The organism is Peribacillus aracenensis (genome assembly GCF_025175645.1).
GTDB lineage: Bacteria > Bacillota > Bacilli > Bacillales > DSM-1321 > Peribacillus > Peribacillus aracenensis.
On the sequence record NZ_JANZMJ010000042.1, the window covers coordinates 1 to 44,450 of the forward strand.

General features: G+C 37.9%; 41 protein-coding genes and 3 pseudogenes. 32 read left to right on the forward strand and 12 right to left on the reverse strand.

Translation table 11 applies throughout. The features are described 5' to 3' along the window. Window positions 1–328 precede the first annotated feature (328 nt). The 4 genes from N0M92_RS26230 to N0M92_RS26245 all read left to right on the forward strand — a co-directional run bounded on the left by N0M92_RS26230 (window position 329) and on the right by N0M92_RS26245 (window position 3,692). Window positions 329–547, forward strand: coding sequence for an HAD family hydrolase (locus N0M92_RS26230; RefSeq protein ID WP_260288568.1), 219 nt, complete (start codon window positions 329–331; stop codon window positions 545–547). Then, complete coding sequence (locus N0M92_RS29550) at window positions 547–942, forward strand: HAD hydrolase family protein (protein ID WP_260288606.1); 396 nt, start codon at window positions 547–549, stop codon at window positions 940–942. The genes N0M92_RS26230 and N0M92_RS29550 overlap by 1 nt, the downstream gene beginning before the upstream one ends. Window positions 943–1,491: 549 nt before the next feature. Further along, entirely contained in the window at window positions 1,492–3,180 is a 1,689-nt protein-coding gene (locus N0M92_RS26240; protein ID WP_260288569.1) for a hypothetical protein, read from the forward strand. Window positions 3,181–3,479: 299 nt separating this feature from the next. After that, window positions 3,480–3,692 carry a hypothetical protein gene (locus N0M92_RS26245; protein WP_260288570.1) on the forward strand — a complete coding sequence of 71 codons (213 nt, stop codon included), beginning with the start codon at window positions 3,480–3,482 and terminating at the stop codon, window positions 3,690–3,692. Window positions 3,693–4,196: 504 nt separating this feature from the next. On the opposite strand, the gene N0M92_RS26250 is transcribed toward N0M92_RS26245, so the two are convergent. Then, window positions 4,197–5,414: a cytochrome P450 gene (locus N0M92_RS26250; protein WP_260288571.1), complete on the reverse strand. Its 1,218-nt coding sequence runs from the start codon at window positions 5,412–5,414 to the stop codon at window positions 4,197–4,199. A gap of 1,156 nt (window positions 5,415–6,570) precedes the next feature. Between N0M92_RS26250 and N0M92_RS26260 the strand changes: the two genes are divergently transcribed. The 4 genes from N0M92_RS26260 to N0M92_RS26275 all read left to right on the forward strand — a co-directional run bounded on the left by N0M92_RS26260 (window position 6,571) and on the right by N0M92_RS26275 (window position 10,377). Further along, window positions 6,571–7,263, forward strand: a complete 693-nt coding sequence (locus tag N0M92_RS26260; protein WP_311202605.1) for a DUF1796 family putative cysteine peptidase — start codon at window positions 6,571–6,573, stop codon at window positions 7,261–7,263. 364 nt (window positions 7,264–7,627) lie between these two features. After that, entirely contained in the window at window positions 7,628–8,689 is a 1,062-nt protein-coding gene (locus tag N0M92_RS26265) for an ABC transporter substrate-binding protein (protein ID WP_260288573.1), read from the forward strand. 27 nt (window positions 8,690–8,716) lie between these two features. Next, window positions 8,717–9,532 carry an ABC transporter ATP-binding protein gene (locus N0M92_RS26270; RefSeq protein ID WP_260288574.1) on the forward strand — a complete coding sequence of 272 codons (816 nt, stop codon included), beginning with the start codon at window positions 8,717–8,719 and terminating at the stop codon, window positions 9,530–9,532. A gap of 20 nt (window positions 9,533–9,552) precedes the next feature. Next, window positions 9,553–10,377, forward strand: coding sequence for an ABC transporter permease (locus tag N0M92_RS26275; protein WP_260288575.1), 825 nt, complete (start codon window positions 9,553–9,555; stop codon window positions 10,375–10,377). Window positions 10,378–10,440: 63 nt separating this feature from the next. Here N0M92_RS26275 and N0M92_RS26280 read toward each other — a convergent pair whose 3' ends face one another. Next, entirely contained in the window at window positions 10,441–10,632 is a 192-nt protein-coding gene (locus N0M92_RS26280; RefSeq protein WP_260288576.1) for a hypothetical protein, read from the reverse strand. Between the two features lie 76 nt (window positions 10,633–10,708). Between N0M92_RS26280 and N0M92_RS26285 the strand changes: the two genes are divergently transcribed. Beyond that, window positions 10,709–11,647, forward strand: coding sequence for a tyrosine-type recombinase/integrase (locus tag N0M92_RS26285; RefSeq protein ID WP_260288577.1), 939 nt, complete (start codon window positions 10,709–10,711; stop codon window positions 11,645–11,647). A gap of 489 nt (window positions 11,648–12,136) precedes the next feature. Here the strand turns inward: N0M92_RS26285 and N0M92_RS26290 are convergent, their stop codons facing one another. Then, a complete protein-coding gene (locus N0M92_RS26290; protein WP_260288578.1) occupies window positions 12,137–12,763 on the reverse strand; it encodes a cupin domain-containing protein in 627 nt (208 codons plus the stop codon). A 1,144-nt stretch (window positions 12,764–13,907) separates the two neighbouring features. Between N0M92_RS26290 and N0M92_RS26295 the strand changes: the two genes are divergently transcribed. Next, window positions 13,908–14,804 (forward strand): DMT family transporter, encoded by an 897-nt coding sequence (locus N0M92_RS26295; protein WP_260288579.1) that lies wholly within the window; start codon window positions 13,908–13,910, stop codon window positions 14,802–14,804. Between the two features lie 182 nt (window positions 14,805–14,986). On the opposite strand, the gene N0M92_RS26300 is transcribed toward N0M92_RS26295, so the two are convergent. After that, window positions 14,987–16,765, reverse strand: coding sequence for a LamG-like jellyroll fold domain-containing protein (locus N0M92_RS26300; RefSeq protein WP_260288607.1), 1,779 nt, complete (start codon window positions 16,763–16,765; stop codon window positions 14,987–14,989). 442 nt (window positions 16,766–17,207) lie between these two features. Here N0M92_RS26300 and N0M92_RS26305 point away from each other — a divergent pair, with 442 nt between their 5' ends. Beyond that, window positions 17,208–17,969, forward strand: a complete 762-nt coding sequence (locus tag N0M92_RS26305; RefSeq protein WP_260288580.1) for a class I SAM-dependent methyltransferase — start codon at window positions 17,208–17,210, stop codon at window positions 17,967–17,969. A 149-nt stretch (window positions 17,970–18,118) separates the two neighbouring features. Next, entirely contained in the window at window positions 18,119–18,688 is a 570-nt protein-coding gene (locus N0M92_RS26310) for a GNAT family N-acetyltransferase (protein ID WP_260288581.1), read from the forward strand. Window positions 18,689–19,112: 424 nt separating this feature from the next. Here the strand turns inward: N0M92_RS26310 and N0M92_RS26315 are convergent, their stop codons facing one another. Next, complete coding sequence (locus N0M92_RS26315; RefSeq protein ID WP_260288582.1) at window positions 19,113–19,436, reverse strand: antibiotic biosynthesis monooxygenase family protein; 324 nt, start codon at window positions 19,434–19,436, stop codon at window positions 19,113–19,115. 455 nt (window positions 19,437–19,891) lie between these two features. Between N0M92_RS26315 and N0M92_RS26320 the strand changes: the two genes are divergently transcribed. The 6 genes from N0M92_RS26320 (at window position 19,892) to abc-f (ending at window position 26,426) form a co-directional block, all read left to right on the forward strand. Beyond that, window positions 19,892–20,443, forward strand: coding sequence for a dihydrofolate reductase family protein (locus N0M92_RS26320; protein ID WP_260288583.1), 552 nt, complete (start codon window positions 19,892–19,894; stop codon window positions 20,441–20,443). A gap of 184 nt (window positions 20,444–20,627) precedes the next feature. After that, window positions 20,628–21,593: an alpha/beta hydrolase family protein gene (locus N0M92_RS26325; protein ID WP_260288584.1), complete on the forward strand. Its 966-nt coding sequence runs from the start codon at window positions 20,628–20,630 to the stop codon at window positions 21,591–21,593. A gap of 18 nt (window positions 21,594–21,611) precedes the next feature. Next, window positions 21,612–22,283 carry a response regulator transcription factor gene (locus N0M92_RS26330; protein WP_260288585.1) on the forward strand — a complete coding sequence of 224 codons (672 nt, stop codon included), beginning with the start codon at window positions 21,612–21,614 and terminating at the stop codon, window positions 22,281–22,283. Next, the gene (locus N0M92_RS26335; RefSeq protein WP_260288586.1) at window positions 22,280–23,278 is read left to right on the forward strand and encodes a sensor histidine kinase; all 999 of its coding nucleotides are present in this window, start codon (window positions 22,280–22,282) and stop codon (window positions 23,276–23,278) included. The genes N0M92_RS26330 and N0M92_RS26335 overlap by 4 nt, the downstream gene beginning before the upstream one ends. A 206-nt stretch (window positions 23,279–23,484) precedes the next feature. Then, window positions 23,485–24,354: a cation diffusion facilitator family transporter gene (locus N0M92_RS26340; protein ID WP_260288587.1), complete on the forward strand. Its 870-nt coding sequence runs from the start codon at window positions 23,485–23,487 to the stop codon at window positions 24,352–24,354. A gap of 443 nt (window positions 24,355–24,797) precedes the next feature. Further along, window positions 24,798–26,426, forward strand: a complete 1,629-nt coding sequence (gene abc-f, locus N0M92_RS26345; RefSeq protein WP_260288588.1) for a ribosomal protection-like ABC-F family protein — start codon at window positions 24,798–24,800, stop codon at window positions 26,424–26,426. Window positions 26,427–26,829: 403 nt separating this feature from the next. Here the strand turns inward: abc-f and N0M92_RS26350 are convergent, their stop codons facing one another. Then, the gene (locus tag N0M92_RS26350; RefSeq protein ID WP_260288589.1) at window positions 26,830–27,177 is read right to left on the reverse strand and encodes a potassium channel family protein; all 348 of its coding nucleotides are present in this window, start codon (window positions 27,175–27,177) and stop codon (window positions 26,830–26,832) included. Between the two features lie 203 nt (window positions 27,178–27,380). On the opposite strand from N0M92_RS26350, the gene N0M92_RS26355 reads away from it, so the two are divergent. Further along, a complete protein-coding gene (locus tag N0M92_RS26355; protein ID WP_260288590.1) occupies window positions 27,381–27,806 on the forward strand; it encodes a VOC family protein in 426 nt (141 codons plus the stop codon). Between the two features lie 326 nt (window positions 27,807–28,132). On the opposite strand, the gene N0M92_RS26360 is transcribed toward N0M92_RS26355, so the two are convergent. Beyond that, on the reverse strand, window positions 28,133–28,399 hold the full coding sequence (locus N0M92_RS26360) for a ribbon-helix-helix domain-containing protein (RefSeq protein WP_260288591.1): 267 nt from the start codon (window positions 28,397–28,399) through the stop codon (window positions 28,133–28,135). A 272-nt stretch (window positions 28,400–28,671) separates the two neighbouring features. Here N0M92_RS26360 and N0M92_RS26365 point away from each other — a divergent pair, with 272 nt between their 5' ends. From N0M92_RS26365 to N0M92_RS26390, 6 genes are all read left to right on the forward strand, one after another. Beyond that, on the forward strand, window positions 28,672–30,000 hold the full coding sequence (locus N0M92_RS26365; protein ID WP_260288592.1) for a PTS sugar transporter subunit IIC: 1,329 nt from the start codon (window positions 28,672–28,674) through the stop codon (window positions 29,998–30,000). Continuing rightward, the gene (locus N0M92_RS26370; RefSeq protein ID WP_260288593.1) at window positions 29,993–30,268 is read left to right on the forward strand and encodes a hypothetical protein; all 276 of its coding nucleotides are present in this window, start codon (window positions 29,993–29,995) and stop codon (window positions 30,266–30,268) included. The genes N0M92_RS26365 and N0M92_RS26370 overlap by 8 nt, the downstream gene beginning before the upstream one ends. A gap of 20 nt (window positions 30,269–30,288) precedes the next feature. Then, entirely contained in the window at window positions 30,289–31,371 is a 1,083-nt protein-coding gene (locus tag N0M92_RS26375) for a DUF871 domain-containing protein (RefSeq protein ID WP_260288594.1), read from the forward strand. 30 nt (window positions 31,372–31,401) lie between these two features. Then, entirely contained in the window at window positions 31,402–31,707 is a 306-nt protein-coding gene (locus tag N0M92_RS26380; RefSeq protein WP_260288595.1) for a PTS sugar transporter subunit IIB, read from the forward strand. A 24-nt stretch (window positions 31,708–31,731) separates the two neighbouring features. Continuing rightward, window positions 31,732–32,058, forward strand: coding sequence for a PTS lactose/cellobiose transporter subunit IIA (locus N0M92_RS26385; protein WP_260288596.1), 327 nt, complete (start codon window positions 31,732–31,734; stop codon window positions 32,056–32,058). A gap of 303 nt (window positions 32,059–32,361) precedes the next feature. After that, the gene (locus N0M92_RS26390; protein ID WP_260288597.1) at window positions 32,362–33,264 is read left to right on the forward strand and encodes an aldo/keto reductase; all 903 of its coding nucleotides are present in this window, start codon (window positions 32,362–32,364) and stop codon (window positions 33,262–33,264) included. 246 nt (window positions 33,265–33,510) lie between these two features. Here the strand turns inward: N0M92_RS26390 and ftsZ are convergent, their stop codons facing one another. Beyond that, the gene (gene ftsZ, locus N0M92_RS26395) at window positions 33,511–34,524 is read right to left on the reverse strand and encodes a cell division protein FtsZ (protein WP_260288598.1); all 1,014 of its coding nucleotides are present in this window, start codon (window positions 34,522–34,524) and stop codon (window positions 33,511–33,513) included. A gap of 450 nt (window positions 34,525–34,974) precedes the next feature. Further along, window positions 34,975–35,073, reverse strand: a pseudogene (locus tag N0M92_RS26400) (IS6 family transposase); the annotation flags it as partial. A gap of 229 nt (window positions 35,074–35,302) precedes the next feature. Here N0M92_RS26400 and N0M92_RS26405 point away from each other — a divergent pair. Next, window positions 35,303–36,589, forward strand: a complete 1,287-nt coding sequence (locus N0M92_RS26405; protein WP_260288599.1) for a M14 family zinc carboxypeptidase — start codon at window positions 35,303–35,305, stop codon at window positions 36,587–36,589. 206 nt (window positions 36,590–36,795) lie between these two features. Further along, window positions 36,796–36,861: pseudogene (locus N0M92_RS29615) on the forward strand (YpjP family protein); the annotation flags it as partial. Between the two features lie 225 nt (window positions 36,862–37,086). Here the strand turns inward: N0M92_RS29615 and N0M92_RS26415 are convergent. Next, window positions 37,087–37,246: pseudogene (locus tag N0M92_RS26415) on the reverse strand (CoA-transferase); the annotation flags it as partial. Window positions 37,247–37,585: 339 nt separating this feature from the next. Here N0M92_RS26415 and N0M92_RS26420 point away from each other — a divergent pair. From N0M92_RS26420 to N0M92_RS26440, 5 genes are all read left to right on the forward strand, one after another. Further along, entirely contained in the window at window positions 37,586–38,191 is a 606-nt protein-coding gene (locus N0M92_RS26420; RefSeq protein WP_260288600.1) for a nucleotidyltransferase family protein, read from the forward strand. A 116-nt stretch (window positions 38,192–38,307) separates the two neighbouring features. Next, on the forward strand, window positions 38,308–40,467 hold the full coding sequence (locus N0M92_RS26425; protein ID WP_260288601.1) for a xanthine dehydrogenase family protein molybdopterin-binding subunit: 2,160 nt from the start codon (window positions 38,308–38,310) through the stop codon (window positions 40,465–40,467). Continuing rightward, window positions 40,464–40,931, forward strand: a complete 468-nt coding sequence (locus N0M92_RS26430) for a (2Fe-2S)-binding protein (protein ID WP_260288602.1) — start codon at window positions 40,464–40,466, stop codon at window positions 40,929–40,931. The genes N0M92_RS26425 and N0M92_RS26430 overlap by 4 nt, the downstream gene beginning before the upstream one ends. Next, entirely contained in the window at window positions 40,925–41,791 is an 867-nt protein-coding gene (locus N0M92_RS26435) for an FAD binding domain-containing protein (protein ID WP_260288603.1), read from the forward strand. The genes N0M92_RS26430 and N0M92_RS26435 overlap by 7 nt, the downstream gene beginning before the upstream one ends. Before the next feature lie 25 nt (window positions 41,792–41,816). Further along, window positions 41,817–42,611 (forward strand): XdhC family protein, encoded by a 795-nt coding sequence (locus N0M92_RS26440; protein ID WP_260288604.1) that lies wholly within the window; start codon window positions 41,817–41,819, stop codon window positions 42,609–42,611. A 779-nt stretch (window positions 42,612–43,390) separates the two neighbouring features. On the opposite strand, the gene N0M92_RS26445 is transcribed toward N0M92_RS26440, so the two are convergent. Both N0M92_RS26445 and N0M92_RS26450 read right to left on the reverse strand, forming a co-directional pair. Then, window positions 43,391–43,678, reverse strand: a complete 288-nt coding sequence (locus N0M92_RS26445; RefSeq protein ID WP_237752102.1) for a hypothetical protein — start codon at window positions 43,676–43,678, stop codon at window positions 43,391–43,393. Beyond that, window positions 43,675–44,450 (reverse strand): IS110 family RNA-guided transposase (locus tag N0M92_RS26450; protein ID WP_260288605.1); only part of this gene is annotated, 776 nt, incomplete at its 5' end. The genes N0M92_RS26445 and N0M92_RS26450, both read right to left, overlap by 4 nt.

A 44,450-nucleotide genomic window follows, 5' to 3' on the forward strand; every position in this document is an offset into this window, starting at 1 on the left:
ATTGAATGATACCTGTTACTTGAGATCGAATCGAAACAGGTACACAAATAATTGTTTTTACATGATGACTCTTTTCAAACAATGAGTTGAATTCTCTATCATTTTGATTGGCATAATAGATGTCATTTAAAAGCTGTTGAAAATGCAGTCATCATGGAGGAAATCGCGAAATTAGCTTATTATACCCAAAGTTTGTCGCCTCAAATTAATTCAATTGATAATCATCTACTAGATAAACACTTTTTAAGAAAACATGGGAAAAATGCGTATTATGGTCAAATTCAAAATGTGAAGAACTAAAAATAGGGAAACTAGAGTACGGGTTGATATGATGCAGTATAAATTGGTAGTACTTGATATGGATGGGACCTTACTGAACAATGAGCACCATGTGTCGAATGCTAATAAAAAAGTCATTCATAGGCTGAAAATAGAGGGGACCAGCGTTGTATTGGCAAGTGGAAGGCCTTATGAATCAATCTATCCTTATGTGAAAGATTTAGATATTGATTTGATTTACCCATCATTGCAGCAAATGGTGCCTTAATTAAAAGTCCTTTAACAAGCGAGGTATATTACTCTTCAGGTTTACCTATCAATTTAGAAGAAATAATAGAATACGGACAAGAAAATCAATTTCCTATAAGTCTATATCTTGACGGCCAAGTGCATACCTTTAACGAAAGCATGGTAAAGATACATTGGGAACTTGAAAAAATAAATGCAAGACTCATAGACAAATTTGTGGGTAATAGAGAATTATTTAAAATCATTTATGCAAATACTCCACAAAAAATCATGTTTGAAGTTGCTGGTCTAGCAATAGCCATGGACAATTCCCCTCAAGAAGTAAAGGATGCAGCGAATTTTGTTACTAAGTCAAATAACGACGATGGCGTTGCCTATGTGTTAGATCGATATATAAACAATGTGAAGGTATAAGACCATGAGAGACCATGGGGACGGTTCTTATAGGGGGCAATCAGAAGTTTTGCGCGCAAAAAGGCACAACTAGTGGATTTCAGCTAGTTGTGCCTTTATTCTATCTTAGCCCTGACACGATCTAAAAAAGAAAATTGTACATTAAGGAAATATTTTACATAAAAATCCGATTCTCGTGTATTTAAAGAATCGGATTTTTATTACTTTCTTTTTATTTTAGTTTCTCGTAATGGACGCCAAATTTTCAAATTAATCTTTTGATTTAAATTCCAAACATAATCGCCTGTAAGTGCGATATGCACCCATCCTAGCAGAGTTCGCTTAGTTACTTACCACCGCGACTTACCCCTATTTTAATAGCACCAGCTTTTGCGGCATTTTATCGCCTGTATCAATTTGTCTCAACTGTTCTTTACGTTGAGGAATTAACAGCTTAAGCAGGACTGACATCTATATAAGAAATTCCAATTGATAAAAAAAATGGGAAGATTATTTATGAAACATGGTAGAATAATATTCTAGTAAAAATGTCATAGGAGGAATTTATTAATGAAAAAATACTTAATGGCTGCAAGTGCTTTTTTGGGGGTACTATGTCTCATCTTGGTTACCGGAGTCTTGAAGGTTTCAGCAAACGTTGGACTGGATTCCATGCAAACAGCAAAGCCCATTAATGTAAATGCTGTTAATTATGCAATTCTTAATGGAAATGGAGATTACGAAGATTATTGGAAATTTACGCTGACAAAACCGGGGCAAGTCACCTTTAACATGAATAACTATCCGGGATATGCATGGGATTTTGAAATCCTGGATGGTAGTGGAAATGAGTTTACAGGTGGAACTACCGATTACAGCAATAAAGCCATGGGTGTAACGGCAAGGAAAGTAGGATTGCCAGCTGGTACATATTACATACATATTGAAGATTATACTAATTCTATTAACAAAACCTATTATTTTGCTGTTAATTTTGCAGAAAATGCAAATGTGGAATACGAATTCAACAATAGTTCAAGTGCAGCAAATAAAATTAAATTAAATACACCTTACGTGGGTGAGATACAAAATTATAGTGATGAGGATTATTATAGATTCACCCTTCCTGAAAGTGGAGCTGTCACTCTCAATATGAGTCAAAAAGCTGGCATCGGATGGAATGCGAGTATTTTAAATTTAGAGGGTGAAGTGCTTAGTGAGTTGACGACAGAATATTCTTCGAACGTTACAAAACCGACGGAACGGACGGTCGGGCTACCTAAAGGAGAGTACTTAATCCATATCGAAGACTATTCCAGTTCAACTCACCAGCCCTATGCCTTTACCGTAAAGTTTGCAAAGTCAACCGCCTATGAAAAGGAATTCAATGACAACGCCCAGCAGGCAAACAGTATTGGATTGGGCAAAAACTATTATGGGCATCTCCAAAGTTACAATGACGCTGATTATTTTACGTTTTTCCTATCAAAACCATCAAGTGTATCTCTAGAGATGGGAAGGAAGCCATCTGTTAGTTGGTATATGAGCCTCTATAATTCAAACGGTGATGAAATGGGATCCTTTAATACGAAGTATGACCAGTTTGCAAATGGAATAGAATTGAAGAGGTATTCCCTTCCTGCAGGGCGGTACTATATATCGGTGAATGATTATACAAATACCCGTAATCATAAATACCAACTGGCTGTAAAAGTTCCAACGCCGTCTTTTAGCAGTAAGTCGGTACAAATAACAAATTATGTAGGCAAATCGGATAGCGTGAAAGTGAGTGCCCTGGCTAAAGGTGATGTAGTGAAGTTGTTCGATTCGAAAGGAAAGCTATTTGCTACATCTAAACCAGTATCAGGTACCTCTACAACTTTTAGCATCAAACAATTAGGAAAGAATGCCGGTTTTATCTATGTGTCGAACACCCGAAGTGGAATGCTTGAGAGTTCTAGAGTAAAGGTATCGTTTAAAGCAGAACCGAAGACACCTAAGCCAAGCGCTTCCAACATTACGATTAAGAATAATAAGGGGAAGTCAGATACAGTAATAGTCAAAGGATTGAAAAAAAGCGATGTTGTAAAACTCTATTCATCCTCCGGGAAGTATCTATCTAGTAAAACATCCACATCTTCCTCTACAACCATAACGGTTAAGCAGTTAGGTAAGGGTTCAGGTTCTGTTTATGTAACAGTGACACGCCCTGGAATGAATGAAAGCGACAAAGTGAAGAAAACATTCAAAGCAGAATAATGCATATTAGAGTTGGGACAGTATAATTAAAGAAAAGGGGGCGGCACTCAAATTGAGAGCCGTCTTTTTAGTAAAAAGAAGAGAATTAGTCATTCTTAAATAGGATGGAAAATTTGCATTGGAATTTTGAATAATCTCATCTTTTTCGTCTCATAAGTTAAGATTACTCTTAATATATAGGCAAGGCTATTTATTTTGGGGTTTTATTACATGTAAGATTTTTTAATGGCCGTTAATATGGATTATTTCCAGAAATAATGCTGTTATTTGTAAAATACATACTTTAAGACGGGACGCATATGAAAAAAACGCAACTAGCTTTAATGTTTCTCTTAATACCTCTGGCAATATTAATTTCTTTTTGGTTTTCGGAAGCCTTATTACGAGGGGAAGATGATTTAGCTATAGATGGTTTTGTTGTAGCCAGAGCCTTAATAATTATTAACACATTACATTTATTAGGGGAATTAGGAGAATTTATTATTAAAAACAAAAAAGATCACCGTACTTAACTTTTTTGACTTTATAATTCTTCTTTGTAATGGTATCCCCATTGTAGATATTAATGGTGTGGTTTTCTCCTGTTTCAACAGCATATTTCACTCTATATCCCATATAGACTCGTCTATTAGGACCAACATCTAATGAATAGTCATTAGCACTTGATTTAGAAAATCCTAGACTGATGCTCAATTCTTTTATACTGCCAGATACAGTCGGACTAAACAAAACAAAAATGGAAATCATTTTGTGATTTCCATTTTTGTTTCTGTATTTTTTAGGTCATAAAATTCGTAGATTAAGTTTTGATCAACCTATTGCAGTTGAATTTCTAATAACTGGAATAAATATAAGGTTTAACATCTTCTCCAACAAATGCTTGCCAAATAATCAATTTTAAAAGGTCGTAATTTAATATACTCCCTTTTTCATTGAGATATATTAAAAAATTCATTTTTTGTTATTGATGGGTTTTTGTATTACCTAATCTATATATTCTTAGGCAGCAAGGCTCATTATCTTGTGAGTTTTAAAGGAAGCCTTTTCACTCCAAAAACGAACGGACTTGGAATTGCCTCCAGCTCAGCCCCTTTTACCCCCTCCAATTTTGCAAAAGTACTTAAAAGTGTCACGAGAGCTACTTCTGCCTCTAGACGTGCAAGCGGGGCACCTAAACAAAAATGAATACCAAACCCGAAACTCAAATGAGGATTTAATTTCCTTTCTAACGTAAACCGATTAGGTTCTGCAAACTTTTGTTCATCCCGGTTTGCCGAACCGACCCAGCAAATTACTTGTTCCCCCTTTTGGATTGTATTGCCCCCAACTTTGACATGTTCCTTTGTAACACGGCCAATTGCCTGTATTGGAGGATAAAAGCGTAGTGTTTCTTCTACCAATTTTGGTATTAAAGGCAGATTTGTCCTAGCTTGTTCTTGAATGTCTTTATCTTCTGTCATGTAGCGTACGGCATTTGTAATCAAATTAGTTGTAGTTTCATTGCCCGCAACTAATAATAAAACACAGAAAGATAGTACCTCTTCTTCTGTTAATTTTTCCCCATCAATTTTTGCTGCTAATAATAGCGAAATTAAATCTTCTTCAGGCTTATTTTTTCTCTCCAAAATTATTTTTTTGAAATATTCTTTAAGAAACTCGTTTCCTTCCTTGCGTTTTTGTGTCATTACTTGGAAGGCTTCACTTGAATTGTCTTTGGCCCCTTCCACGAGAACATCGGAATAGGTTTTAAAAAGATCGCGATCCTTAGTAGGGACCCCCAATAATTCGGCAATTATAATGACAGGCAACGGACCAGCAAGATCATGAACGAGATCCATGGTTTCCTTCTCATTAACTTGATCGAGAAGATAAAGTGTCACTTCTTCTATTTTATTTTTTAAATCCTTCACTGCTTTAGGAGTGAATGCCTTGTTCACTAAGTTTCTCATTTTCGTGTGTCTAGGGGGGTCCATTGTCAAAATGCTTCCTTGAAGAGTTTCAGACCCTCGTTCCGATGAAAATAGTTTTGGATTTTTTAGAATATAATGAACGTCTTCATATCGGAACACATCCCAGCAGCTTCGATCCTCGTCGTACCTTACAGGAGTATTTTGTCGTAAACTATTAAAGATTGGAAAAGGAAATAATTGATCTGCGTTCGAAGCAATTTCGCTCATGGGGATGAGATTAGCATACTGCTCCACTGCGCTTGTTGAGTTACGTTCTTGTGTCATGGTTTCATCTCTCCTTTTATTGTGACTAATATTCAAACAGAAAATAGTCATGAACCGGTTCATTAACTAAGATAACAAACTCGTAATTTGGTTTCAATTGACATAAATTGAGATATTTTTCAATAAGAAGAAAGTAATAACTCGGGAATCCTGATGTTTGATCCAAACCTCTTTTGAATTGCTTAGCTTCTCGTTTAAGGTCATGCCGGTACCCCAAGTCATGCCAGTACACTATATTTACTGCACCCCTATCCACTATTATTTTAAGTCTGCCGCTGAAGTTTTTACCTGAAGCAATAGGTGGGTTTCTGAAAAGGGTGTGTCAATCTAGGGATGCTGGCTGCAGATAAGGGAAATTTCATAATTATCGTCAGAAAAGAAGTCGTATAAATGGATCTAATAGTTGGAGGGGTATGTCAGCTGGAATCGTTCTCTTTTCCTGATAGCCCCCATCATCCACTTCAAGATTCAGAAAAAGAAAACATTCATTCGAACCTATCCGTGTTGAGGAGTTAACAGGAAAGAGGTTTACTTCTTTTTGTGATCCGGATGATCTGCCTCTTGAAATATATGAAAAGTAGCAATTACAAGCTTAGTTAGGAAAATGCTTGAAACTTTAAGACAAGAAGCTTTTTTGGCGAGGTAAAACTTGGTTGAATTCAATAGCTGAAAAGCGGTTGAAAAGCAATATCGCTACATTAGTGTTATTCGGGTGATTCACGATTTCAGAACTATTTGACCCTACAATAAAAGGTAAAAAGGGTGACAGTATTTAGATTAGGCGTTCACTTCCTTATTTCCCATATTTCCTTCAGCTCCCAACAAGCTCACTTTATCCAAGTAGGGCTTAATTTATTTTTCAGAAACATAAAAGGGGCTGTTAGTAATCTATTAAGTACTATACAGATTTCCAGGAAGCTTCATAAGATATTAAAGGAGGTACAGGCAATGAAAGAAATTAATTAAAGCGGGAAATAACCGTTTTCGCCTAGTAACAGGTACATTTCCGGATAAAGAAACCTCCGAAATAATAGCTGAAGAACTGAAATAAGTTATGGCTGGATTGGCTATATAATCCTGGAAAAAGTGAAAAATACTGAAAAGAAATAGTTAACTACCAAAAGGATTTGTTGAAATAGGGAAATTAGTAGAGAGGATGACTGAATTGAAATTACAAGAAATAAAAGGATCTTATGATGTAATCATTAGCCTAGGCAGTTGGTGTGGACCTTCCCTTAATTTAAGGCGGCATAATTTGAGGCGGTTTTCATTTCCCCTTGATTGGGTTGTATCTAATTCACTCCCGGATGTAAGCAGATTATTGAAGGACAGATTTGTCGGATTTATGGACTTAAACAATCTGAAGCAGGTAGATGGCATCGCCTCTTATCTCGATGATGGAGATGCGGTTTTTTCTGATGAAGGCGGTAAGCAGCAAAACGCGCATTTTATCCAAGATACCTATTATAATATTATTTCAGTACATGATTTCCCAATAATACCTAACCAAGATTGGGTTCATCTTTACCCTGCTTACAAAGAAAAACTTAATTACCGAATAAATAAGTTTATTGAAATAATTTCAAATAGCAAATCCGTCTTATTTGTTAGATGGGGAGCCGTTTCCGTTCGCGAAGCAGTGGAATTGCAATCCGTCTTGTCTGAATTGATACCGGGGAAATTCAATATTCTCTTCCTTGATCCAATAGTTGGGTTAAAAGGTGTTAATGAAGTCGACTGGGGGATCAAAGGCATTTGTACAGTGCAAGTACCAAGCGATGGTCCTAATGATGATTCTATGTGGGATTATGTTTATTATGGACTAACCTTAACGAAAACCTATTCTTAGTATTGATTTTGCTTCTTTTATTCAAACTTTTAAGTTGGAGAAGCATTAATGCACTGACAACTTAGTCTTTTTCGTTATTTGAAGGATGAAACAGAAGAGTTATTTTTATTGAAGCAGAAAATTATTTCTTTAGGGATAAAGAACACTCATGATTTTAAAAGAGTGTTTTTTTGTGCAGAAGTCCGCTGAATTATCTAAATTTTCCGAAATTACAATTGACCATAACGGGACAGCTGATTTAGAATTGATATGTATATGAAATTATGTTTTGTATATAAAACCAAAATAAGGAGGAATAGTAATATCTTTTATGGACAATTTTCAATTGAACTAAAATTATATTTGATTTGGGGAGGTAAGTAATATGTTTAAGAATAAATTGGCGTTCGTTCTGCTTTGTTTAGTGTTTATAGTATCTGGATGCAGTTCAAGTGACGAAACTACTACAGAAAATAAGGGGAGTTCAGGAGGAAAAGCGATTAAGCTTACTTTTACGGAACCTGCACGGTTGTTGTCAGTTGCCCCTTTATATGTAGCCATCGAGCAAGGATTTTTTGAAAAAGAAGGAATTGAAGCTGAGATTGTATCTGGTGGTGGAGGAGCACAAGTCATTGCTTCTGTATTATCGGGAGAAGCTCAATTTGCCGTCTCAGGTCCTCGAAGTATGTTCACTCCTCTTGACAAAGGTGAAGATTTAATGGCGATTCAATCTTTAAATTCAGCGCTAACCTATCAAATTACACTCTCTAATCAATATCTAAAGAAAAAGAAAGTTTCTAAAGACTCATCACTTGAAGATAGAGTTGCTTCTTTGAACGGCGCAACTATCGGTACAAATCTTGTTGGCGATTCTGGAGACGTATACACCCGATATTTAATGCAAATGCATGGTGTTGATCCCAATACTCTTAAAGCAGTCAAATTAGCAGGAGATGGATCGAAGATTGGAGGTATGCAGGAGGGAGTTGTTGACGGGGGGATAGCATCACCTCCAATGGGTTTACAAGCGGAAAGTAAAGAGGTTGGTGAGATTGTAATCAATACAAGTGAAGAGCCAATGTATGGGAATATGGTCTGGGAAGCTGTTTTTGCTAAAAAAGAATATTTAGAAGAAAATCACGAAACATCCTTGAAAGTAGTTCGGGCAATAGGGAAAGGTATGGAATTCACACGTAATCATCCAAGAGAGGCAGCCGAATCAATCATATCTTATTTTGATGGAATTGATGTCGATATTCTAGAGGAATCAATTATCGGATTGAAAAACACTTTTAAAGGCTATGGAGAAATGAATCAAGAAGCTTGGGATAATGCCCAGGATCCATTAGTTGAATTTGGCAAGTTGTCAGGCGTTTCTACTAAACAGGATACTACTGAAGATGTTATTTGGACAAATGGTTATATAGAAGAAGCTTTTAAAAAATAATTAGCTAGAAGGGAGATGATAGTCAAGATGGAAAATGCACAACTTGAAAAGTTCAAATTGTCCACTCGTTTTTTGGATGTTACTTACGTAAACAATAAAACTGGTACAGAAGTGATTGCCCTGCAGAATATAAACTTACAAATCAAAGATGGTGAATTTATATGTATTGTAGGGCCGAGCGGCTGTGGGAAAACCACTTTTTTAAATACTGTAGTTGGATTACTGAAGCCAAGTAAGGGAGAAATTCTATTAGATCAGCAAAAAATTGATGGTCCCGGCAAGGACAGGGCAATGGTCTTTCAAAACCCTAGTCTATTACCTTGGAGAACAGTTTTGGAAAATGTTCTCTATGGAGTTGAACTGCAAAAGCAAGTAACCGCATTGAAAAAGAAAGAGGCCAAAGAATTTATTGAAATGGTCGGTTTAAAAGGTTATGAAAATCATTATCCCCACGAATTGTCAGGAGGGATGCAGCAAAGGGTAAACTTGGCTCGAGCATTAACGGTAAACCCGTCATTAATATTGCTGGATGAACCTTTTTCGGCATTAGACGCACAAACCAGGGAATTTATGCAAGGTGAGTTACTTAGAATATGGGATGAGACAAAAAAGACAAGTCTTTTTATTACACACCAAATTGATGAAGCGGTATTTTTAGCTGATCGAGTTTTTGTTTTTGGGGCAAGACCAGGCCGTGTAGTGGAGGTTGTGGATGTTGATATACCTAGACCGAGAGATCTCCGGGTGAAGCGCAGCCCGGAATTTTTAGAGTTTGTAGATCATATATGGTCCATTATTGAACAGGAGTCTTCAAAACAAGGTTTCGATAATAAAGAAAAATAATAAAGGGAAAGGAGAATAATATGACGAAGGGTACGATCCAACTTACACAATCAAAGCACAAGATAAAAAAGGCGAAGAAAATAAAAAAAGAAAAGAAGTCATTTTTTATCAGTGTTGCTTCTGTTGTAATATTCCTGTTGCTTTGGGAAGTTGCTTCTCAAAATGAATGGATAAATCCATTGTTCATTAGCTCACCAATTGAAATTGCACAAGCGGCAGTCTTAATGGTCCAAGAAATTTCTTTTTGGGAAAATATGAAGGTAAGTGGTTACGAATTTATTGCAGGCTTTGTTTTAGCCATACTTATTGGTATTCCAATTGGTGTGTTATCGGGCTGGAATTCCAACTTTAATGCTGTAGTTAATCCTTTCATTTCAGGATTATATGTAACTCCTAAAGTCGCCCTTTTACCAGTGATCATAATTGCGTTCGGAATAGGCCCAGCATCAAAAATTGTTATAGTATTTTTGATGGCCTTCTTTCCAATAGTGATGAGCGCTCAAAAAGCAATGTTAACATTAGATCAAAACTTAATAAAAGCAGCAAGAACATTTAGTGCAAGTGAATTTCAAATTTTTAAAACGATTGCTTTGCCTTCGACGGTACCATTCCTTTTAAACGGTATTCGCTTAGGTATTGGTCAAGGATTAATTGCTGTAGTTGTAGGTGAATTATTCGCTTCGACAGCTGGTATCGGATATCAATTGACAAGCAATGGTCAAAATCTACAAACAGATCGTATGTTTGTTGGAGTGTTGGTCATTACGATTACGGGAATCATTCTTACTTCATTATTAGGCATTATTGAAAGACGCTATTCATCTTGGAAACCAGAAAATAGTTAATTAAATTAATTATGCAGACTGTAGCCAGACTCAAGAAAATCGAGTTTGGCTACAGTTTTTTTATTAAAAATCGTTCCAGTTGATTTCAGAAATCCGCTCCCTTTCCGCCGACTGTCTGCCAAGCCTCCTGGCCGCAAGCGGCTGCGGTGTCTCGGCTAGCCAGTAATTCGGCAGGAGTGTCGCAAATTTCTTCAATCCGCAAAGGATTAACCCTTCACTTCGTTCAGTTTCAGCCTTACAGCCCCAAGGATTCAAGCCTATTTCCACTAAGTTTAAATTATGAGTTTGCCATAATCTTCGCTAATACTAAAAAAGCGAGGGATTATCGTAAATGAACCTTTCATTAAAAGACTACATTACAGAAAATGAAATCCAAAATTATAGCAAGACAACCGTCAAGAATAAGAAGGCTATTCTTCAACAGTTTGAAAGATGGTTATGGGAAACATTCCAGATTGAATTAGATGATGCCACCACTAGACATGTTAAACGGTGGATTAAATATCTTCTCGATAAGGAAATCAAAGCAAATACCATTAACACCAAACTAAAGACCTTAACCAACTTCTATAAGTTCTGTATTAAAGAAAAGATACTGAAGGATAACCAGTTGGAAGACATAGAACTACTGAAGGAAGAGAAAGTCATGATTAAACCGTTCAGCCTTCAGGATATTGAAAAGATGATTGGGTTTTATTGTGGCAGTAACTTTATGGATGTTAGGAACAAAACTATTTTGACCTGCCTATTTGAGACTGGAATACGGTCAGCAGAGTTATCAGGGCCTAAATTAGAGGATGTATTTGATGATGCCCTTTTGATAAGGGGTAAAGGTAACAAGCAAAGATTAGTACCTGTAAGCTTAGAATTAAAGCGTCAGTTGAATAAATATAGAAGGGCAAGGGAGAAGTACCTAAAAGGTGAGGAATGCCCGTTTCTATTCGTCTGCACCCGTACTAAAGGGGGAGGTTTACGGAAAGATGATAAGCCTATTGGAAGAATGGGGCATGATGCAGTATTAAACGTTGTTAAACGGTCAGGAAAAGCCTGTGGGGTAGATGTGAAGCTTTTAGTACACTCATGTAGGAGAGAAAGCTACGCACAAATCTCTCTAGGGCATACAGACCTTTATACGGTGTCTAGGCTACTAGGACATAACCAGTTAGCTACAACAGAGAAGTATATTCAATCAATGGAAGATAAGACCGTACTGGAAAGAGGAAGGAACGCTTCACCGTTAACACTCTTAGAAAGAGATATTCATAATTAAAAAAAGTTAAAAGCCTACCTATTAACGGTAGGTTCTTTTTTACCCAACAATGACCCTGATAAGCCCCGAAATGCCTCATATTAGCTTTATCAAAGCATCAGGTTTCTTTTATATAGGCTCTTTTCGTTAAGATTGTTGTTTTTAAAACGAGACTATTTAAGGTTGATTGGGGTGGAAGTGCGAGACTCCTGCGGGAGCAGCGGGACAGGGGAGACCCCACAGGCGTTTACGCCGAGGAGGCTCACCGCCCGCCCCGCGGAAAGCGAGCATCTGAAGGGGAAATCAACCACACCGGATTACGGTATGCGGAAACAGCCTTTATATAAAAACTAAAGATTGTGAGGATTTGTACTTAAATTAACGGGGCAGTTTAGTGGAAGAAGGAATCTATAAAAAAGTATTTGCTTATGTAAACTAAAAATGGCATGGTTTTTCCATACCGTATTGAAATAATTTATACTTTGAAAGTCTTACCATTAATATTAATTTCTATTTCCTCTTTTTCCCTTTTTGCTTGGGAACTTTATCTCGTTTTATACGGCTTGTATTCGGTGTGAAAGGATGGCGAGGTTCAGGAGGACCAATTTCGACTGATTCTTTAATCGGACTTAAGACATCTGCTATTTTGTTTTCATCAATACCATATGAAAGTTGATAAACCTCTGGCGGTGTTAATCGTAGCATATTAGAACCTAATGCAGTTTCAAATTGGTCATTGTTAAAAAAGAGGTGCATATGCAATTTTTCTGACTTAGGTGTAATCCAATGAAACCAACCCATTGGAATAAAAACAACTTGACCAGGTTTCGCAATATAGTTATGCAATTTATTGGTATCAGGGTCAATAATGGAAATTTGGGCTTCACCAGAAATTACAACGTCTAACTCCCATGAGTTAGGATGCCAATGAGGTTCCCGAATATGTCCCTTTGTAAGATAAACATCAGCAAAAGCACCTCCAACTATTGCGGGGAGTTGAGTGGAAGTAACTTTATATATGACATTTTCGGCGTCTTTTTCGAACTCAATATTATCCTTAGAATCAAAAAAGAGATTAGGTGTTCCACTTGTTTTTTTTATGTTTGTATTATCAGGGACAAACCCGGACTTTCCCATGAATTTTCCTCCCATTATCCTTAAATTTTTTAAAAAATCGGGATAAAAACGTGTCACTTGTAATGTTATATGTGGGAGTAAAATGTAATGTGAATCCAAATAAGCCTTATCCATAAAGTAAGATTGTGAAGAGTTTCACTTAACAAACGAGGGCGTTTCTACAACAAGGTGGAGACGCTTTTTCTTTATATAGGATTCCAGCCAAAACGGTTAATCTTTTTTGTTTCGCCAATTTATCCTGAGAAAAAATAAAAATAGATGCCCCGATTTATTTTTGAAAAATGTATTAGATATTAATATCCACCTGCTAATTGTTGGTAAAATTAAACATCCCCATCCAACCTCCCATTTTTAACCGACCCCTCTTGTTTATTCCATACTGTTAATGAAATGAAATCATGTTAATTAATGTTAATAAATTCGGATGGATGTATATGGTAATAGTGTTATTATATTGCACTATGTAATTAAATGGGTTTATTGGTAATAGCTGTAGATAAGAAATATAAGGTAATGTATTGGTGATATATGGATATAGATGCATGATATACCGTTACATCCTACGGTTATAAATATCCAGTTATATAAGGAAAATAATAACTATATTGGTAAGGAACGGGGGTATAGGGTCTACTGAATAAGTTATTATATTTATACCTGTTATTGTATGTGATATTCACTACTACCAAACATTCCCCTAGTATATTAAAAATAATCTTCTATGGATTACAGGAAAAAAACATGAAGGATAATGCAGGTATAACCCAGTTTTTAGGGTTTACAATTGAGTATTGCCTCCAGGCACTCACTTTCCACATGAGGTTCGCCCTCGGCACGTTTGGCCTGTGCAGTCTCCCCTGGACACGTTTTTCCCGCTGGAGTCTCGCACACCCTCTCCAATCAACTTTGTATTACTTTTTTCTAGAACTTTGTGAGTAAACATTTTTCTACCCTGATCCATCTATAAAGAGTTCCAATCCAATCTCATATTTAATAAAATTTCGTCAGCGATGATTACATCCCAGAATGTACTCTGATTCGTTATTTTTACTGTTCCACTTCACAGCGAGATAGAAATTTTATTGAAGTTCTCACGAATCCATGATACCTTCAGTTTATAGTGAATGGTTGGGAGGAATAGGTTTTGAACACTAAGGCGTTTTTATTGGCATCAATTACAGTTATTATTTGGGGATCTACTTTCGCTGCTATTCGTGCAAGCTTGCATGGCGGATATTCAGCCGGCCATTTGGTACTTGTGCGTTATCTTATAGCTTCAGGGATTTTTGTCCTTTATGCTCTATGGCCTGGGGTGAAATTTCGACTCCCGAAAAAAGAGGATTTGCTTAGGATATCGATCCTTGCATTTATTGGTATTAGTATTTATCATATCGGGGTGACATTCGGGGAACAAACCGTTTCGGCGGGAACGGCTGGAATGCTGATTGGCTCAGCACCTGTTTTCATCGCGATCATTGCTTCGTTCGTATTAAAAGAACGCCTCGGCCTATTCGGATGGATTGGTTTAGGTATAGGATTCACAGGGATCACTCTAATAACATTAGGTACTGCAGGCCCTTCCCTGAACATTTCAGAAGGTGCCTTTTTAGTGCTGATGTCTGCTATTGCTTCTGCAGTGTTTTTTGTTTTCCAAAAGCCGCTGTTTAGCCGCTATAATCCGATTGAATTGACAGCCTATTTCACATGGATCGGTACAATACCCTTTTTCATATTTTTTCCTGGGCTATTTCAAGAAATTCAACATGCTACAATGGAAGGTCATTTATCAGCGGTTTTTGTTGGTATTTTTCCTGCGGCCATTGGTTATGTAACTTGGGCAGTCGCACTTTCATTAGGAAAAGCCAGTTCCGTTTCCAGCTTGTTATACCTTGAACCTGTGATTGCCATTTTCGTCGCTTGGGTTTGGCTGCGGGAGGTGCCTAGTACTCTTTCAGTCATTGGCGGCGGAATTGCGATATTAGGGGTTCTCGTCGTTAATGGGTTCGGAAAGTATAAATCGGTAATGAAAAAAGCAGTATGATAGTTGTTTAAACCAACTGGAAAAATCGCATCATTTTAAATCCATCATGAAGAATGAACGTATATCCTTCTTGAAAAACTCAACACATAGGAGGGCACCAAATAAAGGAATTCACCCAGGTTGCTGAGATCGATCAGTTACACCTTACACCTGGGGAATTGGATTTTTTCCTCCTCTTTTCATTACTTAAAATTAAATCTATTCTTAAAGTCCCAATCCAATTTAAATGAATTATATTCACCTGTTAAAAATTTATAATCGATATAGGACTTTTCTTTTTTAGACATTTCGTCGACAAATGGCGAATAGGTCCGGAATACCAATACATCTTTCTTTTCATCAAACTCAACAAGTCTTAGCCAGCCATTACCCCCTCGATAATTCGTTTGGTAATTGACCAGCATTTGAATGACATCATTTCCTGCTGCATTATGTTTTACCCGATGTGTTATCCCAAAATAATGCCCATTAACCGTCATGAACACTTGATTATGGTCCTTTACAAGTTCATTCCAAATCAGCCGGCCATTAGACGACTCGACGGCGAGAGTTTTATCATCCTTAAGCTTCGGAAAGATAATATCATGTGAGACGAGGATTGTCGGTTTATCTTTATGTAGATCTAGAACCTTTTTTGACCATTCCAGGTCCTTATGCAGATTTTTCATATCGACTATCAAGACTAAGTATTCATAACTCCCTGCCTTGGCGATTGCATATGAGCTATACCCAGAGGGAGACGACCCCTTATAGTATTTTTTATTCAAAAAACGCTGCGGCCCATAATGTGTTAAGAAAGGGTCTCCGTCCGCATAGTCATGATTCCCGGCCGCCATCATATATGGAACATCCTTTTTATCCAAAAGGGAAATGGCACCGAGGGAATTCTGCCATTGTTTTTCTAAATCACTATCGATTATGTCCCCAACAAATGTATTCATGATAATATTATTCTTCTTAGTGTTATTGGAAATCCAGTTCATTTGGCTATTGAATATCTCTGGATTTTGACTTGAATATTTCTGGGTATCTGGAACAAAAAGAAAATTATAATTCTTCTTATTCGTTAGAAAGGGTAAAGCTTTGTTTGATCCTTCGAATGGTTCATCGTCACGGGCATCTTGCACAAGCCATTCTTTTTCGGTTAAAGCCTTTCTAGCAACTCGGATTTCCTGGATATTCCCTTTGAATAGTGCATTAAACTTATTTCCCCACTCAGATGCCCCGATGTTCCAGCCTTTACCTTTAACTGCTGCAATACCTATTACTTTTTCTGATTTTCCGTAATCACTTATGCCGTTCAATGTTAAAGTCGTCGTGTCACCATCATTAACAACTGCCAAATGGTACCATTCATCAGCATTTAATGATCGAGACCAATTGCTTACACTATAATTTAAATTAGATGGATGACTTATCCAATGGATTTTTTGATCACTGGATACAGTTAAAGAAGAAAGGATTTTCTTTTCGCCTTCCATTTTATTAAGATCTGCGGCCTGTCCTTGTCTAGAGAAAAGCCCCATGAGACTCTTGGAATCACTTGGCAACTTAAAAATCGCTTCAATGGTAAAGCCCTTATCGAATTTCTCCGAATTGATAGGTGCATCCTTTTGGGTTTTGAAATACCTACCTGTAGGGGCATTTTCGTAATTAGCGAACTCCAAGCTATTCACTTTTTCTTCATCATGATAATCTTCTTCAGACCATTGAATCATTTTATTTAATTCAGGCGAGGCAGGATCACCAATCGTCACCAGCTCTAAATCATTTCCATGCTTGCTTGAATCTTCTATAATTAAATTACCTTTATCGATTGAACCGCTTTTAACATGTTGTTTTGTGAATTTCCAATTTGCTACGATATTGCTTCGATTATTTTCAGCAACGGAATCAGCCGATTTGGCAATGCCAGGAACAATCATACATAAGAGTGAGAGACCTATTAATGCTTTTTTCATTCTCACAAAACATTCACCCCAATACATTTTGATTAAGCGATATACATTTACCCTTTTAGACTACCTGGATTAATTTGTAGCGAACTAAGCCTAGGTAGAATTCCGTATAGCTGCAATATGGTATAGTTTGCTTATCTTCTCGATAACTTATTAAGGTTGAGTAAAAAAGACTTATTCTTTTAAAGGGAATTAGGAGATAAGTCCTGATATGTACAAATTATCTTGTTGAAATCAAGGATTACAACTAATTGTCAAAAGAGATTTGCAGTAATTTGGATTTCAGATGGCGAGGTAGGAAATAAGCAACGTGTTAGTATAAAGACAGGAATTTTTATCAAGAAAATGAGGTGAATATAATGGTGGGAAGGAGATAGGTAGCCTCCTGTAATAGAAGTGGTATTAATCTTAGGAGGCAATCTTGAATTATAGGAGATGTATGACTGTGAAACAAAACAAATATGATGATGCAAATTTCTTTTCTGCGTATGAGCAAATGCCACGATCGGTCAAAGGACTTGAAGCTGCTGGAGAATGGCATGTACTAAAAGAGCTAATGCCAAATCTGCATAATAAGAGTGTACTTGATTTGGGATGCGGTTTCGGCTGGCATTGCCGATTTGCCCGAGAGCAACAGGCCAGTTCCGTCGTTGGTGTGGATATTTCCGGCAACATGCTACAAAGAGCACGTGAAAAAACGGATGATCCTTCCATTTTATATATGAAAATGCCCATTGAAGACATCGATTTTTCCGGTTTTGAATTTGATGTGGTTATCAGTTCGTTGGCTTTTCATTACATTGAGTCCTATGAGTCAATCTGTAAAAAGGTCCATGATTGTTTAAAGCCTGGAGGCGCTTTTGTATTCTCGGTTGAACATCCAATCTTTACTTCCCGCAAAGAACAAGCTTGGTATGTAGATGATAACGGAAATCATCTGCATTGGCCAGTTGACAATTATCAATTCGAAGGTGTGAGAGAAACAACCTTCTTAGCCGAAAACGTAGTCAAGTATCATCGTACGATTTCAACATATATAAATGACTTGATTGGTGCTGGATTCAGCATAAGAGCCGTAAAGGAACCGATGCCATCTGATGAATTGTTAAAAAGTGTTCCTGAAATGAAAGATGAAAATCGAAGGCCCATGTTTTTAATGATTTCAGCAGTAAAGGAACCGAATTCTATGAATGAAGGAATCAAGTAAACGGCAAAAAGGCGTCTCTACGAAAGTAGGGACGCCTTTTTGCTATTATCATTATTTCTTTATACATTTAAAGCGTTGATTATCGGCTTTAATTAGGTAATGATTAAATCAGTAACGTATGAAAAAGGGATTTTGGGGAGGGATATTGGTTGGAGAAGGTATTTCCGCTTATTGAAACACGACGATTGATCTTAAGGGTAGTAACAATAGAAGACGCGGGTGATATGTTTAAATATTTATCTGATATAGATGTAGTGAAGCCAATGGGGTTAGATCCGTGCCAAACAGTAAATGACGTATGGGATGAAATTAAATGGTACGAATCTATATTCCAGGAAGGTACGGGAATCAGATGGGGAATTACATTGAAAGAATCCGGTAAGGTTTTAGGAAGTTGCGGTTTTCTGAATATGGTCACCAAGCATCATCGAGCTGAAATTGGATATGAGTTAAGTAAGGATCATTGGGGGAAAGGCATTGCTAGTGAAGCATTGGAAGCCGTTGTTAAGTATGGTTATCGCCACTTTCACCTGGAAAGGATTGAAGCGTTAATTGAACCTGATAATCTCCCATCCCAAAAACTTGTGGAAAAACAAGGATTTAGAAGAGAAGGATTGCTAAGGCATTATGAATATACTTGTGGTAAATTCGATGATTTATATATGTACTCACTCATAAAAGAAGATTTTAATGATATTTCCTTTAATTCTTTATCATGATTTTAAAAGAAAATTTGGTCATGTTTTTTACTTTTGTTTATAAAATTTGTACGTAGGGAACTCGCTTTCCGTGGGCGATCGGGGAACCTCCTCGGCGGTCTTTGCGCCTGTGGGGTCTCCCCTAGACACGCTCCACGCAGGAGTCTCGAACACTCGATCCAATCAACTTTGATTTAAAATCAACTGGAACTTGGAGATTCTAAATGGTCTCACTCCTAACCGTGATTTAAAAACAAACGTGGTGTACTTTTTTATGGATGAAACCCTCATTGGATTTCTGAAATCAACTGAATATTTTTAAAACTGAAGGCAAATCTGCTTTTAATCGAGTTTGTCTACATCTGAGACCGCTAAAAAAGCGGTCTTTTTCTATAGTTGGAAAATTTCATGAAAAACCATTTATGTACATGAAATCTTAGTTTCCTCACTTGCTTGTATAATCTCTTTCAACCTTGCAAATTCGTGTTGAGTATGACGAGTACCAATCTTTCATCCCTTTTTCTTGTGCTTTTTTGTGAGCGGCATTTTCTTTCCAAAGCTTTATGGCATCCAGGGACTTCCAATAGGATACGGTAATTCCTAACCCGTTTTGATCTCTTACGCTTTCGACTCCTAAATAGCCATCTTGTTGAGCAGCAAGTTCATTCATGAATTCCGCGGTTGAATGGTAGCTTGCGGCATCCTTATCGCTTCTTTGTGAAGTGAAAATACAAGCGTAATAGGGTGGTTCGGGAGTATTAGCAAACATGAAAAGATGCCTCCTTTTAACTTAATATTCAAAATAATACCACATGGGCGAGGACATGGATAGATGCCAGGTAAAGGGATTCCCTGATATCCGCCAAGAAAACAAGGAGGACACGGCAATTCTTCGGAAGGGATTTTATTCTTGATGCACGAATATATATTACTTTGGGGCCCTATGGAGTATGGACAAAAATCGAAGGCAATAGAAGTATATTAGCTAAAAGGCAATTATCCCTGTTGGAAAGTTGGGATTGTGGCCGCGATTCAAATGAAATGATAAAAACGTTGAGACGTATGATCCCAGAATTCCTTAGACTAAATAAATGCCTATGTACGCAAGTGGGTGCCGAAATAAATGAAGACCATATCAAAAGAATAATGGATATGGTTATCTGAAGGTTATAGGACACTCGTTGTTCGTGTGAAATGTGTAATCACTTTTGGAGGGATGACTAAGTGTCAGAATTGGTATATCATGTAGCGGTCTCACTGGACAATTTCATTGCCGATCAAGCAATGTTGAATGGGAATATCAATCAATCCTTTTTCTTATTTGAAGGAGATCATGTCCCAGACTTTTTATCCGATATCCAGCAATATGAAGCGGTGTTGAGGGGAAGGAAAACATATGAATTTGGATTTCAATTCGGAGCTAAACCGGGTGAACCAGGTTATAAGGGATTGAAACATTATATATTCTCGAGCTCCCTTCAGTTTGAATCGAATGAGGAGGTAGAACTTATCGAAGGAAATGCCGTAGCGTTTATCGAAAACCTCAAGCAGCAAGGTGACGGAAAGCTATGGCTTTGCGGGGGCGGAGAATTGGCTGGAATGTTATTAAAACATAAACTCATTGATCAATTGGTGCTGAAAGTGAATCCAGTCATAATCGGTGAAGGCACTCCTCTTTTCGGCAGCGTTAAGCCAAGTCTAAAATTGGATTTAGTTGACATGAAACAATATCCAAACGGAGTGATTAAACCTACATATAATATTATTTATACTTAGGGATATGGTGGAGGGCGGCCTATACTTCATTCGTAAACACTTTCCTTCAATAGCTAGGGCTGCTTTGGCGCAGCTTTTTTTTGATGAAATTCACTGGTCATTAAAAGTTAAAATATTCAAAGAAAATTAATTAGAAATTTATTTTTAACATATATCCTTTCAGTATCATGAAAGGAGTTTTTCTATGAGGAAAATGTTGAAAGTATCAAAGAATATATTTTTCACCTTCATTGCTATTATCATATTTGTAGCAATAGCTGTTTTTATTTACCATAATTATCAAAAGGGAAAGGAATCATCATTAATTAGAGAAGGAACATCGGTTGATTTTAATAACAAAGGAATTCATGTATATACGGAAGGCAGCGGTGAGGATACATACGTTTTTATGTCCGGTTCCGGGATTGCGGCTCCAGTTTATGAATTGAAAGGATTATATAGTAAGTTTGCAATAGAAAATAAAATTGCAGTCATTGAAAGAGCTGGATATGGATACAGTGATGTTTTTCACGATGATAGGGATATTGATACAATATTGGAACAAAGCAGGAAATCATTGATGGAAAGTGGAAATAAACCTCCTTATTTTTTGGTCCCACACTCAATATCAGGTATCGAAGCTATTTACTGGGCACAAAAATACCCAAGTGAAATAAAGGGAATCATTGCTTTGGATATTGGTTTACCGCACCAATATGTAACTCATAAAATGGGCATGGTAGATTCATTGACTGTAAGAGGAGTGAATATTTTAACGAAAATGGGTTTGCACCGTCTTTTTCCTTCTGCTGTTTATAATCCCGAAGTGATTCGGCAATCATTCTTAAGTGACCATGAAAAGGAAATGTATAAAGCACTATCATATAAACAGTTTTTTAATGATGATATGGAGCAAGAGCTTTTACAAAGTTACAGTAATGGGAAAAAATCAGTGAACTTGCCGATTCCAAAAGGTACACCCATTTTATTTTTAGATGCGATTGCCGATGAAAATAAGGATTCTAAATATACAAAACAAAAAAATGAAGATTATGAGAAGTTTGCAGAGAAACTATTAAAGGCCGATGTAATAAAACTGAAAGGGACACACAGCATATATTTATATGCGCCAGATGAGATCTATGATCTTGCCATGGAATTTATCAAATGAATAAAGAAAGGTTTTGTGATGAAAAGATATAATATTTTAATTGTTGAAGATGACTTGATGATTGGTGATTTATTGAAAAAAATTTTGCAACGCGAAGAATACAATGTACGTTGGATGAAAGAAGGAAAAGATATTATAGATATAATCCATGAGATGGATTTAGTCATTATGGATGTTATGCTGCCAGGAGATGATGGCTATCAAATTACAAAGAAAGTAAAAAGTCTAGGATTAAATATTCCAGTTATTTTTCTATCTGCCCGAAATGATATCGAAAGCAAACTCCAAGGTTTGACAATGGGTGAGGATTATATGACTAAGCCTTTTGATCCCAGGGAGCTATTACTAAGAATGCAGAAATTGCTGGATAATCAATATGGTACTTTCACGCAAATTAAGCATATATATATAGATGCCGAACATAAGAAGGTATTCAATAATGACTTGCATAATGAAGTGGTTTTTACTGCGATAGAGCGTAAAATATTTTTCTATTTATATGAAAATAGGGATCGGATCTTAACGAAAGAACATTTCTTTGAATATTTATGGCAGCTCGAAGATAGGAATCAAAATATCATTAATGTACATATAAAAAAAGTTAGAACCAAAATCAATGATAACAACGGTGAGATCATCGAAAATATATATGGGGAAGGGTATAGATTGAATACCTATATAAAGAAATGAAATTAAAGAAAAAATATCAGCTATTATTATTTATCGCCGTTATTAGCGTGCCATTTATATTACTGTTAATCAGTATCCTTATGTCAGTCATTTATGATTTTGCCTTTAAAACCAAAAATGATGACATTCCTTTTCATCAATCTTTTGCATATCCTACAATGCTTGGGGTATTCATTTTATCATTATTATTGTTAGCCTTCTTATTTTCCAAATCTATTAACTCGCTATTAAATAAAATAAATATATTGAATGAAACCATCAGGAATTTAGCTAGTGATAAGGAGATTCCGAATATCTTAGAGATTAAAAGCAATGATGAAATCGGGAAATTAACTAAATCTGTGAACTTATTGATAGAAAGGACGACCTTTCGGGAATTGGAACTAAAACAACAGGAGGAAATGAAAAAGGAACTCTTGAATAAATTAAGGCATGACATCAATACACCTTTAACTGCAATAAGATTACAATTGTTTTATATAGAAGGGCAATATACGGATCAAGTTCCACTATTACAATCACTTTATCAACAAATTGATTATATTTCCGAATTAACAAATGAATATAATATACAATCCACAGATGCGTTAGATAATTCTTATATCTTAAATGATGAAGTGAATATGCACGATTTAATAGAAATGATGGTTAAAAAATGGGGCTATTTGTATAACATGCATGGTATTGAATTAATTTATCATCCATTACATGGAAAGTTGGAATGGATAAGTAATGACTTGTGGCTTCAAAGGTTATTCGATAATGTTTTCCAAAATGTCTTGAATCACTCGAGGGCTGATAAACTTGTGATAACCATAGAAAATAATGGGATCAGTATCAAGGATAATGGAATTGGTTTTGATATTGATAGTAAAAGTAAGGGGCTTGGTTTAAAAATAATTGAGGATATAGCCAAAACACTACATATAAAATATGATTTGCAATCAAACGAAAGCGGAACTTCATTTTGTTTTACATTCGAAAAAACGATATAAATCTCAATTGATTGGTTAATTTTGCGGCATTAGCATCCGGGGATTTTGTCAAGGGTTCATCAATATCATTCTTTTCAGATAGTTTGCCCTATGCAACATAGTTATATATCACTTACTTATATAAAGCGATACAAAAAGGTTGCTATAGACCCACCCATTTTTAAGTTGGTATGATATTCAGGTACTTAATTGTGGGGGGAAGTTGAATGGAAGAACAAAAATATAATGACCTCAAATTAGGCGAACGTGGTGCAATCATTAGTATCATTGCTTATATTTGTCTATCAATCATGAAACTTGTTATAGGATACATAAGCGACTCAGCGGCCTTGAAAGCGGATGGTTTGAACAACACGACCGATATTATCGCGTCCATTGCCGTGCTGATCGGTTTAAGGCTAGCTCAAAGACCCCCCGATAAAGATCATGGTTATGGTCATTGGAAAAGTGAAACGATTGCTTCGATGGTAGCTTCATTCATCATGTTTGCTGTTGGTGTACAAGTTTTAATAGATGCCGTTGCTTCCATGCTTAAAGGTGGAAAGGAATCACCTGACATTATTGCAGGGTATGTAGGTATTTTATCAGCAATAGCCATGTATTTTGTATACCGATATAATAAAAAGCTTGCTATAAAAATTAATAGTAAAGCCGTTATGGCAGCTTCAAAAGATAATATTTCCGATGCTTGGGTAAGTATCGGAACAGCTATTGGGATTTTCGGTTCCCAATTAAATATGCCTTGGCTTGATTCCCTTACTGCCATCATAGTTGGATTATTGATATGCAAAACAGCCTGGGAGATTTTCATTCAAGCCTCGCATGAACTTTCTGACGGGTTTGATGAAAATAAAATTCATCTATATAAGGATGTAATTACAAATGTGGATGGAGTCAAGGGGATAAAAGAAATTAAAGGGAGAAATTACGGGAATAATGAAGTGATTGATGTTGTCATCCTTGTCAATTCTACCTTGGATATTAAAGAAGCACATGATATAGCGACCCATGTCGAGAAAGTGATGATGAAAGATCATGGAGTGTATGATGTTCATGTCCATGTTGAGCCCAATTAATTCTCTCCCTTGAGCATTAATAAAAAGGGTATAAAATGGCTTTACAAACATATGAATAATATGCAATCATTCATTACATTGGAAGGAAAAGGTACCTTATACAATGAAGCAGTAATCTTATCAAATAAACAGTAAATCTAAATCTATATCAATGGGTGTAATCGGTTAGATATGTTCAAAAAAATACGTGTCACTTTGTTTGCTTACCGATTTTATTGGTGAGTAGCGTGAATCACCATTTCATTTGAACAAGAAACTTTTGAGATACCCTTGTGAGATTTTTAATGATTATGTTTAGAGATGGGATTCGTCTGTTCGTTTATAGGGACTAATTCATATACAACTGCTTTATCTGTTATCAAATCAGATGAGGTATATTTGGTTTATGTATATTAATTTAGTAACAGGCGATCTCTCTCTAGAAAAATAGAGGGGGATTTTTCATGTTATTTTTAAAAGCGAATGATTTAAAGAAAAGTTACGGGAACCGTGAAGTTCTTTCCGTTGACTCACTTCATCTTTACAGCCATGACCGTGTTGGATTGGTTGGTAGGAATGGAGAAGGTAAAACGACCTTGCTTTCTATTCTAGCGGGCGTGAGGGAACCCGATACAGGTCATATAGAAAGCTATGGAACAGTCGGCTATATCCCGCAAATTGAAGAAAATGAACAAGAAATAAGCGGGGAGTTAACGAGCATATGGAAACTGCCCAATGAGAATCAAGAAATCATAAGCGGCGGCGAGCGTACTCGAAGGAAAATCGCCGCAGCTCTGTCCTCCAATATGGATGTATTGATTGCGGATGAACCTACCAGCCATTTGGATATATCCGGAATTGAACAATTGGAAAAGGATTTAAAGTCTTTTAATGGCGCTATTTTACTTACTTCACATGATAAAGCTTTCTTAAATCACCTGTGTACAACAATATGGGAAGTCGAGCAAGGCAAGGTAACTGTATATGAAGGGAATTACGAAGCGTATATCAAACAAAAGCAAGCAAAAACAGAAAAGGAAGATAAGCAATATGAAGAGTATACCCGTGAAAAGAATCGGTTGAAACAGGCTGCCCAAAACCTCCAAGCCAAATCTGATTCAATTAGGAAAGCCCCTAAACGAATGGGCAATTCAGAAGCAAGGCTCCATAAACGGAGCTCCGGGAAACAGAAGGCGAAATTGAACCGTTCCGCAGAAGCGATTGAAACTAGAATCGAAAAATTAGCAAAAAAAGAAAAGCCGAGGGAAGATTCCGCTATAATCTTTGATATTTCGGAATTTCCATCTTTGCATAGCAAAAGGGTCATTCGATTTAATGGCTGTTCCCTGAAAGTCGGGTCAAGGATACTGAAACAACATATTTTTGGAGATGTCCCCCTAGCTTGCCGACTCGCCATCGATGGTCAAAATGGTTCAGGAAAAACGACATTATTGAAAAAGATAGTGGAGCGGCACCCAGATTTATATATCGCGAAGCCAGCAAAAATTGGTTTTTTTGCCCAACAACAAGAAAACTTGAATGAAAGTAAAACGGTTCTTGAAAATATATTGGAGGACAGTCCCTACAATCAAGCCTTTATTCGTACGCTATTATCCCGATTAGCTTTTAAAGGAAATGATGTTCACAAACAAGTATCCCTTTTAAGCGGTGGGGAAAGAGTCAGGGCTTCCCTGGCAAAAGTTTTTTTGGGAAACTATAATGTACTGGTTTTGGATGAACCTACAAATTACCTGGATATTCAAACTAAAGAGGCTCTAACCGAGGTGTTAAAAGCATATCCAGGAACCATCGTTTTTGTGACTCATGATCGTTCATTGATCCAATCGCTTGCAACACATGCACTTTCATTTGAAGATGAACCTCCGAGAGTATGTGCTATCAATCAGAAATCAACTAAATCGGCTACGCTTAAAGATGGTCATCTAGATAAACAGGCTGAACTTCTTATGATTGAAGTGCAAATCGTCGAGACCCTTGGGAAGTTGTCCAGTGTAATGAAGGAAAAGGAAAAGGAGAAATTGGATAGGGAATACCTCCAGCTCTTGAACAAGAAAAAGGAGCTTGAAGATTAAGTGCCATCCATTATTAATTGCCCTTCTTAATCAAGAGGGGCTTTTTGATGGATAGAGCGGTTAAAGTAGGTGAAGATAAAATAGCAATAAAATGGATGAGTCCTAATTAATCTTGATTTAAGAAATATATGGAGATTTTATTTTTCCGAAGTGACTCAATAGTCCTGTATTTTGGATGACGCTATATGGGGAAAGGGGGAAATTACGAAGAAAATCAGTAATCCGTATCCTGCCACGGCTAGACTTGTGATTAAAACAACTGAAGAAAACCAATACATAGAGGAATAAAGGTCCTTGCTCAAACTTCAGTAATTTGAGGGAGAACCTTCACTTGGTCCTTTGAACGGCGATTATTTACACCAATCAAAAAGGAATGCCAATTATTTTAAGCATTCCTATGCATTCAGATTTTTCTGCTGTTGCTCTCGTTTTCCGGTTTCTTTATGATTGCATATGCAAGGTATCCTATTAAGCCCATAAATAATCCGGTGCCGCCTACAATATAAATCATTGTAAACACTTTTCCAAATGTTGTCTGCGGTTCAAAACTTGGATGCCCAACCGTACTAAGAGTAACAACACAGAAGTAAAGGGATTCAATCACAGTCAGACCTTCCTGCTTAACATAGAAAATTGTGCCGGAAAGTAACATAATCAGGACCAATACGAAAAGAACCTGGAAGTTCTTCAATTTAAAAGCAGACCATAGAGCCTTTAGGAAACGTTTCAAGGTGAGGATAAATGAAATCATTGGTAATTCCTTTTCCTTTCGGTTTCATTCCATTTTAAGTAAAGTGAATTAGTATATTCTGATATCGAGCTTGATCAGTTAATCATTCTACTATACAGGAATTCCTTTTAGATTGACAAAAAAACGTATTGATTTTAACCTGGTATGAACTAAAAGCGTTGGTAACCAATAGAAGGTGAAAGTAAGTAAGAAGGAGGTCAATCATGAAACCGCGTATTACTGTCATAACATTAGGTGTGGATGATTTGGAAAAATCGTTGAAATTCTATCGGGATGGCCTCGGATTTCAGACAGAAGGAATAGTGGGCAAAGAATTTGAGCATGGAGCCGTTGCTTTTTTCGACCTCCAAGAAGGCTTAAAGCTTGCCATATGGAATCGAAGGGATATAGCTCATGAGGCCAAGGTTCCTCTATCTCCGGCAAGTCCTACTGAATTTACCCTTGGTCACAATGTAGGTAGTAAAGAGGAAGTGGATATTGTGTTGGAAAAAGCAAAAAAAGCTGGCGCGATCGTTACCGATCCGGCACATGACACTTTCTGGGGAGGATACTCTGCACACTTTCAAGACCCTGATGGACACCTTTGGGAAGTCGTTTGGAATCCGCAGTGGGACATCACGGAATCCTGAATTTGATCCATTTCAAATCGATCTCGCTGAATAGAAACATGTTTAGAAAGCATCCTCATCACCTCAAGTTTTAATATTTCTAAAAAGACTCTAGGCAAAAGGATTCTATCCAAAGGTTAAAACAAAGTTGATTGGATCGGGTGTTCGAGACTCCTGCGGGAACAGAGACCCCATAGGCGAAAGCCGAGAAGGCTCCCTGACCGCCCGCGGAAAGCGAGTGCCTGGAGTGGAAAGCAACGTCCAAATTGTACAAGCCATAAAAAACTGTAGACAAACTCGATTTTTATCGAGTTGTCTACAGTATGAAAAAGCACTTTACCTTGGGGTTAAGTGCTTGTTTTTTTATTAATGAATTCTCTACTTTTTGCAATCATTTCTTTATTCTTTTCAATCGCTTCGTTATTACTGTATTTTACCTGATTAACAGTCTCACAATCTTCCATGTATTCAAGCAACAAATCTACAGCTTTATCCATCAATCTTTCGATTGGGATATTTTTTTCTTCAGCCAGTTTAGTGAGTCTATTATTCAAGTACGGATTGAGGGTAATGTTTATTGGTTTTCTCGTTTCAGAATTAATAAGTCGTTCCACCTACAGTCTTTTTATCTATCATATACCTTTAATTGAAGTTAAACAAATATGTGTAGGGAAATGTATATAGGCTTGTACAGAATTGAAGAGGCAGGGAGCTTTCTTTTTTGCTGTTCTAGGTGAAGCAAGGATGTTACACTTCTATGATTTAAAAGTCTGTAACACAACCATATTTTCAATAAAAATATTGACATAATCAATATAACGTTATAATGTTTATTTATTGAAATTGTTTGTTTTTTCAGACTACTATTCAAAAGGGGGAAAGGTTATTGAATAATTTTATGGGTTTACTCGAAATGAAAGTGCTTCCGGTTGCAAACAAAATTGGTTCACAAAGACATCTGCTGGCTATCAGGCACGGTGTTCTAGCAACTCTTCCATTGACGATCATTGGATCATTCTTTGTTATTTTGTTGAATTTTCCTATCGATGGATATGATGAATGGATTGCACCTTATCGTGCTGCTTTGGATGTTCCGTTCCGGTTTACAGTGGGAGCAATGGCTTTATATGCTGCTTTCGGGGTGGGGTCGGCGCTTGCTGGCCATTATAAATTAGATCAGCTCAGTGCAGGCCTCCTATCAGTCTTAGCTTTCCTGATTACATGTGTTGTGCCTACTCAAGTCATGGAATCCGTTCCAGGGGTGATAGAAGCGGGTCGCTGGTTACCTATCAGTTCTTTGAGTGCTGCCTCTTTATTCGGTGCAATCGTAACATCGTTGATTTCCGTTGAAATTTTTCATTTTTTAATTAAACGCGATATAAAAATCAAATTACCGGAAAGCGTTCCGCCAATGGTTTCGAATTCCTTTGCAGCTCTTATTCCAACATTGGTAGTGGTCCTTCTTTTCTGGGGTATTCGTTATGGCTTAGGCTTTGACATTAACTCGATCATCACTACTTTGGTGTCTCCTCTCAAAAATTTATTGGTTGGCAATAGTTTAATAGGTGGTCTACTTACAGTCTTTCTCATCGTTTTCTTTTGGTCGCTGGGCATTCATGGGCCGGCAATATTAGGGCCGATCATACGGCCAATGTGGGATTCGGCGATTCTCGAAAATATGGATACATTTGCAAGGACGGGCAATGCGGCGAATTTACCCAATTTATTTACCGAACAGTTCATTCAATGGTTCGTATGGATTGGAGGGGCAGGATCGACTCTATCGCTTGTCGTGCTGTTCTTATTTTCAAAATCGAAGTATCTGAAAGAACTGGGTAAACTGTCATTTGTTCCAGGGATTTTTAATATTAACGAACCTATCATTTTTGGAGCGCCAATTGTCATGAATCCCATTTTAATGGTTCCGTTCATTGTTGCTCCCTTGGTAAATGTCATAGTTTCCTATACATTCTTTCAATTAGGGTTGATACCGATGATAATGGCTAAGCTGCCGTTTACGGTCTTTAGTCCAATTGCGGCTGTCATCAGTACAAATTGGACGATCATGGCCGGGGTTCTGGTTTTATTGAATTTCGTCATCTCATTAATGATCTACTTTCCATTTTTCAAGATGTTCGAGAAGCAACATTTACGAGATGAAAATAAAATAGAAGCCGGACCTGAAGATAAAAAGGCGGGCATTAAATATGCTTGAAATAATTTTCGCAACCCTATCATTTGTAGGGGCCCAAATCATTTTTTCTCGTACCGGCCTAGGTGAAAAATTAACACCCTGGAAATCAGTCGGCATGTCTATTGTAATCATTGGCTTTTCAATCATTCTGTTTAGCGCAATGGGATCGACATATTATTTAATTGTCATTGTACCGACGGTTATATGTTCTGTAATGGTATCCTCACGCTACCGTGACTATTTAATGGGTTTACATGCCAGGCGGGCTCAATGGAAAGAAAGCAAGTAACGAAGGAGGAATGTTAGGTTATGAGACGATTGGGGATTTCCATTTATCCGGAACACTCTACACCGGAAAAAGACAAGGAATATATTAAACTTGCCCATGGTTATGGTTTTGAACGAATTTTCACATGTTTATTATCGGTTTCAAAACCTTATGAAATTGTCATGGAAGAATATAAAAATATTATTTCTTATGCGAAAACGTTACATATGGAAGTCATTCTTGATGTTGCTCCAGCTGTTTTCGACAAGTTTGATATCAGTTATGATGATTTGAGCTTTTTCGCAGAAATGGGAGCTGACGGTGTTCGTCTAGACCTTGGGTTCGATGGCTTGAAAGAAGCTAAAATGACATATAATCCTTATGGATTGAAAATCGAATTGAATATGAGTAATGATGTTGAATATTTATCGAATATTCTGACTCACCAAGGGAATAAAAATCAACTGATTGGCTGTCATAATTTCTATCCCCAAAAATACACAGGTCTACCTTATGACTTCTTCATTTCCTGCAGTAAACGTTTTAAAGAACATGGTATTCGTACAGCCGCATTTGTTACTTCACAAACCGGTGATATAGGTCCTTGGAGTATTAATGATGGATTATGCACATTAGAACAGCACCGGGAACTTTCAATTGATGTACAAGCCAAGCATCTATGGGCAACTGGGTTAATAGATGATGTCATCATCGGGAATGCTTACGCGAGTGAAGAGGAATTAAGAATGCTGGGATCATTGCAGCGTGACATAATCGAGCTGAAGGTGGAACTCCAATCGGATGTGTCACCAATTGAGAAAAAGGTTGCATTGGAAGAAATACACCTTCGCCGTGGTGATATCAGTGAGTATATGGTCCGCTCAGTAGAGGTTAGGAAAAAATATGCGAATGAAGACTTTGCAATCCGAGAAAGTATCCCACAGAGAAAAGGGTCTGTTTTCATCGGCAATGATTCCTTTGGTAAATACAAAGGGGAACTTCAAGTCATTTTAAAGGATATGCCATTGGATGAACGAAAAAATGCAGTCGCCCATGTAGTAAAAGAAGAACATTTTTTAATGGATTATATTAAACCATGGGCCACATTTAAATTGATTAAATAACCTATACCTAATTTTTAAGGAGGATTACGGATGAATATACTATTATGCTGTTCTGCAGGAATGTCCACTAGCCTATTGGTCAATAAGATGGAGAAAGCGGCGGCGGAAGAAGGACTGAGCGTGAAAATTCAGGCTGTTGCCACAATGGAAGTAAGAAACCGCATAAATGAGGTGGATGTTATTCTTTTAGGCCCTCAAGTTCGTTATTTACTTAATGATATAAAGAAAATAGGGGATGAAAAAGGAGTACCGGTAGATACGATAAATCCAATGCATTATGGATCATGTAATGGCAAGGAAGTATTGCGTACGGCCCTCCAATTAATTTCAAAATAGCATACTATCAAAAGGGGTGTTAATATGGCGAAAACGAAAGAGGATCTATCTGAATTATCATTTCAATTAATTCTTCATAGCGGGAATGCCCGCAGTTGTGCGATGGAAGCCATCGCCTTGCAAAAACAAGGTAAATCAGGCGATGCCCAGGATAAATTAGAGGAAGCGGAGCATGAGTTTGTTGCTGCGCATAAAATCCAAACTGCATTGATTCAACAAGAAGTGAACGGTGAGAAATTCGAAATTCCAATGCTCCTGATCCATGCTCAAGATCACCTGATGACTTCCATGACAACAAAAGATTTAGCGATGGAAATCGTGGAATTACACGAGAAAATACAAAGGAACTAATGAATTCATTTATGCTGAAGAATTCCTTTTAAGAGGTTGCTGCGGCAGCCTTTTTCTTATGGAACAAACGGGTGAAAATGCTCGAATAAGGCGGCGATGCATTTCTTTAGCATAGATTCATGAACCTAAGCTATGGCAATTAAGGGCCACTCAAGATTAGGATTCTCCGAAATTTTAAATTATACTAATGTTCATGGCAGTAGCAAATAATACTGACATGAATTAACGATGGATAATCATGATGGAACGGAGAACAAACAACTGATTAACAAGATTAATCACGGTATAAAAGGGGAGCAAAACATGCAAAGAGTCAATCTAACTGAAGAATTTAGTCTTTCACGCATTGTTCACGGTATGTGGAGGTTGGCAGATTGGAGATTTTCTACAGATGAAATCCTATCTCTTATTGAACATGGAATGGATCGGGGCATCACTACATATGATCACGCCGATATATATGGCAGCTATACGTGTGAAGAGATTTTTGGGAAAGCACTTTCATTAAAGCCATCTTTACGCGATAAAATGGAGATCGTTACGAAATGTGGCATAGTTCTTAAATCCGAAAACCGTCCTTCTCATAAAAGTCACCATTATGACACTAGTAAAACCCATATAATAAAGTCTGTTGAACAATCTCTTATGAATCTTAAAACGGATTATATTGATTTATTGCTTATCCATCGTCCGGATCCCCTGATGGACCCGGCGGAAACGGCTGAGGCATTTAATCAATTAAAAGAATCAGGAAAGGTCCGTAACTTTGGCGTATCGAACTTCAAAAAACCGCAATGGGATATGCTTCAATCTTACCTTGAATATCCCCTTGTGACGAACCAACTGGAACTTTCCGCATATAATCTTGAAAACTTCGAGGACGGAACCGTTAATCTATGTCAACAAGCGGGCGTGGCTCCTATGGCTTGGTCACCTCTTGCAGGAGGAAGCATTTTTGAGGAATCGAATGAAAAGGCTGCCCGATTAAGAAAAACGTTAGAAATCGTAAAAGAAGAAATCGGTGCTATTGGAATAGATGAAGTGATGTATGCATGGCTATTGAGACATCCTGCAAAAATCATTCCCATCGTTGGATCCGGTAAGAAAGAACGACTGGACAGCGCCATCGATTCACTAAACCTAAGCATGAAAAAAGAGCAATGGTTCAATATTTTAACCAGCTCGATGGGACATGATATCCCGTAATGAACTGTACCGTTAAACAAGCCCTCATTAATGGGGACCTCCGTGAAGAGGTCCCCATTTTTAAATAGCAAACAATGACGAGATGGACTTTCACTATGGATACGAAAAGGTTAAAAGGAATTTTATAGAAGCTATTTATGTCCCATTTTCTGGACTTTCAGATAATTCTTGCTCCATACCTTCTATTTGACTTTCACTAACAGTGTTCCTGGTGAATTATAATAATCGTATTTTGCACCAGAACTCTTATGACAGTCGTTTGTCCATTTCTGTTATGGAAGCACGGGCAGACATTTTCAATGATGGAACCTCCTGATCATTCAAGCCAGTAGCAATGACAATTACTATAATTTCATCTTTTAAGTTTTCATTAATAACAGAACCGAAAATCATATTTAACTCTGAGTCTGCCGCAGAAGTAACAATATTTGCTGCTTCTTGTACTTCATATAGACTTATATTGGCGCCTGTGAGTTTCATTAACACACCTTGGGCTCCGTCGATGGAAGTGTTAAGTAACGGACTGGAAATGGCTTTCTTTGCAGCTTCCGCAGCGCGATGTTTACCGGTTGCCCTGCCAATGCCTATTAAGGCAGATCCTTTATTGGACATGATTGTTTTCACGTCTGCAAAATCAATGTTGATTAAACCTGGTACAGCAATTAAGTCCGATATACCTTGGATACTTTGCCGAATAACATTATCCGCTTCAAGAAATGCCTCAAGCATGGGTGTATTTTTATGTAAAATCTCCAATAAGCGATCATTTGGAATAACAATTAATGTGTCCACTGCTTTCTTCATTGAGGCGATTCCGCCTGCTGCTTGTGTTGCACGCTTATTGCCCTCAAACGCAAACGGAAGTGTTACAACGCCGATGGTTAGTATGTCAAGCTCACGAGCAATTTGAGCAATAGCAGGGGCAGCGCCCGTTCCTATACCGCCGCCCATTCCGGCTGTAACGAGTACCATGTCTGTACCTTTTAATGCTTCTTGGATCTGCTCTTTGCTTTCTTTAACCGCTTGTTTACCTACCTCTGGATTTGCCCCTGATCCTAAACCTTTTGTCAATGCTGCACCGATTTGTATCTTGATCTCTGCTTTTGATAAATTAAGAGCTTGTGCATCTGTATTAATAGCTATAAATTCTACACCTTTAACTCCATGTTCGATCATACGGTTAACGGCGTTATTTCCTCCGCCGCCAATACCAATTACTTTAATATTGACTGATGAGTTTACACTTGTAACAAACTCCATTTTATAGGACCTCCTAGTTCATTGAAATTACCTTGTTTCAAACTATTCAAATAAATAGCGGAAACACTCATTCATTTTATTCGAAATGTTTTATCTTTCTTATATTTAGATTTAGTTAAATAAAAAGGCATTGTCGTTAGAAGTCCAGTAAAGGAGACTCCTAACGACAATGCCTTTCATTGAACCCTTCCATTCTTTGCTAAAGGCGGGTGGGTTCGATATCCTAAAAAGGTAATCTTTGTTTTTATTCTAAGGTAATTCCACTTTTAAATCAATAAATATACATTATTACATACAAATACGTATCTATGAAGATGGCTCTGATACAAAAATAATTAAAAGTATACTAAAATGAGTTTAAAACAGATACTTAGTTTCCAAAATATATTATTGGCAATGGGGCGCGATTGCTGAACAATGAGAAGTCGCTTTTATACTAGCCGGATCCGAATCACGAAAACTGAGGTTGTCCCGCAGGTACCATCTCACGGTTAATAAAATCATATCAGGTTGATAATGTTTCCGCTTAAATACATTTTCCTTTTCCATACTGACCACGTCCATTTTTAGAGTACTAATATCAGTGTGTCCAAGATTTAGAGACTACCAGAGGAGAAAAAAGAAAAACGGAACTTTGACAACTCTCTTCACTAGGACAAAATACCCTTTTATCTTCAATTCAAGATTGAATTTTCATAATTTTCAAATATATTATTTCGTAAATAGTCAGAATATGCTAATATTTGTCTTGTTATATAGATATAAGGGGGAGAAAATATTGAAGAAAAAAGCATTAAAGTACATTCTCACTAGTGGGTTTTTGGCTTCCACTCTTGTAGGAACCACAGCTTTTGCTGAGCCTGTCACCACTCCAAATGGTCCTTGGGTACAGGATGGACAGAACCTTTCCTTATCAGGTTTGATGTCAAATGAGCAATTGGAAAGCAAATTAAAGCAGATCGAAAAGGCATCGAAAGGGAAGATGGGGCTTGAGCAATTTGGAACATCCAACGATGGGTACCCACTATATGTAGCGAAATTTGGTGACAATGATCCAGAGAAGAAGAGGGTGCTTGTTTATACTCAAATTCACGGAAATGAGCCACTCGGCACAGAAGCAATTGTTGAGTTAATGCAGCAGCTATCATCGGGCAGTAAAGAAGTAAATGATATGTTGGATGAGGTGAGTGTTTGGTTTGTGCCACGTTTAAATCCTGATGGAACAGCGAACCAATACGAGGGGAAACAATTTCCTACCAGGTATTCTCATCAAACATGGAATCCAAAAGAATTAGGCCTTCCAGCTGATACAAAAGCACCTTGGTATTACAATGCAGAAGGTAGCGAGAGAGCCCAAAACAATGATGGAAGCGTGGTTTACGGGATCCCTGGTTTCGACTTAAATCGTGATTTCCATCCGAATTATGATTTTGACATAATGGAAGAGATTAAAAAGGATCCACAGAAAGTGGCAGAAGTGTTAAACAATAGTGCCACAAATAATGGAGCAAACGCATCACTTGTCTTTTCACCGGAAACACGTGCACTTACAGAATTGACCCAAGAACTAAATCCTGATGTTGCCATTGACATTCATCACCGAGGCTTTAACCGCTTGTCAGAAGAGGACAGCCGTTCAGTTTCCATCCAGCTGCTTGCCCAATTTACAACCAAGCCTTATATGGACCCGTTCAGCGGGAAGAACTATGTGTTAGACGAGGATGTCCTTACCTTGAGCAAAAAAGTCAATGCCGTCGCTTATGAGTCGTTGCAGCTCGGAAACTCCTCTTTCGGCGCGATTCAAAAATATCCGACCGTGAACTACCCAGGCTCTGGGCTTGGGTCCATCCAGTTAAATGGCACAGCCACGATGTTAATTGAAATAAAGGGACAAACCCAAACGCTCGGTCAGAAGCAAAACGGAATGCTTAAAAAAACAGCAAAGGTTCCAGTCATTGCGGTTCTTAACGGATTAGCAGACGGTTCACTTGAAAACGCCAATCCTGCTGTCTATGATGCCATCCCAAGCACTGCCCTAGGAGTAAACCCTGGGAATAAACATTAATTTTATCGGTTGCTGTGAAGCGGTTGATTTTTAAAGGATGTACCATAATAGGAGAGTTATCCATAGTGATTAACTCTCCTATTTGTTGTTTTTAAATAGATTGTAGGGCTAGAGATTTGGAGGATACAGAGGCTCATTAAATTTTTGTTGCATCTAAAATTCTATTAATTGTGGTATTGAGTCGGTGTCTGTCACGCCTTGGATATGTATATGGAAAAAGAAGTGGAGAAGATTTATGCCGATTCCATGTCCGTCGAGATCATCCGCCAAAATAGGGATATTGGTTTCCTTTTCATTTTAAAACTTTTCCTGCTTGTTTTTGAGAGGGCATGAAAATTTCTACTGTATTGGTTTTTGCGTGTACCTCTTCTTCTCTAATTCAAGTTCATCTAAATCTATTATTTTCATAGTATGGATTAATGATGTGCTCCGCACCACTGTCATCGATTTGACCCGTCATTAAAAACAATTTTTTCTTCCGTATCAAAGGTGTTTTAGGGCCCAATTCCAAGCAGCCCAATTTCTGATTGAAGGACCACTTGTTTATTTTCTTCTATAAAGTTTGCAACAAGGGTAGGAATACCTATTCCAAGGTTAACATAGCTCCCTGATTGAATCTTGTTCCGCTCTTTTTGATAATTTTCTCCCTAACGTCAAGCTCTTTATCTACATGTATACTCATCAAATCAGCCAATTAATTGAGTTGTTCTTCTTTCAATTCGATTTTCTTTGCTTCCTTGAATTAATCGTTGTACATAAATCCCAGATGTAATGAGAGTTTAAAAAAACTCATTTAGATGCGTTACGCTGAAGCGTACCAAAAGTAATATAATGAGGCTTTTACGCATATAAAGAAAAAACGCTATCCAGATTCTTTAATTAAAATTCAAAGCATAAACAATCAATGATCTCTTAATAGTCCATACCGTAAATGCTTACTCAGCTTGTGCTTTTATTGTGAGAATTAAGAAAAATGATAGGTAGAAGGTGACAAACATGGAAGCAATCGTCCTAGCTGCTGGATATTCCAGCCGAGCGAATGCATTTAAAATGACTTTGCCGATGGGGCAAATGAGCGTGTTGGAGCAAACGATCTCTAAATTTGAAGGATTATGCAGCAGGGTCATCGTCGTAGCTGGGTTTCAAGCGGAAATCATCCAAGAGGAAATTGCCAAAATCATCAATGAAAATGCCTATTCATTTCAGATCAAGTTTGTTTATAATGAAAACTTTAACCAGGGAATGTTTCATTCCATTCAAAAGGGCTGCAACGAAGTAAATGCCCCAACCTTCTTTATTACACCCGGAGATTGTCCGCTTGTTAAAAAAGAGACTGTTCAGCTACTAGCAAAACACAAAGGAAACGTGGTTATTCCCAGCTTTGACCATAAAGGCGGCCACCCCATTAAATTATCTAGCGAAGTGAAACAGAAAATTCTAGAAACCAATCCAGAGAGTAATTTGCGTGTGGTCCTTGGTGGTTACGAACAGCAATACATGAATATAGATGATGTGGGAGTATTAATGGATGTTGATACACCGGAGGATTACCAAAAAGCCATTGATTATGATAAGCGAAGTAAAAATATAATTAAAAACTAGGAAAATCTTGAATAGAAATGAATCATAAAAGATCATTCTCATTGATAAAATCATAGGAAGAGGTTTCTATTCAGAATATGTTCCAATAAAAATATGAGTCGAAGGGTGTTGTTGCAATGAATCTCAAAGACATAAGCACCTCAGTGCCCAAAAAGGACCATAAAGGTAAAGTATCGGGCCAGTTGCCCTATATTAGTGACGTGAAATTGGAAAATATGGTTCATGGTGTTTTGTATCGATCGCCAATTGCTTATGGAAAAGTCATATCCATTCAATTACCTAACCTTCCGGAAGGGTATGAAGCTGTTGGAGCAGAGCATATCCCCGGACCGAATTATGTCAAAATTATCAAAGAAGACCAGCCCATTTTTGCCAATGAGTGGGTCAATTATATTGGTGAGCCGATTCTCATGCTCACGGGCAAAGACCTGGATATCCTGTACAGTTTGTTAAATGAAGTGGAGATTGAATTTGAAGAACATCAGGCTATCTATACATTGGACGAAGCGATCCAGCAAAAATCAGTATCCTTAGTTTTGGCAAGCTATGAATTTGGGGAAAGCTTAGAGAACATTTCAGCTATCGAGCAGGGAGCCCATCAAATCATCGAAGAAGAATATGATACGGGTTATCAGGAGCATGTCTACCTTGAGCCGCAGGGAATGCTCGCCGTTTATAAGGATGATGAAATTGTCGTCCAGGGATCGATGCAATGTCTTTATTATATAAAAAATGCATTGCTAAGCGCATTAGCCTGTGGTGACGATGAAGTTAGAGTTGTTCAAAGTCCTACCGGCGGAGGTTTTGGCGGCAAAGAAGATTATCCTTCGATGATGGCTTGTCACGTAGCCGTTGCCGCAAAAGCAGTCAAAAAATCGGTAATGCTCGTGTTCGACCGTTCTGAGGATATGCTGGTTACGACGAAAAGACATCCGGCCAAACTCAAATATCGAACGGCCCTTGATAAGGAAGGAAATATTTTGAGCATGTGTGTTGAGATCTTTCTCGATGGAGGGGCAAATGTGGGATTGAGCGATGTCGTGCTCCAGCGCGCATTACTAAACGGTGCCGGTGTTTATAAAATTCCGCATTTTCATGCAAAAGGCTATGTCTTAAAAACCAATACCGTTCCGAACGGCGCCTTCAGAGGCTTTGGTGCTCCACAAAGCTTTGCCGGAATCGAAAGTCATATTGGACATCTTAGTAAACTGGCAAAAATCGACCCGCTTGAATATAAACGGAAATACCTCGTCAAACAAGGAGACCCCACCATCACCAAAGGTAAATTCCGCGACCCGATATTAGTGGAAGAAATGATTGAGGACGTACTCAACGTGTCAGAATACAAAAAGAAAAAAGAAGACTTTCAGCGCTTAAATCAACAAAATCAGCGCTATAAAAAAGGCATAGGAACTTCGTTGTTCCTACACGGCTGTGGATTTACAGGCAGTGGCGAAAGAGATCATATAAAAGCAACGGTGAAGCTGGTTAAATCAAAGGACGACCAGGTATCACTAAAAATCTCAAACTCTGATATGGGACAAGGTATTTTGACGACGTTGTGTAAAATTGTCGCCAAAGAACTTAACCTCCCGTTCGAAGATATTTTGTACCCTTATCCCGACACAAAAGAGGTTCCCGACTCGGGTCCGACCGTAGCTTCCAGGACGACGATGATTGTCGGAAAATTGCTTGAACGGGCCGCAAAAAAACTTAAAGATCAGTGGCAAACAGGGGTGGAACAGGAAGTAGTTGAGCACTATGTTCACCGTGAAATGATTCCTTGGGACGAGAAAACCTTCACTGGAGATGCCTACCCGGCTTATTCATGGGGCGTTAATATCGTTGAAGTAGAAGTTGATACGTTAACAGGAAATATAAAGTTAGAAAAAGTATACGGCAATTATGAAGTTGGGAAGGTCATCGATGAACGGATTATGAAAGGCCAAATTGACGGTGGTTTGGCTCAAGGGCTAGCATACGGTTATCTAGAAAAGATGACGTCAAAGCAAGGTAGAATCCAACAAAAAAGCATATCGGATTATGGACCGCCGACTTCATTGGATGTTGTTTCAATTGAAAGCAAGGTCTTTGATAACCCCTATGCTGATGGTCCATACGGGGCGAAGGGCGCAGGTGAATTGACTTTAATCGGAGGCGCTCCAGCAGTCCAATCTGCGATCGAGGATGCCCTGCAAACTTCTTTTCAGCAAATTCCGATTACACCGGAAGTCATTATTGAAAGTCTTTGGGTGAAAGAAGGTGAAGAGGGTTGATTAAATTCACACTAAATGGAAGAACGGTAGAAACTGACACCCCTGCTACAGCAAGATTACTAGATTTATTAAGAGATGAGTTTGAGTTAATCGGAACAAAGGAAGGCTGTGGTGAAGGGGAGTGCGGAGCCTGCAGTGTTTTTGTGAATAACCTCCTGCAAAACAGCTGCCTTATTCCAATTGGCTCGATTGCTGGTGCCGATATTCAAACGATCGAAGGCATCATTGAAACGGAACAATTTAAAATTTTAGATGAGAGCTATTCCATTGCCGGGGGAGTGCAATGCGGCTATTGCATTCCGGGGATGATTATGGCAAGTGCAGCTTTGTTATCTGAAAATCCTCATCCTTCAGAGGCTGAAATTCGTGAAGGCATCTCCGGAAATCTGTGCCGATGTACGGGCTACAATATGATTGTTGAGGCAATTAACCTAGCAGCTAAAAAAGGTGATGGCTTATGGTAGAGAAAATAGCAGCGAATCGCTTCGAGAGTTTAGACGAAACGTTGAGCCAATTGAATAGAGAAGATTGTTCAATCATAGCCGGAGGCACCGATGTTATGGTTCTTCACAAAAGTAGAAGGGGAGTACCTCCGAAAATCCCTAAACCGATTGTTTTTATTAATCATCTTTCCGAATTAAAGCAGGTGTATCAACATCACAAGGATCTCCACATCGGGGCCTGCTGTACCTATAGTGAATTACTTGAAAACCCGTTGATTCCTTTTGCTTTAAAGAATGCAATTAAAACAATTGCTGCCCCGGCAATTAGAAACCGGGGAACATTAGGCGGTAATGTTTGCAACGCCTCTCCAGCCGGTGACATGCTTCCTTTATTATATGTATACAATGCAAAGATTCTGTTGCGCTCCGTAAATGGTGATCGCATGGTTGCGATTAGCGATTTTATTCAAGGTCCACGACGGGTTCAACGCTTTCGCGATGAAATAGTAATGGAGATTATTCTGCCACTCGTATTAGAAGATTCACATGTCGTTTTCGAGAAAGTCGGCAACCGCAACGCAGATGCCATTGCCAAAGTATCGTTTGCGGGTTTCGTCCGGTTAAGCAAAGATCGAATCGATGACATTCGATTTGCCTTCGGGGCGGTCGGACCTACGATGGTTCGTTCCATTGATATTGAGAAGAAGCTGGTTGGAAAAACGATACCATTAGCCGATGCAGACATCACTGCGATTGTGGCAGCTTTCGATAAGATCATTAGACCAATCGACGATCAACGCTCCACTGCGGCTTACAGAAAAACCGTTGCGTTACATCTTTTACGTTATTTTCTTAGCGTGAAGCAATATCAACCGAATTAATGTTTTAAAATAGGGGGGAGCTTTCATGCTGCTGATGGAAAAAGTGTCCATGCTGACGCGTCAAAACGAAACCTTTGCTTTAGCCATGATTATTGAATCAAAGGGCTCGACTCCCAGGCATGTTGGAAAAATGATTGTCTACCGGGATGGTACCATTGAAGGGACTGTCGGAGGGGGCTTGGCTGAACACTATGTGATCGAAGATAGTTTAAAGGCAATCCAAAATGGCCAATCTAAAATCGTTGAATATAAATTGAATAAACATGCAAAAGATGGAATTCAGATGAATTGTGGCGGCACGTTACGGGTTTTTATTGAAGTCTATACAAGCAAGCCTGAACTCATTCTGGCTGGGGCCGGTCATTTAGGCCATGCGTTGGCAAAGCTCGCTGATTTCCTCGAATATCCTTATTGCATTGTCGATGATCGCGTTGGTTATTGTACGAAGGAACGCTTTCCTAATGCGACAAACCTTTTCGTGAACGAGGATATTGGAAAGGCTTTGCTCGCAGCCAATCTAAATGAAAAGTCATATGTGGTAATTGTTACAAAAGATTGTGATGATATTGTATTAAAAACGGCACTGCAATTTCCGATTGCATATGCTGGGATGGTCGCCAGTAAACGCAAGGTCATAAGCATATTTGAAAAGTTAAAAAGTGAAGGAGTCACGCAAGAAAAGTTGGAGCAGGTCCATTCTCCAATCGGATTGGAAATTGGCTCGGAAACATCAGAAGAAATTGCCATCAGTATTATCGGACAAATCATCAAAGTAAGCAAGGAAAAAAAGCCTGTAAAAGTGAAACAATTAAATAGATAAGTAGAAAGGTATAACACCTGAGGCAGATAAAGCTAAAATCAAAATGTTTAATAGACAATGGGGTCAGTCCCCGCTGTGTTAAAGTATTAACTCAGTGGGACTGACCTTTTTTCTTAGATAAAAGCTAGCAGCTGGCTCTTGCTCTTCAGAGTGGGCTTTTTGTCGTTTTGATTCATTCATTAATATGGTAGGAATAGTTTACTTTATATAAAAGACGTCACCGTATGCCAGACTGTAAAAAAGATCATTTGAAGAGTGCTATTTCAAATGGACTGCCTTAACGAGACGAGCTGAATACATATTTAAAAAAGCCCCTTTAGTGAGGAGGGGAGACTGTACCCCAAATTACCCATAAACTAAAAAAGATTGCTCTTAGAAAGGTTAAGAGTAACCAAGACTAAAATTGAGGTAGACTTTTCACTCCATACTTCTTCACAAAGGCATCCCTTATTAAGCACTTGGATTCATCCCATTTTCCAGCTGGAAAAATTCTTTTAATATGCATTGAAGAAGTTCCTGGATTTAGCCTGATTAACGGTTTTATGAAACAGGGAGAACCCTTCCAAAAGGGTTTTGGAGGGTTAATTATCATAAGGAAAATGGAATTTTTAGAAAAAGATATTGACATCCCATTAGCTGGTTTAGCTGAAAATCAGAGCTGTTTTTAAGGCAGCTTTTTTGTATGAAAACACATTAGTAAAAAAGCCATGCTAAAATAAACCCTTCATATTCTCATTTTTTTGAAGGGCGTAAATGTACTATGTCGTTATATTAACTGATTATGCAGTTTGTTGTTTAGATGGAGCGATTGAATAGCCTTTCTTTTTTAGATATTCGATCATTTTTAATTCTTTGTTATTTTGTTTTTCTTCAAGGTAATTTGAGCCTAGTTCATGATAAGGTTCACCTGTTTTTAAGATGTTGTAAGCAATCGTTACTAGTAAATGGGCAGAAGCGATTCGTCCCTTCATTTTTCCCTGTCGTTTGGTAATTCTTTTTCGATGAGAAGCAATTCGATTATTTTGCCTTGATGTCGCTAATACACACTCTACGGCCATCGTTTTCAAAGCTTTGTTACCTTGTGTGGTTTTACTCGTTTTTTTTTACCAGCACTTTCGTAATTTCCGGGACTCACACCAGCCCAAGAGGCAAGGTGTTTAGCCGACTTAAATACGGACATATCCACGCCCATCTCTGCAATAAAAGTAGCTGCGGCAGCTTTGTTCACACCAGGTATACCATCTAATAATTCTACTTCCTTACGATATGGGGACAGGAGTTGATCAATTTGTTTTTCCAATTCTTCTATGGCTTTTTCTAAATAACTCATATGCTCCCAATGGTAACGCAACATATCACGATGATGACGGCGAATACGACCATTAATTGCATTGGCAATGTCAGTAATACTTGCTTTTGTTCGCCAATCCACCATTTTTCGAAGACCATCGGTCTCTATTTTTTCACCGTTTAGAATCGCTTCGAGGATACGGCGTCCCGATAAACCAAAAATGTCTGATAAAACAGATGTGAGCTTGATATTAGCATCTTGAAGAATTTTGTGGATGCGATTCTGCTCTGATGTGCGATGATGAATCAATTTTTTTCGATAACGAGTAAGATCACGTAAATCACGAATATCCTCTGGTGGTACAAAATTGCTTTCAATAAGTCCGCATCTTAGAAGCTTGGCAAGCCATTCGGCATCTTTCACATCAGTTTTACGCCCTGGAACATTTTTGACATGCCTGGCATTGGCAAGAACAAGGTGAAAAGATCCTTCGAGTATATTCCATATTGGTTTCCAGTAGACTCCGGTACTTTCCATCACAACATCGG

Excerpts from the sequence above, each read along its gene's own strand:
- N0M92_RS26230 (WP_260288568.1), top strand. The coding sequence starts at position 329 with ATGATGCAGTATAAATTGGTAGTACTTGATATGGATGGGACCTTACTG.
- N0M92_RS26240 (WP_260288569.1), top strand. The coding sequence starts at position 1,492 with ATGAAAAAATACTTAATGGCTGCAAGTGCTTTTTTGGGGGTACTATGT.
- N0M92_RS26245 (WP_260288570.1), top strand. The coding sequence starts at position 3,480 with ATGAAAAAAACGCAACTAGCTTTAATGTTTCTCTTAATACCTCTGGCA.
- N0M92_RS26250 (WP_260288571.1), bottom strand. The coding sequence starts at position 5,414 with ATGACACAAGAACGTAACTCAACAAGCGCAGTGGAGCAGTATGCTAAT.
- N0M92_RS26260 (WP_311202605.1), top strand. The coding sequence starts at position 6,571 with ATGACTGAATTGAAATTACAAGAAATAAAAGGATCTTATGATGTAATC.
- N0M92_RS26265 (WP_260288573.1), top strand. The coding sequence starts at position 7,628 with ATGTTTAAGAATAAATTGGCGTTCGTTCTGCTTTGTTTAGTGTTTATA.
- N0M92_RS26270 (WP_260288574.1), top strand. The coding sequence starts at position 8,717 with ATGGAAAATGCACAACTTGAAAAGTTCAAATTGTCCACTCGTTTTTTG.
- N0M92_RS26275 (WP_260288575.1), top strand. The coding sequence starts at position 9,553 with ATGACGAAGGGTACGATCCAACTTACACAATCAAAGCACAAGATAAAA.
- N0M92_RS26285 (WP_260288577.1), top strand. The coding sequence starts at position 10,709 with ATGAACCTTTCATTAAAAGACTACATTACAGAAAATGAAATCCAAAAT.
- N0M92_RS26290 (WP_260288578.1), bottom strand. The coding sequence starts at position 12,763 with ATGGGAAAGTCCGGGTTTGTCCCTGATAATACAAACATAAAAAAAACA.
- N0M92_RS26300 (WP_260288607.1), bottom strand. The coding sequence starts at position 16,765 with ATGAAAAAAGCATTAATAGGTCTCTCACTCTTATGTATGATTGTTCCT.
- N0M92_RS26315 (WP_260288582.1), bottom strand. The coding sequence starts at position 19,436 with ATGTTTGCTAATACTCCCGAACCACCCTATTACGCTTGTATTTTCACT.
- N0M92_RS26325 (WP_260288584.1), top strand. The coding sequence starts at position 20,628 with ATGAGGAAAATGTTGAAAGTATCAAAGAATATATTTTTCACCTTCATT.
- N0M92_RS26330 (WP_260288585.1), top strand. The coding sequence starts at position 21,612 with ATGAAAAGATATAATATTTTAATTGTTGAAGATGACTTGATGATTGGT.
- N0M92_RS26335 (WP_260288586.1), top strand. The coding sequence starts at position 22,280 with ATGAAATTAAAGAAAAAATATCAGCTATTATTATTTATCGCCGTTATT.
- N0M92_RS26340 (WP_260288587.1), top strand. The coding sequence starts at position 23,485 with ATGGAAGAACAAAAATATAATGACCTCAAATTAGGCGAACGTGGTGCA.
- abc-f (WP_260288588.1), top strand. The coding sequence starts at position 24,798 with ATGTTATTTTTAAAAGCGAATGATTTAAAGAAAAGTTACGGGAACCGT.
- N0M92_RS26350 (WP_260288589.1), bottom strand. The coding sequence starts at position 27,177 with ATGATTTCATTTATCCTCACCTTGAAACGTTTCCTAAAGGCTCTATGG.
- N0M92_RS26355 (WP_260288590.1), top strand. The coding sequence starts at position 27,381 with ATGAAACCGCGTATTACTGTCATAACATTAGGTGTGGATGATTTGGAA.
- N0M92_RS26370 (WP_260288593.1), top strand. The coding sequence starts at position 29,993 with ATGCTTGAAATAATTTTCGCAACCCTATCATTTGTAGGGGCCCAAATC.
- N0M92_RS26375 (WP_260288594.1), top strand. The coding sequence starts at position 30,289 with ATGAGACGATTGGGGATTTCCATTTATCCGGAACACTCTACACCGGAA.
- N0M92_RS26380 (WP_260288595.1), top strand. The coding sequence starts at position 31,402 with ATGAATATACTATTATGCTGTTCTGCAGGAATGTCCACTAGCCTATTG.
- N0M92_RS26385 (WP_260288596.1), top strand. The coding sequence starts at position 31,732 with ATGGCGAAAACGAAAGAGGATCTATCTGAATTATCATTTCAATTAATT.
- N0M92_RS26390 (WP_260288597.1), top strand. The coding sequence starts at position 32,362 with ATGCAAAGAGTCAATCTAACTGAAGAATTTAGTCTTTCACGCATTGTT.
- ftsZ (WP_260288598.1), bottom strand. The coding sequence starts at position 34,524 with ATGGAGTTTGTTACAAGTGTAAACTCATCAGTCAATATTAAAGTAATT.
- N0M92_RS26420 (WP_260288600.1), top strand. The coding sequence starts at position 37,586 with ATGGAAGCAATCGTCCTAGCTGCTGGATATTCCAGCCGAGCGAATGCA.
- N0M92_RS26425 (WP_260288601.1), top strand. The coding sequence starts at position 38,308 with ATGAATCTCAAAGACATAAGCACCTCAGTGCCCAAAAAGGACCATAAA.
- N0M92_RS26435 (WP_260288603.1), top strand. The coding sequence starts at position 40,925 with ATGGTAGAGAAAATAGCAGCGAATCGCTTCGAGAGTTTAGACGAAACG.
- N0M92_RS26440 (WP_260288604.1), top strand. The coding sequence starts at position 41,817 with ATGCTGCTGATGGAAAAAGTGTCCATGCTGACGCGTCAAAACGAAACC.